This is a genomic window from Corynebacterium sp. UMB9976 (genome assembly GCF_030212265.1).
GTDB lineage: Bacteria > Actinomycetota > Actinomycetes > Mycobacteriales > Mycobacteriaceae > Corynebacterium.
Window position 1 is genome coordinate 115,344 of the sequence record NZ_JASODY010000002.1, and the last position, 57,671, is coordinate 173,014.

A 57,671-nucleotide genomic window follows, 5' to 3' on the forward strand; every position below is an offset into this window, starting at 1 on the left:
ATCGTCGGCGGCGCGCAGGATAAAGTCCACGATCTCAACCGGGGTGTAAACGATGCCCAGCGACTCCGCCTGCTTCTTAAAGGCCTTTTGGAAGAAGCGCTCGTAGAGCTCTTTAATCACCTGCTGCTTGCCAGACGCGCTGGAAACCTCCGAGGCACGCACTCGCACGGAATCGTAGAACTTCTCCAGCGACTCCGTTTCCGTATCGAGGTTCTCCCGGGAGAGTGCCGCGACCATCTTCTCCATCACCTGGGCCACGGGGTTGTGGGTGATGAAGTCGTGGTTCTCGAACAGCGCGTTGAACACCGGCGCGGTGATCAGGTGCTGGGAGAGCATCGAGATGGCGTCGTCCTCGGTGATGCCCTCGTTGAGGTTATTGCGCAGGCCTTCGACAAACTTCTCGAACTCGCGGCGTAACTTCCCGTCCGCCCCATCCAGCAGCGCCTTGATGCGGGTGATCTGGTTCTCGGCGATGGTCGCCACATCGTCGGCCCAGTCCTCCCAATAGGTACGGGTGCCGACCTTATCCACCAGCTTCGTGTACATCGCCTCCTGCCACCGCTCCAGCGAAAACAGGGCAACCTGCTGGGCCATGTCCTGATCCGGTTCCGGGGAGTCGGTCTGGGAGCGGGCCTCCGCCTGGTCCAGCTGCTCCTTGGGGTTTGGCACATGGTCAACGGCGATCGGCAGCTCGTCCACCTGGCCCTCGTTCAGCGCGATGGAGTTCACCTTCGCGTTGAAGCGGTCATCGTGGGCACGCAGTGCGTTGAGGATCTGCCACACAACCTTGAAACGCTGGTTGTCATTCAACGCCTGGGCCGGCGGCACGTTCGGGGCCACTGCCACCGGCAGGATGATGTAGCCATAGTCCTTGCCCTCGGACTTACGCATCACCCGGCCGACGGACTGCACCACATCCACCATGGAATTACGCGGATTGAAGAAAATCACCGAGTCCAACGCCGGGACGTCCACGCCCTCAGACAGGCAGCGGGCGTTGGTGAGCACGCGGGTCTGATCCTCATCAGGAGTTGACTCCAGCCAGGAGAGCTTCGAGCCGCGCTCCATCGCGTTCATCGCCCCATCCACGTGCTGGGATGCCACACGCAGATCCACGTTGTGCAGGGACACGTCCCCCATCACCGCGGCCTCCCGGAGCTGCTGCTGATAAGCAGAAATCAAGGAAGGGAAAGACTCCGAAATCTGCTTCGAGGTCTTAATATCCCGGGCGAAAGCCACCGCGCGCTGCATCGGTGCAGCGTTCGTATCGAAGCCGCCCTTCTGGCCCTGCAGGTCGCCGGAACGCTTGGCCAGACCATTCCAGGCACCAATCATCGCCGAGGCCAAACTCAGGTTGAGCTGGCCATTCTCGCCACGGGCCATGGCCTCAGCAGCAACAGACTCATCCACCGTCATCACGAGCACGCGGTAATCAGTGAGCAGGCCTTTATCCACTGCTTCACCGAAGCCCAAGCGATAAAACTCTGGGCCGTACACGGCCTCATCATCCATGGAGGCAAGCTCCGCGGAATGCTCCGCAGCCTTGCCCTTGACCTGGTCGTCGAACAGACGCGGCGTCGCCGTCATGTACAACCGCTTCGCGGAACGGATGTAGTCCGCATCGTGGATGCGCACGAAGTTGGAGGCGTCCTCTCCAGCCAAGGTCACGCCCGTGGTTCGGTGAGCCTCGTCGCAGATCACGAGGTCGAAATCATCCAGCCCCTCCTGCTGCGCGTCATGCACGGCGGGCAGCGACTGGTAGGTAGAGAAGACCACGTGCAGGCCTTTGGCCCGCTTACCGGAGGCGAAACGCTCCGCGATCTGCGAGCCTTCCGTGGACACCGGGACCTCGAGGTCGTAGGTGGCGATGTCCTCCGCGCTGCGGGAAACCTTGGCATCCGAGCACACTGCGAAGGTGCGCATGTCCATCCGGCCCTGGGCGGTCCACTCCTTCAACGTCTGCGAGAGCAGGGAGATCGATGGCACCAAGAACAGAATGCGGGCTTTGCCACCGTTGTCTTCCGCGACCTGCTCGGCCAAGCGCAGCGCGGTGAAGGTCTTGCCCGTGCCACAAGCCATGATCAACTTGCCGCGATCATGGGTGCTGAAACCCGCGATGGCACGGTCGATGGCCTCCTGCTGGTGCTGGCGGGGCTCAAAAGTCTCGCGACGGGAGAGGTTGATCTGCATCGCACTATCCCCCATCGCAGCACCCGGGAAGACCACGTCCCAGTTGATCGGGGACTCGGAAATCGCGGACACGCCGATGCGGCTGGTGGGGATCACCTGGTTGGCGAGCATCTCCTCCGCATTGGAGGACCAGCGGTCGGTGGTGGAAATGATCAGGCGGCTGCCGAAATGTTCCACGCCCTCTTCGGTCTCAAAGGTCCGGCCCGAGGCTTCGAAGAAGGAATCCAGGTTCGACTTACTAATGCTGGTCGTCGGCAAGTAGAACTTGCACTGGATCGCGGTCCACGAACCGTCGTCCACGCGACGGGCGACCAGGTCGATACCGGTATCAGCCTTGCCACCGTTGTAGCGCCAATCAGTCCAGCGGTAGACCTCATCAAACTGGGCTTTCAGCGTGGGGTCGGTGCGGAAATAATTGACCATCAGCTTTTCGAAAGCGATGCCATACGTCGCCTGCGGCTGATTATCGCGCAGCTGGGTGAGGACCTCGGAAAACTTCGCCATGGAGCCATTATGCCCCGTGACCGGAATCACTCAGTGAACGGCACGGGGTCTACGCCAAGGCCCCGCTGGGTTTAGGCAACGCCGCCGAAGAGCGCACCCGCGCCGTAGGTCAGCGCCAGGCCCAGGCCACCACCGACGACCAGGCGCACCACCGAGCGAGCCACGCTGGTTCCCGCGATTTTCGCCGAGATCAGGCCGGTCAGGGCCAGCGAGAGCATCGTCACCGCAGTGACGACCCACGCCTGGGTGCCGGTTGGCGCCACAAAGACCGAGATCATCGGCAGCGCTGCACCGGCCAGGAAGGAGAGCGCGGAGAAGAACGCCGCCGCCCACGCGCTCGTCAGCTCGTTGGCATCAATCCCCAGCTCCAGCTGCAGGTGGGCGCGCAAGGCGTCCTCCGCGTGGATCTCGCGGGCCGCCTCCACAGCCGTGCCCTTGCTGATCCCGTAGCCGGAGAGAATCCCTGCGAGCTCCTCCAGCTCCTCCTCCGGGGCCTCCCGCAGCTCCTTCTTCTCCTTGGCGATCAGGGTCTGCTCGGTGTCACGCTGGGCGGACACCGACACGTACTCGCCCAAGCCCATGGAGACCGCTCCCGCGATGGTGGCAGCCAGGCCAGCCATCAGGATGGCCTTATCCCCCGCCCCGGTGGCGATCACCCCGATCAGCAGCGCCGCCACGGAGACGATGCCGTCGTTGGCACCCAACACACCAGCGCGCAGCGAGTTCATCTTCGCCGCCTCGTCGGAATCGTGAAGCTCCTGGTGAGCGCCAGGAACAGCGGGCTTGGTGGTTTTCCTCATGCCCGGAATTTTAGCCCACTGATTCACCAGGGCCGGACCTGCGACCGCTGCTATGCACCCGCACCATTGGGGCTCACTGCGTGGCATAGCTGCTGCTGCGCATAGTCGAACAAGATTCTTTCCTGCTCAATGCGCAAGCATCCGCCTGCAGACCGCCCCCGGAGATAATCCAAAGCCAAGCGCTCCCCGTAACTCAACAGCTCAGGATCAAACCGGCTAGGTTGCGGTTCCTCCACCGCAAGATCAACATGATCCCGAACCGTATCCAGGTCCATGAGAACAGAACGCGCGTGAGGCACGTATCGCCTCACGAGTTCCAGGATGTAGAACCCATACGAATCCAGATCGCCCCAATAAAGAACGTCTATCTCCCCTAACGATGGGATCTGCTGGACGATCCTGGCAGCGTTCAATCCACCACCGAAGATCGCCACTGTCGCAGGCAAGTCGGGCAAGGCAAGGAAACTCTGGTGATTTTCGACGATAAGAACCCGCTCCCCAGGCGTTTCACCCAGCTCAGCCACCGGGCACGCTAGATATCGCATCCCGCTAATATCCAGCGCCGGGTCAAGGCTGCGGACCTCTACCAACTGGGGTTTAGACTTAAAATTCAATGGGCCGACTACCGCTTCAACGACCGCCCTATGCGCCTCGAACCACTTGCTATCGACGCCAAAGATTGGCAGTTCGCGAATATAAAAGTCGCTGACCTCATGTTCGTGGACCCACCGGACAACAGCGATGAACTGTTCCACGGTCACGTCGCCCCAGTCTTCCCATGAAGAAAGGTGCCTGATGAGTTCTGGGCGAACGCTTTCCCCCAACTCCATGCAGAAACGGCCCAAGACCGCCTGAAGACGTTGCCAATGATCAAGCTTGCCCGCCACGCGAGCCGCAGTATCCGCATCGGAGAGAACAACACGCCGGGGCAGCGAATACGTCCCCAAGTAGCTGAGCTTTTTATCCTCCCACTCAGCGGTAATTGAACTGCGGTTCCACTGTGCCACCCATGCTCGCACGGCAGCGCCGTTATCACGCTCTGCCGCCCGTCCAGTCGGCGGATCCAGGTTGATGGTCAGCGTCTTGAATTTCCCGGCCAGCCAGCTGCGATGGTTGCGCGAGTAAAAGACCGCAGCGCGTTGGCGCACCTGATCAGGAGTCTTCATCCTGCACCTCCTCGATCGTCAAAGAACTCGTTCGCGATCGCTTCCGGTCTGGGCATTCCACCATCAGCACACCCCCGATATAGTCCTGCACGGTCTGCAGCAGCTTCTCGGGCGTGGCCAGAATCATGTGAAAACCAAAGCGGCGGAAGGCCTCCATCGCAGCCCGGGTGAACTCCGTATCCGCACGGTCAAAAGCCTCATCCAGAACAATGGTGCCGAATCGCGGGTAAATATCCTCCCCCACCCGGACAATGGATTTCTTTTCTTGCGCGGCCGGCAGGCCCATCCCAGTCAGCCGGTAACGCAAGGCAGCAGCCAAGCAGAAGGAGGACAGCTTTTGGGCTTGGCCACCTGAAAGACCTTCCGATGAGTCATAGACCGCACCACGCGCTCCATCCTCGCTATATTCCACGCCCAGGAACTTCACGTGTTGCCTCGTGTCCAGGCGCAGCTGGCGATCACGAGTTGATGTACCGTCCGAGACCGTCACTGCGTCGATCACCGCCTGCAGTTTATGGAATCGCTGCTCACTCTCCTCCTGATCAGCATCATTGATAATCCCAGCCAACGCAGAATCCAGCAGCTCAACGAAATCGCGGGCGATCGCAGGCTGTGCTTCCCGCACCTCGATCGTCAGGTAAGCACCCGGATAGAATTCGACCTCAGCGAGCGAATCATTAATCATCTGGATCGAGCTGCGCGTCTTTGCTGCCGCATCACGGATCAGCCGCCGCAGGCGCCCAAGATGCTTGTGGGTTTCGTCTTGCAGCATGTCCCGGAAACGCTGTTCGAAACGTGGCAAATCGTCTGCCTCAAGCCTGCCCAGTTCCTGGAGAAAGTCCTGCTCCCATTCCATGTCCGCCTTGAGGTCGCCCGCTCGATCCGGCCAGCGCACCAAGTAGAGGTTCATCGCGTTCACCAAGTCGCCACCATGTTTGGTGAACCGAGCATTGAGCTCTGCAAGTTGATCCTCAATACCGCGAACGAGCTGGTTGCTGAGCGCATCGATGTTATCGGACCGGATGGTGCGATCGATAGCCTTGCAACGCTCTGTCAGACGAGCCGCAACGTCCTCGGAGACGGTCTTCCCACCTCGACGATTCCGAACCCTCTCAAGCGTTTCCTCTGCCTGCTCCAGACGAATTTTGAAGCCGCTGAGCTGATTACGCAGCGCCATGACCTGCTCCTCAACTTTGTCGAGAGCAGATTCGACACTCTTCAACTTCGCCTTCAGCTGAGCCAGCTCGGCGTTCCCATCAGTGAGTTCATCCACGTCGCTCTGGGCTTCCGCAAGCTCCTGGGCCACCGATGACACGTCGATATCCTGAAAACGCTCCGTCTCCAATAGCCGCTCGATCGTAGCTATTTGGGCACGCCGTTTCTCCTGGCCAGCCGCGATGGTCTTGCGTTGACGTTCAGCGTCTTCAAGTTTCGCCACAGTGGAGCGCACCGATGCTTGGAGAGCATCAATCTTGTCAGCGAGGTTGCCCCACAGCACCCAGTTCGAACGGTCATCGATTCGGCGGCGATCATCCTTGATGTGGTCATTGCGGTTATGCTTCACCTGCCCCTTTGCAGTCACCGCCCGCCGGGCGGCACGAAACTCTTCCATAGAGTCACAGCACAGGTAATCGAAATTCTTAGAAAGTTGAGTCTGGATCCAGTCGTGATACCGCCCGGGTTTCACGTTGATTTTTAGGCCCAGCGAGTTCGGCACAAAACGCGATGGGCGCTGTTCTTCCAGATCCTGCGTGAACCGGGTGTAGCTCACCTTCGCACCAAGGTAGGTCCCATCAATAGCCGAAGAAACCTGGTCATAATGTTCATCTGGAACGAGGATCCGCCGAGCAAAACCACCCATCACCCGTTCTGCGGTTCCCTGCCAGTGGCCTTCACCAGGCCTCATGCTCACGAGGTCAGCGATGAATGGAAGATCAGATTCTCGCACCCCAGACCGCTCCGCAATCAAGGCTCTCGCCCGGAGCAGCCGGTTATCCATGGCCTATTCGTATTTACGCAACGCTTCAAGCTCCGCGATGCGCTCTTTCTTGTTCTCGCCCAGCTCGTGAACTCGCACATGTGCTTGGGCTAGCTTTACGTCTTCCGTTTCATACGCAACGCTCAACCGCTCCCGCTCTTCACGCAACTGAAGAACGAGGTTGGTGAATTCCTCCGCGCTCCCGGGCTTTGTAGCCCCAATGGATTTGAGCCGGGAGTTGAATGCCTCTTCCTCCTTGGTCACTCGCTCCAGCCGGTCTTGCAGACGGTCGCGACGAGCTTGTGCAGAAACCAAGGCCGAATCCTGCGCGCCATGAATCAACGCGCGCAACTGATCTGCTTGCGCTCGGTGCGCATCCCGCACCCCGGTGGCTTCTTCGATCGTCGCGCTGACTGCTTTGATCTCGGAGGTCCGCTGATCCCGTTCTTGTTCGGCAAAGCGCTGCCGCCACTCGTCGACGAATGTTTCGACGCCGTCCCGGTCTTCTTTCACCCTGGTCAGGCTGTCTTCGACCTCTGCGCGCTTCTCTGCCGCCACGCGTACCGGTACCAGTTGCTCGATCTGCTTACGAGTTTTCACCACCGACTCATACGCCATACGTAGGTCTGTGAAGTTCTCCGCTGCCTGCTCCGCGATCTCGAAGGTCTCTGGTTCGGGCAACATGAAAGTACGCATCAAGTGGTTAAGATCGCCAAGCGTTTTGGCCGATTGCGTTCGGTTCAGCAGGTCCAAAGCGCCGGCATCCGCGATCCCCACTGCTCGGCGCAGTGCCAAGCTGAACTTCGGGTGATTTCGACTGACGTGCAGGGCATCACCGTACGTCTTCTTCGCCTCGGTAACCGGCAGGTTCTTCTGCGCCAGATCATCAAACTCCGTCAGGTCGGCGTCCCGAGGAAGCAAAATATAGAGGTCTGTGATCTCCTGGCGCGAGTAAGCATTTGCAGGCAAAAACATCAACCGGCACGCTGTTACAGTCTCCCCCGCCCCGTCGCTGTAGCGTAGAGCGACGCCCGTCCACGTCGCACCTGTTCGGAGATAGGACTGCGTAAGTTCGTCTGCCTCGATCGAATGCTCGCGGCGCCAGGCGCCGCGGCAGTAGGTAACCAAGTTACGACCCGAGTGCGCTTGGTTATCCGCTGCAGCATTGAAACGAATCTTGCCGGGTGGAACAAGAATCGTCGAAATCGCATCAATTAGCGTCGATTTACCGGAACCTGAAGGGCCCGTAATGAGGAAGCCTTCCCGTGGCACCTCGACACAGTGGAGGTTGTCGAATGTTCCCCAGTTATAAACCTGGATTTGGGAAAGCCGGAATTGGCCAGGCAGAGTCGTCGTCATTCTTCTTCCTCCAGGAGAGCACGGAAAGACTCGGTGACAGCAGCGATTTCTTCGCTAGAAAAGATGATGCGCAGCACTGGGGATACCTCGAAACGCCCCTCGGTCGGGGTGCTGGCGATAATCGAGTAGTTCTTCAGCTTGTTCCACGCTGCAGTAAAACGCTTACGCTGCGTGGACTTATCTGTGCCGGCGTGCCCTTGATACGGCAGGGTCGCCTCAAAAACCTCGCCCTCATCCACGATGGTTCGCTCGTTGGGGCTCGTCGTCACCAGTTCACGGCGCAGGTGGAGGATCACCACCGTGTCCATGAAAGTCAATGACTGTTTACGCAGCAACGCACGCTTTTCAGGGACATCCGCTTCCCACGCCTTTGTGTAGGCAACCCCCGCGTTCTCATCGAGGATGAGGGTGAGGAAGAGGTTATCCAGCTGTTGGGCAAGGATCTCCCGTGAGTTGGATATCGCAGTGAAGACCTCCGGCGATTTCACGCTCGACACGTATGGGCCACGGATGAGTTCCGCCAGGGCACGACGCTGCAAACCTGTCAGGGTTCCGGTATCGCCTTCATACAGTTTATTTTCCATCTAAATGCGCCCAACCTTCCTCCGAAATTCGAAACGTTCATATCGTGCTTGGTATCTTTTCCCGCTTGGTCTCTCCCACTGCAGGATTTCCGTACCGTCGGACCTTTCACCGTGATCATGTGCAAGTTTGATGAGCCCCACCACACTCGCTAGCCCCTGGGTAGCAGGATGTTCTTCCAAAACTTCCCGAATCGATGCTTGCCCCTTACTGCCGACCACATCGTTGATTGCGACGCGCAGTTCCTGCCAGTCAATTTCTGATTCCCGGATGCGCTGACGCATCTGTTCGAAATCGATCTCGCCCGACTCGTTGACTTCCATCGAGCGCTCAATGCGGTATTCCTTAGGATTGTGTAGTTCCCAGCTGGACAGCGACGTCGGTTGCCGCGTCGTCAGCTCAAGCTCGTAGCCGACCTTCTCGTAGGGCGCGATCCCTCGTTTTGCGAGCTCGAGTGCTTGCTGCTGCGCCTGATTGATTGCCCGCGTGAGCGCCTGCTGCGATTCTGCTTCTCGGGACTGCACGAAACGCCTGAGCGACCGAGATAGGCCCGTGAGCGAGGTATGTACCTGCCCCGAGGAGGAATCCAGCATGTCAACTAATTGAGCGATCTCAATCCGCTCTTCCGGGCCTAGCTGCTCCATGAAGTCCCGAGATTGCACGGCATCCATCACGGCATCGAGCTGCTTTGATTGCTCCGGATCAAGGAAAAGCTCATAGAAGGAGTTGAAGGCTCGCCCTGCCTCCGACTCTGCGATCAGATCAACACCGCGGAAGACATTGTCCAGCACCTCACCAGCGTTGAGTTGCCCTTCGACGAGCGATTCTCGAAGTTCGTGATCGACATTTTCAACCTCCTCTCGAACGCGGGAGAAGTCGGTGGGCAAATCCCTAGCCAGGGCGAGGATTTCCCGCGCCCTCTCCACTGCCTCCTCGTCGGAAATCACGCCGACACCGTTGATGCGGATGTTGTCGATACGAGCTTGGATCTGATCCCGCTGGGCCTCCAGTCGGCTAATCGCCCTCGCCTCGTCGGGGTCTGTTTCAGCTGCGAGATCCTGAAGATTATTGAATAGGGTGCCGAGACGGGATTTGGTCACCACCCGCTGAGGACTGATCAACTGCTGCACATAATCGATGGCAACGTGAGCGTCCGTAGTGAGCTCGTAAAACTCCTCCCTCGAGCCCTGTGGACTGCGCCTCGTGAGGTATCCGAGCTTCACCCAGTCGTTGATATAAGCCACTGCCGACTTGGGCAGTTCCAAATTGGTTTGTTCCCGAATATCGATCAGCAACGATTCCACTGAGAGAGTGAGATCGGATCCGGCGATCTGGCGATTACTTCCTTCGAAGACAGCACTTAAGGCAGAAAGAACAGCTGGGGCGTTATGGGCACGAAGCATCGCCCAAGCAGGCACCGAGTCCGCAAGGCGGATCATCGCCAACGCATCTGCCACCGCGGTTGTCCGATTCATGTGCTCAATCTAACAACCGCTGCAGACGAGGATCCGGAAATATCGAACATTTCGCCGCCAATGGAAGCGTTCGATCCTCCTCTCCCCCACTGCAAGGTGGCCCTGCCCTGCAAGGAAAATCTAGCGAAGCGCACTGGTTAGCCCACTCCTCCCCCGCGCCCCGCCGTCACAACTTGGGCTAGCCTCGGGGCAACCAACCCCGCTCCCCGTGCGTGTGCCCAACCACATCGCAGGCCAGACCCGCCACACGGCAACGCCACAGGCCCCCGGAGCGCGGGCCCAAAAGAGAAAGGAACGCACCCATGGAACTGAACCGCGACAAGGGCGAAGAGTTCGTCCGCGAGACCCAGACCCCAGAATCCGCCGCCGCATGGAAGAAGCAGCTCGACGAGTTCGCGCCCGGCGCGTCCGACTGGGTCGTCGAAGCCGTCTTCGGCGGAACCTACCAGCGCGAAGGAATCACCCTGCGCGACCGGCAGATGCTAAACATGGCAGCCCTGGCCGCGATGGGTGGTGTGGAACCACAGCTGACCGGCCACATCAAGACCGCCGTGGACGTCGCTGGTATGAGCCCCGAGGAAGTCGCCGAGTGCTTCGTGCACCTCATGCCCTATGTCGGCGTGCCGAAGACCCTGGCCGCGATGCGCTGCATGAAGGCCGCGCTCGAAGACTAAAGCCCTGCCACTCACACAGCACCCCGTGGAATAAGGGCACCCTAAGTAGCGTTATGCTCCTGGAGAAGGATTAACCACACAAGTGACTAGGTGATTCTAAGGAGAGCGCACACCACGGTGGCTGAGAAGGACACGCACGCAGAAAGCACACGCCAGGAGATCAAACAGCACGGCGTCGGACAAGAGAGCGCCAAGCAACACGGCACCCGGCAGCAGGCTGCGCCCCAGGGCGCTCAACCGCAGGACAAGCCGCAGCCCGGCGCCACGAAGGCCACGATCCACTCCCCGGGGACCTATCCCCCGGGCGAAGATCCACGCCGCTGGAAGGTCCTCGGCGTGATCCTCACGACGATCTTCATGTCGCTGATCAGCGTGTCCATCATCAACGTGGCCCTGCCCTCCATCCAGCAGGGCCTGGGTGCGACCGAATCCGACATCCAGTGGGTCCTCGCCGGCTACACCCTGACCTTCGGCGTCGTCCTCGTCGCCGCGGGACGTGCCGGCGACCTGCTGGGCCGCGGCGGGATCTACCTCATCGGCCTCGGCATCTACACGATCTCCGCCATCGCCGCGGGCTTCGCACCCACCGCGGAGGCCCTCAACGTCACCCGTTTCATCCAAGGCATCGGCGCTGGCCTGCTCAACCCACAGGGTGTGGGCATGATCCAGCAGTACTTCCGCGGCAAGGAACGCGGCCGGGCCTTCGGCTGGTTCGGCACCGTCGTGGGCGTGGCCGTGGCCATCGGCCCCACCCTGGGCGGCTTCCTCATCCGACTCGGCGGGCCCGAGCACGGCTGGCGCTGGACCTTCCTGGTCAACGTCCCCTTCGGCCTGCTGGCCTTCGCCCTCGCGCTGCTGTGGTTCCCCCGCCCCCTGCTGGGCCGCGTCAAGGACCCGGTCACCGGCCGCAACGTCGGCGTCGTCCGCGCCATCCGCAGCCTCGACCCGATGGGCTCCCTGCTGCTGGGCCTGACCGTCCTGGCCTTCCTCTACCCTTTCGTGGAACACAACGGAAGCGCCCGCAACTACCTGCTGCTACCCGTCGCCGCTCTCCTGCTTCTCGCCTGGCTGGCCTGGGAGCGCCACGTGAAAACCACCAAGCCCTTCGAGCCGATGGTGGACATGCAAATCTTCCGCTTCCCCAGCTTCCGCCTGGGCACCATGCTCGCGGGAGTGTACTTCATGGGCATCACCAGCATCTGGGTGCTCGTGGCACTCTTCTTCCAAAACGGCCTTGGCCACAGCGCACTGGTCGCCGGAGCCGTGGGCATCCCCGCGGCAATCAGTAGCTCTTTCTCAGCCAACTGGGCCGGCAAGCGAGTCGGCGATCGCGGTCGCACGGTCGTCATCCAGGGCATCACCGTGGCTCTGACCGGCATTGCGTTGACGATCCTCGTGCTCGCGCTGCACCACACCGCCGGGGTTTCCGAGTGGTGGATGGTGCTGACCCTCTTCCTCGTCGGCACCGGCCAGGGCGCGGTCATCGGCCCGAACCAAACGCTCACGCTCGCCGACGTCCCCCTCAACTACGCCGGCAGCTCCGGCGCCGTCCTCCAAACCGCCCAGCGCATCGGCACCGCGGTGGGGCTGGCGTTCATCACCGCGATCGTCTTCGCCAGCGCCCGCGCGATCAACTGGACGTTCGGCACCGCCATCGGCTTCGTGACCATCGGGGTACTCATGGGGATCGGCCTGCTCATCGCCCTCTATGACCACCGCACGCGCGCCCGCCAGGCCCAGTAGCGCTTCTTTTCCAGGACGTCCGTCCCTCGCGGTTGTTGTTGAGGACGTCGCGGCAGGACGTCAGGCTGGGACGTCGGGGCAGGACGTCAGTTCCGCGCCCTGCCAGCCCCGCGGACCTCGGCGATGGGGACGTCCTGCTCGATGCCCCAGGCCTCCCACTCGGCGGCGGTCTTGGTCTTGAATGCGGCCGCGAACTGCTCCTCGGTGCCGTCCACGCCCAGCAGCTGCATCGCCCGGGCCATAAAGTGTGGCTCCAGGGCAGCGAAGGCCACGTGGGTGGGGGTGGCACCCTCCACTTCAGCACCCTCGACTTCAGCGCCTTCTGCCCCGCCCCCAACGGACTCGCCAGCACCCTCTTCCACGCTGCCAGCGGGTGCGGCCTCGTAGATCCGGTAGCCCGGCAGCGCCCCGCCCAGCAGGCCACCCGGCGCGCTCAGACCGAACTGCGCGGGCATCGCGAAGGCCTCCGCCGCATCCGCGAGCGCGACCTCGTGATAGCCACCCCCAACAGCGGCGCAGTTACCTCGCTCCTCAGCGCCCCGACTTTCTGCGTCTTGACCGCCTGCACCCTGGCCTGCGGAGTCCTCACCCGCATTCCGGCCCAGCAACAGCGCCAACGCCGCCTGCACCGCAAGCTCGGCACCCGCCAGGTCGGCCACGGGCACCGTCGGCATCGCCGGTGGCAAGAGCGTACCCGCATGGGCCTGGTAGGTCAGATCATGACCGGCAAGATCGGCGTCGTCCCCCGAATGGCCAACGATCGCGACCTGACACAACCGCGGATACGCCGCGTGCAGCTCGTCCCAGGCGAGCCCCAGTCGCGCGAGTGCGGCGGGCCGGGAGGAGGTGATCAGGACGTCGCAGGTGGAAAGCAACTCCTGGAGTGTGCCGCGGTCTGCATCCTCCTTGAGGTTCAGGGCCACCACCTGCTGGCCGGCACACAGCCACTCGTAGTACTTCGGTGCCGCCTGGGCCATGAGGTCCCCGGTGGGGCCTTCGATCTTGGTCACCTTCGCGCCCATCTCGGCCAACCTGCGGGCCGCAATCGGGCCCGGCAGATTCGGCGCGAGGCTCAGAACATTCACGCCGCGAAGCACGCTCGGTGGTACTGGCAAAGGCACAACAATCCCCTCCTGTGTCCGGACGCTCTGGGCACCCGGGAATAAACAATGTGACGGAACTCACATATGGCGATATTAGCAACCAGAAATGGTCCCGCCCGCGTTTCGCGAGTGACGCGCATCACTGCATGTCTACGCCGGTTCCCAGCCCGCTCCCACCGATTTTTAAAGCGCCACTACCCCCGCCGCAGAACGCACCCCAACACCCGCCCTTTTCACGATTTGTGAAAGAAATCGCCCCACACGCTGCGCTTTTCCGTATCGTGGAAAACCGTGCCCCTCGGCGCGACGCGGGAAAACCCCCGCCAATCGCCCCCGCACCCGGGTCAGCAGACCAGCGCGGCACACCGCGCACCGAACAGATGCTGAGAGGCTGCCGAACACGATTCTGGAGAGAATGCCTCTGGGATTCCTTGTCCGAGGCCGCAGCACAGGTGGCCGTCGAAACAAATGGAAAGGATTGAGTCCCCTTGACCAGCTCAAGCACGGAGAACTCAAACACTACTGACCAGGCATCCGCCAACCCGACCCGCATCGACTTCCTCTACCTCAACGAGGAAGAGATGGTCGACGCCGGTGTCACCGACCTCGCCGCGTGCGTCGAGACGATGGAGGAAACCCTCATCCTGCTCGCCGACGGCGACTACCGCATGGCAGGCGCGTCCGCGAACTCCCACGGCGCGCAGATCAACTTCCCGGACGACCCGGAGCACGAAGGCATGCCCGCCAACGGCCCCGACCGTCGCTTCATGGCCATGCCCGCCTACATCGGCGGCCGCTTCCAGAACTCCGGTGTGAAGTGGTACGGCTCCAACGCCGACAACCGCCAGAACGACCTGCCGCGGTCCATCCACCTGTTCATCCTCAACGACGCCGTCACCGGCGCACCGCTGTCCGTGATGTCCGCGAACCTGCTCTCCGCCTACCGCACCGGCTCCGTCCCGGGCGTGGGCGTCAAGCACCTCGCCCTCGAGAACGCCGAGACCGTCGGCATCGTCGGCCCAGGCGTCATGTCCCGCACCATCCTCGGCGCCGCACTGACCCAGCGCCCAAGCATCAAGAACGTCAAGATCAAGGGCCGCTCCGCAGGCTCCACCCAGCGCGCCGCCGACTGGATCAAGGAGAACTACCCGCAGCTCGAGGACGTCCGCATCGTCGAGACGGAAGAAGAGGCAATCCGGGACTCCGACATCGTCATCACCGGTACCTCCACCTCCCCGGACGGCCCGTCCGGCTTCCCGTACCTGAAGAAGGAATACCTGAAGCCAGGCGCCCTGCTGCTCATGCCAGCAGCCGCCCGCCTCGACGACGAGTTCGTCCAGTCCGATGACTGCCGCCTCGTTGTCGACTACACCGGCCTCTACGAAGAGTGGTTCAACGAAAACGGGCCGGACGTGACCTACGAACGCCTGCTCGGCATCCCGGGCAACCGCTGGTGGGACATGAAGGAAGAAGGCACCCTGCCTGCAGACAAGCTCGTCAACATCGGCGACATCGCCTCCGGCAAGGCACCAGGCCGCCAGAACGACGACGAAATCTTCTGCTACTCCATCGGCGGCATGCCCGTCGAGGACGTCGCCTGGGCCACCGACATCTACGAAAACGCCCTGAAGAAGGGCATCGGCACCAAGCTCAACCTCTGGGACACCCCACGGTTGACCTAAAGCCTGCGGCAACAGACCGCACGCAGCAACGCCCGGTCGTCACAGCACTGACCGGGCGTTTTCCCTACCATTGGTAGTGAGAACTGAATACACAACTGAATATCTGCACGACTTGCACACCACAAACGCCAAGAAGCGAAGTGAAACCCCATGGGTAAGTTCAAACCCGGAAGCGAACACACCACCCCAGAAGGCATCCAGAAGTTCATCCGCGACGAAGAGATCCGCTGGGTGGACGTCCAATTCACCGACGTGCCAGGCATCGAACAGCACCTCACCGTGCCAGCGTCCGCCTTCGACGAGGACGCGATCCAGGAAGGCCTCGCATTCGACGGCTCCTCCATCGCCGGCTACACCAGCGTCGACAACTCCGACATGATGCTGCTGCCCGACCTCGAGACCGCGTTTGTGGACCCCTTCCGCAAGTCCAAGACGCTGAACGTGAAGTTCTTCGTCCACGACCCGCACACCCGCGAGCCATTCAGCCGCGACCCGCGCAACATCGCACGCAAGGCTGAGCAGTACCTCGCGGAACTCGGCTTCGCCGACACCTGCAACTTCGGCGCCGAGGCGGAGTTCTACATCTTCGACTCCGTGCGCTACGACTCCACCACCAACAAGTCCTTCCACGAGGTGGACTCCGTCGAGGGCTGGTGGAACTCCGGAGCGAAGGAGAACCCGGACGGCTCCCGCAACCTGGGCCACAAGGTGCGCACCAAGGGCGGTTACTTCCCCACCGCGCCGTACGACCACATGCAGGACCTCCGCGACGAGATCGGTGAACACCTGCAGGAGGTCGGCTTCGACGTCGAACGCTCCCACCACGAGATGGGCTCCGGCGGACAGCAGGAAATCAACTACCGCTTCAACACCCTCCTGCACGCCGCGGACGACATGCAGACCTTCAAGTACGTCGTGAAGAACACCGCGAAGTTCAACCAGAAGTCCGCCACCTTCATGCCCAAGCCGCTCGCCGGCGACGGTGGCTCCGGCATGCACATCCACCAGTCCCTCTGGAAGGACGGCCAGCCGCTGTTCCACGACGAGAACGGTTACGGTGGGCTCTCCGACATGGCGCGCTACTACATCGGCGGCATCCTCAAGCACGCCGGTGCCGTGCTGGCGTTCACGAACCCGACGATGAACTCCTACCACCGCCTGGTGCCGGGCTTCGAGGCGCCGGTGAACCTGGTGTACTCCCAGGAGAACCGCTCCGCCGCGATCCGCATCCCGATCACCGGGTCCAACCCGAAGGCCAAGCGCATCGAGTTCCGTGCGCCGGACCCATCCGGTAACCCGTACCTGGCGTTCACCGCCGCGATGATGGCCGGCCTGGACGGCATCAAGAACCGCATCGAGCCAGGTGATCCGGTGGATAAGGACCTCTACGAGCTGCCGCCGGAGGAGCTCAAGGACATTCCGACCGTGCCGTACTCCCTGGACGGGGCGCTCGAGGCGCTGGAGGAGGATCACGACTTCCTCACCGCCGGCAACGTGTTCACCGAGGACCTGATCGAGGCACACATCCGGTACAAGTTCGACGAGGAGATCATGCCAGCCCGCCTGCGCCCGACCACGCAGGAGTTCGAGCTGTACTACGACTGCTAGTCGGTTTTCTGGCTGGTCAGATCGAAGGAGGGGCGACGGTCCGCGTGGCCGTTCGCCCCTCCTTCGCGTTTCGCAACACTCTCGCGCGTTTTGCAGAGTTTGATGCGCGAATGGGGGCGCGCGCTGAGCCCCCACGGCTCGTTTTGGGCTGTGGAATGTCACAAAACCCGCAAAAAATGACACGCCACGGCCCAAAACCAGGTTCGCTGCCCGCTAGTTGGTGCGTTTGCGCTCTCTTTTATACGTTTTGCAGAGTTTGATGCGCGAATGGGGCGTGCTGAGCCCCCTCACGGCCCGTTTTGGGCTGTGGAATGCCACAAAACCCGCAAAAAATGACACGCCACGGCCCAAAACCAGGTTCGCTGCCCGCTAGTTGGTGCGTTTGCGCCCTCTTTTATACGTTTTGCAGAGTTTGATGCTGCTTTTCAGCCGATTTCCGGCATCAAACTCTGCAAAACACGCGAAGTCAGGAACACAATCTGCAAAACACGAATAAGGCGCGTGCCTGGGGCGAGCGCACAGCCACGTGTGTGCTGGTGCGCGCACGCGGCGCGCAAATAGGCGCGTGCTGAGCCCCCTCACGGCCCACTCGTGGGCCGTTTTGGGCTGTGGAATGTCACAAAACTCGCAAAAAACGACACGCCACGGCCCAAAACCAGGTTCACCGCCCGCTAGTTGGTGTGTTTTGCAGAGTTTGATGCGCGTTTCCACGCCCCCTTCGCGCATTCCCGCTCCCTCTGTACGTTTTGCAGAGTTTGATGCTGCTTTTCGCCCGATTTCCGGCATCAAACTCTGCAAAACACGCGAGAGGTCAGGCACACGATCTGCAAAACATTCGAGTAGGTGGAGTTCTTTCGCGGGCCGCTGGCCCGCCGGCTCCACTACGCGCACCCCGACGCTGCCCCCTTCGCGTTATGAGCGTCGGATCCCGCCCCGTGAAGATGGCCCACCCCGGCGGTGGCGTGCGGGGCGTAGGGCGTTACTATGCCCTGCGTGACTAAGAAGTTTCGGGAACTCCCACCGCCGGGCCCCGCGTGGGGCGGCAGCCTCATGGGCACCTCGATCGTCGCGCGCCTTCTCGTCGAGAAGAACATGATGATCGGTGCGAGCATCTTCGCAGCGATCGCGTGCGTGATCCTCGTGGCACTGACCATCGGCTTCGCCCGCTACCGGCAGCCGAGCTTCCAGCGCACCACCGTGGCCGAGTGGTCAATGTTCTTCATCGGCATTCTGGCGCTCGGGGCTGCACTCTCTGGTCTGACGGACGTCCCCACCTACCGCCTCATCGGGTTCTGGATTGGTGCACCCGTCACCACCGTGACGTGGGCGATCCAGCTATCCCGCTTTTCTGGGACACCACGATTCACATGGGGATTGCCGCTGGTCGGGCCGATGATTTCAGCCTCCGTGGCGGGCTGGCTGGCCCGCGATTACGGGCAGATGTACCACGTCATGGGCACCGCGTTCTTCGTGATGTCGCTGCTCACCGCCGTGCCGGTTTTCGCGCACGTGTACTGGGCGGCGTGGCACGGCGAGGTGGATCTTTCGGGACCGAATTCCGCGACCGCGTGGGTGCCACTCGGCGTGATCGGGCAGTCCACGACCGCGATGCAGATCCTCTACCCCAGCACGACTTCGGTGTACTACGGCTACGTCGCGCTGGTGCTTGCTATTCCGCTGGCGATCTACGCGATGGTCACCTTCTACCCGAATGTGGCGCGGTGGGTGGATTACTCCCCGGCGTGGTGGTCGTGCACCTTTCCGCCGGGCACCGTCAGCATGGGCGGCCACCAGGTTGCGCTGGTCAATGGTTCGCAGTGGCTGGACGCGGTCGCGCTGGCGATCCCCTTCCTACTTCTGGCGCACTGGACGGCCTGCTCGAGCCGCTTCCTCGGCTGGGTTGCTGAGGGCCGCCGCGGTTCCACCGCCTAGCCCCCGGCACGATCCCGGACCCTAGCTCCTTGCGCGGTTGTCCCCCGGCCACCTAGCCCCGGCCGCGCCCTCCTCACGGCCCGCGCGTGGCCCGTTTTGGGCTGTGGAACGTCACAAAACCCGCAAAAACTGACACGCCACGGCCCAAAACCGGATTCACGGCTTGGCCAGCACTGGGCCCGGGCCGGTCGCTGGAAGCGCTCGGCCCTCTCCCCTATGCGCGTTTTGCAGAGTTTAATGTCGCTTTTTGGCCGATTTCCGGCATCAAACTCTGCAAAACATGAAAGAGGTGAGTGGAAAGCGGGAACACACTCTGCAAAACGTGAATAGGGTGCGCGCTGGAGGTAGCGCACAACCCCGTGTGTGCTGGTGCGCGCACGCGGCGCGCAAATTAGGGGCGTGCTGCGCCCCCCTCACGGCCCGCCCGTGGCCCGTTTTGGGCTGCAGAATGCCAAGAAACGCGCAAAAAGCGACACGCCACAGCCCAAAACCGGGTCACGGCTTGGCTTGGCCGGGCCCGGGCCCGGTCGCTGGAGGACCGCGGCCCTCTCCTCTATGCGCGTTTTGCAGAGTTGAGTGTCGCTTTTTGGTCAATTTCCGGCATCAAACTCTGCAAAACGTGAATAGGGTGCGCGCTGGAGGTAGCGCACAACCCCGTGTGTGCTGGTACGCGCACGCGGCGCGCGAATGAGGGGCGTGCTGCGCCCCCCTCACGGCCCGCCCGTGGCCCGTTTTGGGCTGTGGAATGCCACGAAACGCGCAAAAAGCGACACGCCACAGCCCAAAACCGGGGTTGTGGCCGGGGCAGCTGGGGTGGGTGGCCTAGAGGCCGGGGGGTACCCCTAGCAACTCGGGGCTAGTGCTCAGCCACGCCGCCTCGCGGCTCCGGGGCCTACCCCTGGCAATCCGGGGCTAGCGCTCAGCCACGCCGCCTCGCGGCTCCGGGGCCACGCCTGGCAGCTCGGGGACCACCGCTGGCATGGGGCGGCGCTCCGTCCTCAGCGCCCACGCCAGCACCAGCCCGGACACCACGCACACGACCGCAGCAAACATAGGTACGCCGGGCCACGGCGCGGCGATGTTGACGTCCAAAACCATGAGCACGGCCCCAACACCGTAGGCCACAACGAAACTACCCACCGCAACAACAACGCACGCCCGCGTCCCCCGCGCGCCGTAAACCGCGCCGAGGGCAGAACCTGCCACCGTGCCCATCAGGAAACTGAGGAACACGCACAGTCCGGTCAGCGCAAACGTCCCCACCGGCATGCCGGGGCCGTCGCTGGCGTAACGCACGCCGTCGGCAACCTCATAACCATGCGCCTGGACAGTGAAGGAAGCAAAGTCCTGGTAGAAGGTCGGATTCCGATCCGCCACAATAATCATCAGCGTGACCAGGACCGCAGCCAGAAGCGACACCACCACAGCAGACACAGCCGCGGACCGCACCCAGCGGGTACTGCTCACCCCGAAAACGCGCAGCCGCACCGAACGCGCGGCCGTCACCGCGAACAGCACCGCGAGCACAAGGATCGCGAGCATCGTGTTCTCCGTCCCGCGGGAAACAACCAGGCCGCCGAAACCGGCGAGCAGAACCGCACCCGCGCTCACGCCAAGGAAAGTCCGCGGGTTCGTGGCGCTAAAAACTCCGAGTGTCATTGTGCGCTCCTTTCGATATAAGCGCTGGTACTGGCCAGGTCGATGAGTTCCGCGGGGTCGAGATAGCTCACCTCTACGCCGAGGGTGCGCGCATGCTCGGCAGCCGACGCGCTCAGCGGTGCGGCAAGCACGAGCTCAGTGCGCTCCCCCAGGGTTTTCCGCGAGAACACCGGCAGATCCGCTGCGATCTGCCCCACCTGCTCCGTCAGCCCGCGCAGCACCGGGTGGCACGTGCGCAGCTGCTCGACGTCGAATGGACCGTGGGGTTCGTGGTCGTGGATAACGATCAGGGTCTCCACCAGGCCCGCGAGGTCCTGGGAGTGCTGGGAGGTCAGGACGATCGTCCGTTCCAGGGCTGCGTTGTTGGGTAGGACGACGTCACCGCCGTCGGTGATGGCTGCGTCCGCGGCGTCGTCCGTAACGGCGTCGATGAACATGCTGCGCAGACGGTGACGGAACTCGACGTCCAGGCCGTTGAAAGGTTCGTCGAAGAGGAGCGCCGGCTGGCCGGAGGCGAGGGCTGCGGCGGTGATCACCATCTGGCGTTGCCCGAGGCTGAGGCTCTTCATCGGGGTGGTGGCCGGGAAGTCGAGGAGGGATTCGGCGCGGCTGATGTCGAGATCTGACCAGCCGGTTTTCGCGATAGCGAAGTACTCGCGCGGGGTGGCTCCGTATAGGGCGGCGTCGGGGGCGGCCTGCGCTAGCGCCGTGCCGGGGTTCTGGGCGAGGGTGCGCAGGTAGTAGGTCTTGCCGGCGCCGTTGGGGCCGATGACTCCGTAGATGCTCACTTCTCCTCCTTCAGCATGGCGATGATTTCTTCGAGCGAGAGGCCGAGCGCGGCGGCTTCGGTTTTGAGGGGGTCGATGTAGGTGCGTTGGAATGCGCCCTTGCGCTCACTGCGGATGCGCTCGCGGGCGCCTTGGGTGACGAACATGCCGAGCCCTCGTTTCTTTTCAACGAGCTTTTCCTGTGAGAGTTCCGTCATGGCTTTGGCTGCCGTTGTGGGGTTGACCTGGTAGAACTCCGAGAGTTCTTTCGTGGACGGGGCTCGCTGGTCAATGGCGAGCTCCCCGGACAAGATCATGGACTTTAGGTCCTCCGCGATCTGTATGTAGATCGGACGGGGATCCGTTGGATCAGTCTGCATGACCACCTCCCTGGTTATGGGGTTTACCATGTAGGTCATAAACCTAAGGGTAGGGGTGGGCTGGTGTCAAGGTTTTGCGGCAAAACCGCGCGTTGACGCAGGTCACGGTGAAGCGCAGCGCAGCGGCCCGGGGCCGGGTGGCCTCGTGACCGGGGCAGGCTGGAGTTGCCGGCCCCTATGCCCGTTTTGGGCTGCAGAATGTCACAAACCCCGCGAAAAGTGACACGCCACAGCCCAAAACCAGGTTCGTGGCCACCACCTGTTCCGAACGCATCGCGCAGAGCCCCGTAAAACTCACGCCCCGTGGCCCAATCCCATGACCCAGCGCGGCCGGGGCCGGGGTGGCCCAAGGCCCTACGCCCGTTTTGGGCCGTGGAATGTCACGAAACGCTCAAAAAGCGACACGCCACAGCCCAAAACCGGGCTTGCGGCCGGGGTGGGCTCGGGGCCGGGGTGGCCCAGGGCTCCAATGCGCGTTTTGCGGAGTTTAATGTCGCTTTTCGCCCGATTTCCGACATCACACTCTGCAAAACATGAATGGCGGAGCATGAATGGTGGGTGGGTCCGGGCCCGGGATAGGCCGGGGTCTACCCCTGGTGGGGCGTGCTGAACCCCCTCCCGGCCCGTTTTGGGCTGCAGAATGTCACAAAACCCGCAAAAAGTGACACGCCACAGCCCAAAACCGGGTTCGTGGCCGGAGCTGGCTGGGGTCGGCGGCCTTGGGCCGGCTGGAGCCTTGTGGCCGGGGCTGGCCGGGGGTGGCCGCGTGGCCGGCGCAGCTGGCTGGGGTGGCCCAGGGCCCCAACGCACGTTTTGCAGAGTTTAATGTCGCTTTTTGGCCGATTTCCGACATCAAACTCTGCAAAACATGAATGGCGGAGCATGAATGGTGGGTGGGTCCGGGCCCGGGATAGGCCAGGGGCCGGGGTCTACCCCTGGTGGGGCGTGCTGAACCCCCTCCCGGCCGCCCGTGGCCCGTTTTGGGCCGCAGAATGTCACGAAACCCGCGAAAAGTGACACGCCACAGCCCAAAATCAGGTTCGCGGGCTCGCTTGGCCGGGGCTGGCCGGGGTGGCCCAGGGCCCCTATGCGCGTTTTGCAGAGTTTAATGCCGCTTTTCGCCCGATTTCCGGCATCAAACTCTGCAAAACATGAATGGTGGGGCGTGGCCTGGTCGGGGCCTGGGTGGGGCGTGGCCTGGTCGGGGCCTGGGTGGGGCGTGGCCTGGGTGGGGCGTGAATGATGCGGTGGGTCCGCGCCTAAGCCAGGTAGGGCCCTGCGCCCCTAGCCCTGGCGGCCTTCGGCCTGCGCCTTGATCTGCCCCTCCAGCGCGCCCTGCATCATGTCGTGCAGCGGCGTCGGCACACCAACGCGCGCAGCCATGCGACGCACCGCGCCCACCTGCGCATCCAGCTCATTCGGCAGCCCATCACGGATATCGCGCTGCATCGAGCTGGTCGCGGAATCCGGCTGCTTATCAGTGAGCGCCATGGTCTTTTCCACGATGTCCTCCGGCAGCCCCACGCCGTGCGCCCGCGCGGCCGCCTCGTACTCCCGCATCAGACCCTCGAGCGTGCTACGCAGCCCCGGCTTGCCCTCAGCACCCTCTTCCCGCAGGAAGCCCAGCGGCTGGTGAGCCAGCGCACCCAGCGCACCCGTCGGCGTCACGAACATGGCCTTGGACCAGATCTCCACGAAGATGTCATCCCAGACCTCGGACTTGAAACCCGCCTTGACCAGCGCCTCGCTGAGCTCGCAGGCCACCCGGTAAGCATGGCTATCCTGCGCACGGTCGAAGGTACCGATGTTCAGCACCTTCATTCCCGGCAGGAACTGCGCGGTCGCCGGCCCCTTGTGCACGAAGTAGCCGCGCACGATGCCCGGAATCACGTTCTCCTCGCCGTACTGCTCCGCGACCAGCTGCGGCACCTCCACCGAGTTGTGCAGGGTCACGATCGGCACCTGCTTACCGTCGGCGGTCTTGATGCCGGAGACGTCCGGGAAGGAGTCGTTGCCCGGCAGGGACTTCGTCGCATTGATAATGACGTCCAGCCCGCCCATCGTCTCCGCAAGTTCCTCGAAGTTTTCTGCCGCGGCGACGTTGGAGACCACCGAGGTCTCCTCATTGTCATCGATGAGCGTTAGGCCCTTGGTGCGTAGCGCCTCGAGGGTTTCGTTGCGGGCGACGAAGCCAACCTCCCGGCCCGTCTCGGCCATGCGACCGCCATAGTATGCGCCCAGCGCACCGGCACCCAGAAAACCAATCTTCAAAGCCACGCCTCCTCAAGGCTCGCGAAAACAGTTGCGAACCCCACCATACGTCGGTGGCATGAGCGGCGGCGCGCGCCCAGCCCGGCCAGGCCAGTTCCCTAGTTCTCGACTTCCTTGGTCTCCGCGATGGAGTCCAGGATGTACTGCTTCACGCGCTCAGCGTCGTTCGGCAGGTCAACCACGTGGCGGTCGGCGTCCATAATTCCGGCGAAACGCTCCGGAACCTCAGGGACCTCCCCGATGGCCTCCTCGATGGTCTCCGCGAACTTCACCGGCAGCGCCGTCTCCAGGACCACAATCGGGCCCTCAACCTGGTCACGCCACTGCTGCGCGGCCTTCACACCATCGGCGGTGTGCGGGTCGATGATCACGCCCAGGCGCTCGTGCAGATCCCGGATCGTCGCCACGCGATCCGCGTGCGAGGACGTGCCGGACGCGAAACCATACTTCGCGGCCGCCTCCGGGAACGCCGGATCCTCTGCCAGGGAGAACCCGCCCTCGCGCACCTTCACACCGAACAGGTCCGCCACCCGATCGGCATCCCGACCCAGCAGGTCGAAGACGAAGCGCTCGAAGTTCGATGCACGGGAAATATCCATCGACGGGCTGGAGGTCTTCAGCGTCTCCGCGGAGCTGCGCACCCGGTACTCGCCGGTGCGGAAGAACTCGTCCAGCACATCGTTTTCATTCGTCGCGACGATCAGGCGGTCGATCGGCAGGCCCATCTGCTTGGCGATGTGGCCTGCGCAGATGTCGCCGAAGTTACCGGTCGGCACGGAGAAGCTGATCTTCTGGTCATTCGACTCGGTCAGCTTCAGCCAGGAGGAGATGTAGTACACGACCTGGGCCATCAGGCGCGCCCAGTTGATGGAGTTCACCGCACCGATGCGGTTATCCCGCTTGAAATCCGCATCCGCGGACACGGCCTTCACCACGTCCTGGCAGTCATCGAAGACCCCGTCGAGGGCGATGTTGAAGATATTCGGGTCATCCAGGCCGAACATCTGCGCCTGCTGGAAAGGCGTCATGCGCCCGGCCGGGGTCAGCATGAACACGCGGATCCCCTGACGGCCACGCATCGCGTACTCCGCCGCCGAGCCCGTGTCACCGCTGGTCGCGCCCAGAATGTTCAGGGTCTCGCCGCGGCGGGCCAGCTCGTACTCAAACAGCTCGCCGAGCAGCTGCATGGCCATATCCTTAAACGCGGCCGTCGGCCCCTCAGAGAGGTGGCCCAGGTACATGCCGTCCTCGAGCTCCGTGACGGGGACGATTTCCTCGTGCGCGAAAGCCTTCGTCGTATACGCACGGGCCGTGATGGCCTCCAGGTCCTCGGCCGGGATGTCGTCCACAAAGATCTTCAGCACCTCGGCAGCCAGCGCGGCGTAGCCCTTCTCCGCGAGCAGCTCGCGCCACTCGGTGAGGGTCTCATCGCTCAGCTGCGGGTACTCGGCAGGCAGGTAGAGGCCGCCGTCCGGGGCCAGGCCACCCAGCAGGATGTCCGAGAACTTGGCGGGGGTACGGGAAGAATCACGAGTCGAAATGTAGTCCACGTCTCCACATCCTAGAGCACTGCCCCGACATCGGGTGAGACCAGCCGAAACAGGCTAGACTAACCTGCGTGAAACAGCCCCACCCCACCCCCCGACGCGAATCCTCCCAGGAGACGTCTGCGTCCAACGTGGTGTCGTCCGGCGCCGCAGCGACCAACGGGGCGGTGTCAGGTAAGCCGGTGTCCGACGGTGCGGTGTCCGACGGGGCGACCGACACCGCAATGCCCGACGGAGCAGCGTCCGGAACGGCGACGTTCGACGGGGCGCCGTCCGACACAGGGGCCAACGGGGCAGCGTCCGGAACGACGACGTCCGGAACGACGACGTCGCGAGCAGTCACGGCGAGTCGGAAGGTCACGGCAGAGCGTCCGGCGACGTCGGGGCGGTCGGTTGCGGCATCCCGCCCGGCGCGGCCGGTCTACCAGTCCCCCATCGCGGTGTGGGCCTGTTGGCTGCTGGCCAATATTTTTCAGCTGTGGATCGTGGCCACCTACCGCTGGGGCACCGAGGACCTGAGCTACTACCGCAACGGCAGCCTGCTCTCCGGCCCGTTCGGCGAGCACATCGTCGGAATCGGTGGCAGCCCCACCCCGTTGAGTGAGTACCCGGACGTCGGCGTGTGGCCCATCCGCGCGGTCAAGGCCGTGGCGGACGGGCTGGCACCCGGCAGCGAGACCGCATTCTTCCTGATCTTCGCCCTCGCGTGCTGCCTGCTCGGGGCGCTGTTCACCGGGTATCTTCTGCGTTTGGGGCGGTTCCTCGGGGCGTGGACGTGGGTCGGCGTGAGCTTCGCCATCGGGCCGATCCTGCTGACCCGGCTGGACCTGATCCCCGGGCTCGCGGTCGGCGTGGGGGTGGCCGTGGTGATCTCCCACCCGCGGGTCGCAGGCGCCTTGTTGGCCTTCGCCACCGCGTCAAAGCTGTGGCCGGGGGTGTTGGCGGTTGCCCTCGTGGACCGGTGGGATACGCGCGGTACATGGCAGCGGCTGGGCTTCTTCGCCCTCACGCTCGCCGTGCTGGTGGGTATCACCACCGCCACCGAAGGCTTCGAGCGCGTCATCAGCCCGCTGACGTATCAGGACGTCCGCGGCCTCCAGGTGGAGTCGGTCGCCGCGACGCCGTTTACCTTCCTCTCCGCCTTCGACGATCGCTGGGAGATCAACCTCTCCTCCTCCAAGAGCTATGAGGTCACCGGGCCCGGTGTGGAGTTGGCGATGCACGCCGCCACCGCGGTCATGGCGCTGACCCTGCTGCTGGGCGTGTATATGGCGCTGCGGCACTTCTTCCGCGGCGGGTGGAACACCGAACGCGCCCTGGCCGCGGCGACGATGCTCGTGGCCCTGCTACTGCTCGGCAATAAGGTGTTCTCTCCGCAGTACGTGCTGTGGCTGGCACCCCTGATCTGCCTGGCCATGCCTGCAAGGATTGGGCGGCGCGAGGTGCGCGGCGAGGGTGCCCGGTGGCGGGACGTGCTGCTAGACACCAGCAAGGGCGCTCCCCTGGTACTCGGGGTGCTCACCGTGATCATCGCGGGTCTAAGCTTCCTGGTCTTCCCCATCTCCTATGGCTGGCTGGTTTCCGCCGGCCCGGCAGTGATCCCGGCAAGCATCCTCGTGGTGCGCAACCTGCTGTGCATCCTCGTGGCAGTCATCGCCGTGCGCTGGTGGCTGCGAGTTTCCCGTCCCGGCGCGCAGGTCGTGTAAGCCTCAGCCTTCCACGCTGAAGACACGGCGTCGGCTTTCCCCTGCGCGCGGGCTGTATTTGGTGCGGCTTGGGCGCGTGTCGGCGAGACCACGGCGTTCCCCGGCCCGCGGGCTGCCTAGCCCCGGGGCCCCTCACACCGGCCCGGCGAGCCCAGCAGGACGCCAGCGGGTGACGTCCTGAAAAAGAAGAAGGCCTACTCCCCCAGCAGGAAGTCCACGGTCCCGTGGGGATCGGCGAAGAACTCCGCGAGCGCGGTGAAGGCCTCGGTCTGCTCCAGCGCGGTGGTGCGGATGCCGCGGTCACCGATCTCGTAGATCGTGGTGCCGGGAAAGGCCATGAGGATCGGCGAATGCGTGGCGATCACAAACTGCGCGCCCTGGCGAACCTCCTCCGCAATTTGGCCAAGCAACGCCATCTGGCGGATCGTGGACAGGCCGGCCTCGGGCTCGTCGAGAAGGTAAAGCCCGGCGCCGTCGATGTACTCGTGGAAGATGTCGAAGATCGACTCCCCATGGGAGCGGGCGGTGATGTCCCAGTCTACCTCCAGTCGGTTTCGGCCCGCGGCCTCCATCGGCGACTGGTTGTGCAGCACCTGGGTCAGGTGGCTCTCCGCGCGCAGGAAATAGCCCCGGAGCAGCGGCTGCGAAAGGTCCGCGACGAGGTCGTGGACCAGCGGCGACTCGGTGCCCGTGCTCGCCTGTTTGAACGGATCGTCCAGGCGGCCGCCGGTGGCGCCGAAGCCCAGTTTGAGGGCGAGCGCCTCCAGGAGCGTGGACTTTCCCACGCCATTTTCCCCAGAGAGCACGGTCACCGGCGAGGGGAACTCCAGCCGGCCACGCTCGCGAAGATCAGCGACGACCGGCATCTGGTGCACCCAGGAGCTGGGCTCGCGCAGCACGTGGCGCAGCCGGATGGCCCGCAGCGGGAGCGTGGATCTCATGGGCTTAAGCTTAGCGGGAGGCCGATGACGGGCTGCGGGTAGCGGTTAGAGCGCGAGGCTGCGGTGCACCGCCGTCATCGCCTGGCGCACATAGGAACCACCGAACACCGCGACGTGCAGGAAAAGCAGGTGCAGCTGGTGCAGTGGCACGCGCTGCCGCCACGAGGAATCCCAGCCCGCGGCCTCCTGATACGCACCCAAGATGAGCTCCTGGTGGGCGATGCCGAACAGCTGCAGGGCGGCCAGGTCCGTCTCCGGGTGCCCGCCGTGTGCGGCCGGGTCGATGAGTACTGCGCCCTCGGGGCTCCACAGGACGTTGCCCGCCCACAGGTCGCCGTGGCAGCGGGCCGGGGCCTGGGTGCCAAGGGCGTCGAAGTCCCCGTCGCGCAGGAGCTCCAGCAGCGTACTGACAGCCTGCTGGTCCTCGTTCGACAGGCCACCCCAGGCGGGCTCGATCAGGGGCTCTAAGAGGTTCGCGTAGAACTCGCCCCAGCTCTCCCACTGCCCCAGCGGCAGCGGCAGAAGGTGCTCGTTCGGGCCTTGGTAGCCGCTCCCCTCCCAGGGCTCGCCAGCGGCGTTCACGGGGCCGGCGCCGAAACACGGGGCGCCCGCGGCGTGCGTGGCGGCTAGTTCGCGACCAAAGGCCTCCGCGGCCTCCGGGGTGGGTCGGGTCTCCTGCACCCGCTCCAGGACGACCATGTCCGGGGTGCGCTCCACGACGCCGACCACCCGGGCGCCCTGAGCGGCACGGGGCCCGTCACCGTCCCGGGCGACTCCGCCACCGTCCTTCGCGGCGGCCCCGCCACCGTCCCGGGCGGCAGCCAGCCACTCCAACCCGGCAGCCTCCCACGCGCCGGTGCGCCCCGGATTGTGCTTGGTGAACGTGCCCATCAAATCACTCCCTGACTCACTGCCCGCTGGCGGGTGTTGTGCTTGCCTAAAGCTTTAGCCGACGACCTTCTCCGGATCCCCCAAGCGGTCGCCTAGCCCCACCAATACCGCGAACACCACACCGAGTGCCAGCGCCAGCCACACCCACACCTTGTGCCAACGCGGCCCCATCTTCACCGCAAAATACGCGCCCAGGAACGCGCCCAGTGTGTTGCACCACCAATCGTCCACCGAGGTACGCCCCACCGAGAACACGTACTGGCAGACCTCGATACCCAGGCTCAGCAGGGCCGCGATCCACACCGCCCGCCACACGGGCCGGTTCACCCCGAAAAACACCACAACCAGCAGCATGCCAAGGGGAACGAAGAAGGCCACGTTGCCCACGTAGTCGAAGACCACCCCGAAGATCGTCGGGGACTGCCCGACCAGCTCAAAAGGAACCAGCAACAGCTCGCGCACCCGCTGATTCTCCGGCTTCCACAGCAAACCGATCTGGTAGAAGCTTTTGCCCACCGTCAGCGCCAGGACGACGGCCACGTAGGCGCCCAGTGCCGTCAGCTGCAGCGCGCGGGCTGGCCGGGCTGGATCGTGGGATGTAGTGCGAGACATGCCACCGAATCCTAGCGACGCGGCCGGGTGGCCACCACTCCAACCAGGCCCAGCGCCCACACGCCGAGCACCACGAACCAGCCGAAGCGGAACTCCGCCCAGGTGTAATCCCCGTTCGGAGCAGCCAGCGTCAGGTAGATCCCCATCGCCTGGTTCGCGGCCATCCCGGCCAGCCAACCACCCATGTTCGCCAGCCCCGTCGCAGTGGCCACAAACTCACGCCGGCACTCCTCGCGCACCGAGTCAAAACCGATATTTGCCAGCGGCGAGACCACCCCCATTACCACGTTCATCACGAACGCCGCAGCGGCCGTCCGCGGTTCCGGGGAAATGAAGAACAGCAGCCACGCGGCCGCACCCAACGACGTCCCCACCACGATGGCCTTCCACCGCGACCGCCCCAACCGGGCGGACAGAAACCCCACCAGCACCCCACAGACCGCCATCGCGAGCGTAGAGGCGGAGATCGCCCACCCGGCGGTGGGCTTATCCATACCCATGCCCAGCGTCATGATCGGCATGCCCCACAGCAGGGTGAACACCACCAGCAGGGACAGCCCCGACCAGTGGATGAAGAAGCCGTGCCAGGCGGTGCGGTTGCCCAGCGCGTACTTCACCGCCACCATCGGCGAGGGGCCCGGTCCGTCTTCTTGGTTTTCGACGCCGCCGCGCCGGCCGCTCGCCAGCTCACCCGGCGTATCCCACACGACGACGAAGGCCACGATCCCTACGAGCAACCCCACCGCGCCCAGGGACACAAACCCGATGCTCCAGCCCGCGGAACCAACCAGCGCGAGGAAAGGCACCGCGGAGAGGAACTGCCCCAACTGCCCCACCGCCCCGGTGGCCTGACCGAACAGTGGCGCTGTGCGCAGCGGGAACCAGGCAGGAATGATCCGCATGACGGACAGGAACGCGGTGGCGTCCCCCGCACCCACCAGCACACGGGCAGCCACAGCCACCGGGAAGCTCGTCGTGAACGCCAGCAGCACCTGGCCCACAGCCATCAGCACCGCCCCGTAGAGCATCATCTTCCGCGGCCCCAGCCGGTCCACCAGCAGGCCCGCGGGGATCTGGGCGAAGGCGTAGGTCGCCAGCTGCACGGTGGTGAACACCGCCAACTGCCCGGCGTTGATCTGGAACTGGTCGAGGGCGTCCACGCTGACCACGCCCAGGGAGGTGCGCCCCAGCACCGCCATGACGTAGACGAGAACACCCGTAACCCAAATTCCCACCGCCCGTGGGGTCACGGTGGTGGGAATGGGGCTGTTACTGGCAGAAGTCACGGTTTACGCGTCGCGCTCCTCATTCTCAGCAGCTGCGGCAGCGCCAGCGCCCTGCAGCTCCGGATCGTCCTCCGGAATCTCGATGCCCTTGACCCGCGATGCCAGGCCCTGGACCACACGGCCCACGGCCATATCGCCGGTGACGTTCGCGGCGGTGCCGAAGGAATCCTGCGCCAGGTACAGGGCGATCATCAGGGTCAGCATCGGCTGGTCGAAGCCCAGCATGGACTCCAGCACGCCCAGCGCGGTCATCACCGCACCACCCGGGGCGCCCGGGGCGGCGACCATCATGATGCCCAGCACCAGGATGACCGGGATCATCTGGCCGACGGAGATCATCTCACCGTGCGCCAGTGCCCACACGGCCATGGAGCAGGAGGTGATGGTGATGATGGAGCCGGAGAGGTGAATATTGGCGTTCAGCGGGATCAGGAAGTCCGCGAAGCGTGGGTGCAGGCCCGCCTTCTTCGCCGAGCGCAGGGTGACCGGGATGGAGGCCGCAGACGACTGGGTGCCCAGCGCGGTGACGTACGCCGGCAGCATCGTGCGCAGCATCGTGAACGGATTCTTGCTGGAGACCGCACCAGCGATGCAGTACTGGAAGACCAGCATGACCCAGTGCAGGACCAGCACCATGATGAAGACCTTCGCGAAGACAGCGAGGATGTTCGCCACCACGCCGGCGTAGGTCAGGTTGCCGAACACGCCCATCACGTGGAACGGCAGCAGCGGGATCACCACGGAGCTCAGCAGGCGCTCGATGATCTGGCGGAAATCATCCGTCAGCTGGTACATCGTGCGATCGCTCAGACGGGTCATCCCCAGGCCGACGACGAAGGCGAGGATCAGCGCGGTCATGACGTCCATCACCGGCGGGATCTCGATGCTCGTATACGCCTCGACGAGGGCGTCCTCCGGGTTATCGGTTTCCATCAGCCCCTGGGCGCCGTCCAGCAGGAAGCGGAACAGACCGAAGGAGGTCAGCAGCGCCAGCAGACCGGCGATGACCGTCGAGCTGTAGGCAACACCCAGGGACAGGCCCAACAGCTTGCCCGCACCGCGCCCCAGGGAACCAATGCCCGGGGCGATGAAGCCGAAGATGATCAGCGGGATCACGAAGCTCAGGAAAGTGCCGAAGATCTGGTTAAAGGTGGCGAACGCGCGGATCGGCCACTCGACATCCGCGGAGCGGCAGATCGCGCCGACCACGATGCCGATCACGATGCCCGCGATCAGTCTGACAATAAGGGGGATCCGGTTCACGAATACTCCTGCTGGGTTTATGGGTAATCGCCCAGATTATGGGCGGGATCAGGGCACAGTTTAGGTTTCCATCCCCCAGATGGGTTAATTGACAGTGAACAATCCCCGCATCGGGGCGCTATACATCCCCCGAAGTAGGTAATCCTCGGGGGTATGCGGGGCTTCCGGGGTCCCCGGTTCTCGATCGACGGGCAGCGCGGCGCTGGCGGGCAGTGCCGTGCCGGTAAGGCCGGCGCGGTACTGGTGCGGACGTGCTCAGCGGACCGGGCTCGGCGGACGGCGCCCCCGCTACAACCGCGGTCGGCGCCCGCGGAAGGCCCGCACCACCTCGTCGCGGCGGTCGGCAGCCCAATCGCGGTCCAGCATGTCGCTGTTGAGAACCTTGTCCAGCTCGACGTGGTCGCCAATGCCGAAGGCGCGGGAGTCCTCCGGGTGGTGGTCCGCACCCCAGTCCAGCTGGTCCATGTGGTCGAATTCGCTGCCCTCGGCGTCCTCAACGATGTCCTCGCCCCAGAACACCCGGTCCACGACCGTGCGCGCCCGGCGCGTCTTCTTCAGGTAGTCGTCCAGGAACTCCTGGGACTCCTCGATCGGCCAGCCAGCTGCCGCTGCCACCTGGGCCAGCGGTTTGCCGGACCCCGGCAGCTGGTCCTTACGCTTGCCGCGGACCAGGGCGAGCGCGTTGCGGGCCTTCGTGGCGGTGATCCACGCTTCCCGCATCGTCAGGGCGTCGGCCTCGCTGATCAGCTCTTCGGCTGCCATCTCCCTCAGCACGCCCAGGGTGGAGGTGTTGCGCAGGTGCTCCTTATCGCAGTGCTGCATCGTGAGTAGCTGGGCGGTCCACTCCACGTCCGTAAGCCCGCCGCGGCCGAGCTTGGTGTGCAGGTTTTTATCCGCGCCCTTGGGCAGGCGCTCGGAGTCCACGCGCGCCTTCATGCGGCGGACCTCGCTGACCTGCTTGGACGTCGCCCCACCCGCCGGGTAGCGGAATTGGTCGATCATCCGCAGAAAGCGCATGCCGAGGTTTTTGTCACCGGCGATCCAGGTGGCGCGCAGCAGCGCCTGCAGCTCCCAGGTCTCGCCCCACTCGGAGTAGTAGCGCTCGTAGCTGGCCAGGGTGCGCACCAGCGCGCCGTTGCGGCCCTCCGGCCGTAGGTTGCTGTCCACCTCCAGCGGCGGGTCCTGGGAGGGCTTGCCCAGGCGGCGGCGTACGGATTCGCAGACCGTGATCGCCCACTTCAGCGGGTCCACTGCACTGGCATCGCTACCCGCAGCGTCGGCGCTGCTCCCCTGCTTCTCCGCGCCGCTGTTATCCCCGCCCGTCTTCTCGACGTCAGCGCCGTCCTTCCCGACGCCCGCGTCCTTCTTGCCCTCGGCGGCCTCGGCTCCGTTCGTGCCGTCGCCGTCCTGCTCGACGGGTTCGGCGACGAACATGACGTCCGCGTCCGAGCCGTACCCCAGCTCCGCGCCACCCAAGCGCCCCATCCCGATCACCGAGATCGTGGCCGGGGCGTTGGTCTGGTGCTCATCCTCCCAGGCCCGGATCTCGGTCTGCAGGGCCGCTTCCAGCACCGCATCCCAGACCCAGGACAGGGACACGCAGACCTCCTCCACGCTCATCAGGCCGAGCAGATCGGCGGCCGCGATGCGGGAGAGCTCCGCCCGGCGCAGCGCGCGGGCCACACCGATCGCCTTATCCGGGTCCCGCTGCCGATTCGCCGCCGCGACCAGCGAGTGAGTCACCACCGCGGGCTCCCGGTCCAGCAGCTTTGGCCCCTTCGCCCCATCCGAGAGCAGCTTGACCGAATCAATGGAATTCAGCAGCAGGTCCGCCAGGAAAGGCGAGGTTCCCAGCAGAAACATCAGGCGCTTGCCCACGATGTTCTCGTCGCGCAGCAGGCGCAGGAACCAGGAGCGATCCATCGCCGCCTCCGAGAGCTTCCGGTAGGCCAACAGCCCAGCATCGGGGTCGACCGTGGCGGACAGCCACTCCAGCAGGCTGGGCAGAATGATCGCCTGCAGCTTGTGCTTGCGGGTCGTGCCATCGGCCAGTGCGCGCAGGTGCTCGAAGGCACGCTGCGGGCTTTCGTAACCCAACGCAGCCAGCTGGCGCTTCGCCGCCTCCGGGGACAGGCGGACGGCGTCGGCGTCCATCCCCACCACCGAGGAGAGCAGCGGGCGGTAGAACAGCTTCCGGTGCAGGTTCTGGATCTGCAGCGCGGACTGGCGGACATCCGACTCCAGCTGCTCCACCAGGGAACGCTGATTCCCCGAAGCGTCCGTGGAGCGCACGCGGCCGGAGGTCTTGGCCAGCCAGCGCCGCTCCTGGACGTCGTCCTCCTCCGGCAGCGTGTGGGTCCGCTTCAGCCGGTGCAGCTGCAGGCGGTGCTCCAACAGGCGCATGAACTCATAACAGCGGATCAGCACCTGGCCGTCCTCGCGGCCCACGTAGCCGCCGTCCACGAGCTGGCGCAGGGCTGTGACCGTGGCGGAGACGCGCAGGTTCTCGTCGGTGCGGCCGTGGACGAGCTGCAGGAGCTGGACGGCGAACTCCACGTCGCGGAGGCCGCCCTCCCCCAGCTTCAGCTCGCGGCTGCGGATGTCGGCGGGCACGTTCTCGATGACGCGGCGGCGCATCGCCTGCACGTCCGGCACGAAGTCCTCCCGCTCAGCCGCCGACCACACCATCGGGGCGATGGCCTCGCAGTAGTCCCTCCCGAGTTCCAGATCCCCGCTCATCGGGCGGGCCTTGAGCAGGGCCTGGAACTCCCAGGTCTTGGCCCAGCGCCGGTAGTAGTTCACGTGCGAATCCAGGGTGCGTACCAGCGCGCCCCGCTTGCCCTCCGGGCGTAGGGCCGCATCGACCTCGAAGAACACGCGGCTGCCGATGTTGATGAACTCACCCGCCCAGCGCATCGCACGGGCGTCCGCGGGTTCGGCGACGAAGATGACGTCCACGTCCGAGATGTAGTTCAGCTCTTGGGCGCCGCACTTGCCCATCGCCAGCACCGCCAGCCGGGCGGGCTGCTTTTCGTTCTCCGCTCCCGGCTTGCCATAGACCGTGCTGCAGGCCACCGCGAGGGCCGCGGTCAGCCCCGCGTCCGCCGCATCCGTGAGTGCCAGGGAAAGGGCCTCGAAGTCCAGGGCTTTGGGCGGGGTGTGGCCGCGCTCCACCATCGTGGACGCCAGGTCGATGGCCGCCACCCTGGCCAGCAGGTTGCGGTAGGCCACCATCAGCGCCGAGTCCGCTTCGCTACCGGTGATCGCCGCCTTGAAGGTCAACTCACCGGCCCCGTCGACCGGCGTGGCCCCCACCGCGGCGAGCATCGCGTCCATCATTTCCTGGCGGCTGGGCATCGGGGCGGCCAGATCCACCCAGGTGCCGGGGTTGGCCACCACGTGATCGCCCAACGCGGTACTGGCCCCGAGCAGGGCGAAGAGGCGGCGCCGGAAGTTGGGATTCTCCTCCACCGCTGCAAGCAGGGTGGCCGCCTTCGCATCCGTGAACTGGGCGACCTGGCCCACCGGCACGCCCGCCGCTGGGTCGACCTGGGAGGCGTCGGCCTGCGCGGCGTCCTGCTGGCCGGAACGTCCCGCGCCCTGCCCTGTGTCTGTCCCACCCTGGCCCCCATCTGCCCCGGCCTGGGCAGCTGCAGCAGCGGCCACGGACTCCGGGTGTGCCGCGCCGGGCACTGGCAGGCCACCGTCTTCCTCCGCCGCCCGGAGTGCTTCGACCAGCCGCACGAAGTTATTCAGCGCCAGATCCGGGCTGCCGGCGGCCGCGAGCGTCCACAACAGGGAGGTGTGCTCCGGCCCGGTCCAGCCCAGCATCTCCAGGTCCTCCACCGCGCGCTCGCGGCGCAGACCCAGCACCCGCGGGGACGGGACGTCGGAACGGGAGGTGCGGGGAAGCCCCTGCGACCTAGTCATAGAACACTCACTTCTTTAAAAACATCGATGGCGGCGGGCTGGGCGCATACCTTTCGGCCTCACCGTGAAACCGGAGGCCGCGCCGGGTAGCCAGAACAGAACCCGGCTACCCGCTGGGCCTAGAACTCCAGGTGGTGGCGCAGCTCCCACGGGGAGATCTGGGACTGGTAGGCATGCCATTCCTGCCACTTATTACGCAGGAAGAACTCGAAGACATGCTCGCCGAGCGCTTCGGCCACCATTTCCGAACGCTCCATCTTCCGCAGCGCATAATCCAGGTCCGTCGGCAGATCCTTGAAGCCGGCGGCGATGCGCTCGCGGCGCGTCATCAGGGACACATCCTCCTCCGCCGGGGCAGGCAGCTCGTAGCCCTCGCGAATGCCCTTCAGGCCCGCGGCCAACATCACCGCGTAGCCCAGGTACGGGTTCATCGCGGAGTCCGGGGAGCGGATCTCCACCCGGCGCGTGGCCGCCTTGTGCTGGGTGTACATCGGGATGCGCACCATCGCCGAGCGGTTGGACGCGCCCCAGCTCGCCGCACGCGGTGCCTCCTCGCCATAGGAGATGCGCTTATAGGAGTTCACCCACTGGTTCGTCACCGCGGTGAACTCCGGGGCGTGCTCCAGGATCCCCGCGATGAAGCTCTTCGCGGTGGCAGAGAGCCGGAACTCGTCGTCCGGGTCGTGGAAGGCGTTATCCTCCCCCTCGAACAGGGAAATGTGGGTGTGCATCGCGCTGCCCGGGTACTGGCTAAAGGGCTTGGGCATGAAGGTCGCCCGCACCCCATTGCGCCGCGCGACCTGCTTGATCAGGTAGCGGAAGGTCATCACGTGGTCCGCCATCGCGAGCGCATCCGCGAAGCGCAGGTCGATCTCCTGCTGGCCCGGGCCGTTTTCGTGGTGCGAGAACTCCACCGGAATACCCATCTGTTCCAGGGAATTAATCGCCTCGGCCCTAAAGTTCGGCGCATTATCCGTCACCGCCTGGTCGAAGTAGCCGCCATTATCGGCGGGCACCGGCGGCTGGCCGTCGGTGTCGATGGACTTCACCAGAAAGAACTCGATCTCCGGGTGAACATTGCAGCTAAAGCCATCCTCCGCGGCCTTCGCCAGCTGGCGGCGCAGCACCTGCCGCGGGTCCGCCCAGGATGGCTGCCCATCCGGCATCGTGATGTCGCAGAACATGCGGGCGGAGAGGTAGCCGTCCTGTTCCGCACCGAAGGGCAGGATCTGGAAAGTTGAGGGATCCGGCTGGGCGATCGTGTCCGCCTCGAAGGCCCGCGAGAAGCCCTCGATCGCGGAACCATCGAAACCAATCCCCTCCGTGAACGCCCCCTCCAGCTCGGCGGGAGCCACGGCCACGGACTTCAGGTAGCCCTGAATGTCAGTGAACCAGAGGCGGACGAAGCGGATATCGCGTTCTTCAAGGGTGCGGAGGACGAATTCCTGTTGGCTGCTCATGTCCCCCATCTTAGGCACTAGCCCGGACACGCCCAGGGTGCTTCTGGCACAATCACATTCATGGCTCGACAGGATTCCCCGCGTGGGTACATGGTTCCCACCAAGCAAGTTCGCATCTCCGACCTCACGGCGCGCAAGGCCAGCGGCGAGAAATGGGCGATGCTCACCGCATATGACTACTCCACAGCCGCAGCTTTCGCCGAGGCGGGCGTGGAATGCCTCCTGGTCGGCGACTCCGCGGCCAATGTGGTCTTCGGTTATGACCAGACCCAGCAGGTCAGCATGGAGGAGATGATCTTCCTCGCCGCCGGCGTGGTCCGCGGCGCCGGCAACGCCCTGGTCATCGCCGACCTGCCTTTTGGCACCTACGAGGCCTCCGATGAGCAGTGTGTGAAGAGCGCCGCCGAGATGATGCGCCGCTCCGGTGCCGCGATGATCAAGATCGAGGGTGGCCGCCGCATGGCGCCCCGCATCAAGGCCCTGACCGAGGCCGGTATCCCGGTCTGCGCGCACATCGGTTTCACCCCGCAGTCCGTCAACCAGCTCTCCGGCTTCAAGGTCCAGGGTCGCGGGGATTCCGCCGCCCAGCTGCTGGATGACATGGCCGCCGTCACCGAGGCGGGCGCCGAGATGGTCGTGCTGGAAATGGTGCCCGCGGACGTCGCGAAGCAGGCCACCGAGCAGTTCCCCATCCCCACCATCGGCATCGGCGCAGGCCCGGACACCGACGCCCAGGTGCTGGTCTGGCACGACATGGTCGCCCTGCCAGAACATGGTCACCGCCCGAAGTTCGCCAAGCAGTGGGCCCAGGTCGGCGGGTCCCTGACGGATGCCGCCGCCTCCTATAAGCGCGAGGTCGCCGAGGGCACCTTCCCCGCCGAGGAGCATTGCTTCTAGCTACTCACTCTTTCTGTTAGGACGTCGCCACCTGGGCCAGCCACGGCCCCGGCGGGCGGCGTTTTGCGTTGCCCAGCCCCTGACCGGAGCAAAGATCCCACGCCTGCCCAGCCGGATCAGTCAGCGCCGATTTTTAGCGTGGCTCGCGACGTCCTTAATCCTGGCGGAGGAGGAAACGGCGGGCCAGGAACTGGGAGAACTCGATCACCACGGCGCCACATAGCCCCACCACCGCGCCGGTGATCATCAGGCGCGTATTGCCGATATCCAGCAGCACGATCTCGCGGATCGGGGCGATCAGGAAGAGCACCAGGTAGCCGCCGATGCAGCCGAACCACAGCGCCCACTTCCACGTTTTCATCGGGCGGGCCACGATGTTTAGCACCCACAGCCCCATGATGATCAGCGCCAGCAGCACCGCCGTGCCCGCCTGCCGCTGCTCGGTCACGCTCGCCCCATCACCTGGGTAGATCACGAGCCACATGATCACCGAGCCCAGGCCCACGATCGCCCCGCCCGGGATCGCCAGGGACAGCACGCGGCGGACGAAACCATCCTTCGGGCGCTCCGTATTCGGCGCCAGGGAGAGGATGAACGCGGGGATGCCGATGGTGAACCAGCCCGTGATCGTCACGTGGATCGGCTGGAAGGGGAAGGTCACGCCCGCCACCGCCACGACCATCGCCAGCACCACGGAGTAGACGGTCTTCGTGAGGAAGAGGTTCGCCACCCGCTCGATATTGCCGATCACCCGGCGCCCCTCGGCGATGACGTGCGGCATCGAGGAGAAGCGGTCGTTGAGCAGCACCAACTGCGCCACGCTGCGGGTCGCAGCGGAGCCGGAGCCCATCGCCACGCCGATGTCGGCCTTCTTCAGCGCCAGCACGTCGTTGACGCCGTCGCCGGTCATCGCGACGGTGCGGCCGCGAGCATGGAGGGCCTCGACCATCGCCTGCTTCTGCTCGGGCTTGACCCGGCCGAAGACCTCAGATTCCAGAACGGCCTGCTCCATGTCCTCCGGCGCGATCTCACGGGCGTCGATGGAGCTCAGCTGCTCGCCGGTGGCCTCCTTCGCGACCGCGGCGACGGAGCCGGGGTTATCGCCGGAAATGATCTTGACGTCCACGCCCTCGTGCTCGAAGTACGCCAGCGTCTCGGCCACATCGGGGCGCAGCTTCTGCCGCAGGACGATCAGCACCGGGTCGCCGAGCTCAGGGGTGGTGACGTTCGCGCCGTCTTCGTCCGGGTCCTCGACCTCGTCCAGCGCGCGGCCGAAGGCCAGGACGCGGCGCCCATCGGCCTCCTCCTTCGCCGCGACGTCGGCGGCCGGGGTGCCCTGATCCAGGAGGACGTCGGGAGCTCCCAGCACGAAGGTCGGGCCATCCGCCACACGAAAACCGGAGAATTTATAGGCCGAGGAGAACGGGATCTCGCTGCCCTCGAAGGCGTGGGGCTGGGAGGACTGGGGCTGGGAGGAGTCGGCGGCCTCGGCGCCCTCCTCCTCGGCGGGGCGCTCGGCCCACTCGTCGAGCCCCTGGACGATCGCCTCGGCCGTGTTATTCAGATCCGACTGGGAGGCGAAGAGGCGGCGCAGGTCGCGCAAGGTCTCAGCATCAGCGTCGCCGCCCCGTTCGTCGACAACCGCCTCCAACTCCATCTCGTTGCTGGTCAGCGTGCCCGTCTTGTCCGTACACATCGTGTCCACGCGGGCCAGACCCTCGATGGCGACCAGCTCGTTGACCAGGGCCTTGTACTTGCCCAAGCGCACGATGCCCACCGCGAAGGCGATGGAGGTCATCAGCACCAGGCCCTCGGGCACCATCGGCACCAGGGCCGCGGCCATAGAGAGAATCGACTCCCGGATCGGGGCGTCCGTGCGGGTCAGCTGCGTGAAAATGGTGAGCAGACCGGTGGGGATCAGCAGCCAGGTAATCACCCGCAGGATGGAGTTGATGCCGCTCATCAGCACCGAATCGGTCAGCGAGAAGTCGCTGGCCTCGGCAGCCAGACGGGCGGCGTAGGACTCCCCACCCACCTTCTCCGCACGGAAGACACCACTACCGTGTTTGACGAAGGAACCGGAAAGCAGCTCGTCGCCGGGGTTGTGCCGCACCGGGTCAGCCTCCCCGGTGAGCTGGGATTCGTCCATGGACAGCGAGCCGGACAGCAGCGGACCGTCGACCACGATCTCGTCGCCGGAACCGACGCGGATCAAATCCCCCTCGACGATCTCGCTTTGGGCGACCTCCCGTTCCTCGCCGTCGCGGATGACGCGGGGCCGGGACTCGGAGAGGATCTTGAGATTCTCCAGGGTCCGCTTCGCGCGGAGCTCCTGGATGATGCCGACCGCGGAGTTCGCGATGATCAACAGGCCGAAGGCGGCGTTGATCCAGGAGCCGGTGGCCAGCACGATCACGCACAGCACGCCCAGCATCGCGTTGATGCGGGTGAAGACGTTCGCGCGGATGATCTCCCAGGTTGTGCGCCCCGTGGTTCGGGTGGCCTTGTTTGTTCTTCCCGCCCGGGTGCGTTCATCGACCTCGGCGGAGGTGAGTCCGCTCAGGTCCGGTTTTTCTGCGGTGCCGTGCTTGGTGCTGCGGGGCTCGCTGGTGCCGTATTCGCTGGTGCTGCCGTGCTCGCTGGTGCTGTGTTCGGTGCTGCTCATGAACTATGCGGAAAGCCGGGGCTTAGTCCTCGTTATCCCAGTCGTCCTGCTCGTCATAAGCATCGGCGGCCTCGGTGCGCTGCTGCGCGGTGCTCAGCGCCTGGCGGGCGGCCTCCTCGGAGTCATAGGGGCCCATGCGGGTATCCCAGCCGCTGGCCTTGCCCTTGGTGACCTCACCGGTCTTGGTGTCGAAGTACCACTTTTCTTCTGCCATGGGTTCCACCCATCCTTTCGGGTTGATACTTCCCACCAGTGTAGTTGCAAAGTGTGAGTGTCGAGGCGGCCTCTAAGCCGGATTCTGTCTGATGCCACCCACGAGGGGTGGCACGAGGTGACCATCCATCTGGACGCACCATTGCTGGGCGCCTCAAGCAGTCCACCTGTCCTTCATCGGGCGAGCAGCCCTCAGACAACGCACGCACGCCCCGCCCTGCGACGGACGGGGCCGTGCGGCTCCTTGACCTTGCTCCCAGTGGGGTTTACCTAGCCGCGACAGTCGCCTGCCACGCTGGTGCGCTCTTACCGCACCCTTTCACCCTCACCCGCCACAACCCGCAAAAGCGGTGGGCGGGCGGTCTACTTTCTGTTGCACTTGCCCGCAGGTCACCCTGGGTTGCCGTTAGCAACCACTGTGCTCTGTGGAGTCCGGACTTTCCTCGACGCGGGGCCTGACCCGCCGGCAAAAACCGGCCGGTGGTTCCACCGCGCCGCAGCCACCCGGCCGCCTCGACAAGCCTTAAGTCTAACCCCCAGGCCGCTAGCCGAGGTAATGAGATTCGTTGACCAACCGGACCACGCCCGCCCCGTTCGGCAGGAAGTCCGCGACCGAGAGGCTGGCCACGTCCAGGTGCAGGCTGCGGTAGATCTCCCCGCCGGTGCCCAGCGCCCGACGCAGCACCGACTTGATCGGCATCATGTGGGTGACCACCAGCACCGTCTTGCCCGGGTACTCGGCGATGACGCGATCCACGAACTCGGAGACCCGCCGGTAGACCTGCTCCGGGGACTCCCCGCCGTGGGGAGCGGCCGTGGCGTAGTTGAAGCACTCGCGGTGCTCCTCCGGGTGGTCCTCCTGGATCTCGACGAAGCGACGGCCCTCCCAGGTGCCGAAGTCCATCTCGATGATGGCCTCGTCCGTGGTGATCGCGTCCTTGCCCACGCCCAGCGCCTCGGCGGCGGCCCGTGCGGTCTCCTGGCAGCGGCCCAACGGCGAGCTCAGAATGACGTCGACGTCGCCGCGCTCGCTGATGTGGCGGGCGGCGTGCGCGATCTGCTTCTTGCCCAGGTCGGTGAGCTCCGGGTTACCGCGGCCGGAGTACTTGCCGTCACGGTTGAGCTCGGTCTGGCCGTGGCGCAGCAGGAGCAGGGTTGTGGGTTCGGTCTTGCCCATCCACGCGGTGGGTGAGACCCCGGCCGGCTGCTGCTCGTCCTCGCCTTCGACGGGCTGCTCGGCGCGCTGCGCTGGGTCGTCCTGCGCCGCCTCGCCCTGCGTCTCCGCCTTCTTTCGCTGCACTGAGTTATTCCGTGTGGTGTCGGCGGCCTCGTCCGACGGCTGGTCGAGGTCGAAGAGCATGTCCGTGCCCTCCGCGTTGTCGGCCTGGGATGCAGCCGCCACAGCCCCAGCTGTGGCCAGCTCATCGTCGATCCACCGGCCACCCTCGCGGTCGTCCATCGCGCGGTTGGCCAGCTCATCGGCGCGCGCGTTCTGGGCACGCGGCACCCAGGTGTAGCTCACCTGCGCCAGCTGGCCCTCGATGCGCTTAACCTCCTGGGCCAGGGGCTTCATGTCCGGGTGCTTGATCTTCCACCGGCCGGACATCTGCTCCACCACGAGCTTGGAGTCCATGCGCACATCCACGCTCAGGCTCCCCGGCTTCACGCCCTGCTGACCCGCGATCTCCACCGCCAAGTTCAGCCCGTTGATCAGCCCCTGGTACTCCGCGACGTTATTGGTGGCGTGCTTGATGAACTGCCACACACAGCCGACCTCCGCCCCCGCGGCGTCCTTCGCCGACGAGCCAGTACCCGCCGGCCCCGGATTGCCGCGCGAACCGCCATCGCATTCCACGCTCAAGCGCATGTTGCCTCCCATATCTTCCGCTGCCTTGCCTTCCCTACTCCACCACTAACGTTGAGCCGCTATTCACCGCCGCACCGCTGACACGCGGGGCGCGCCAGTCGCTAGCGGCGCTGCTCGAAGCCGCCCGTGCTGGCCTCGTGCAGCGTCCACGGGTCCGTGCGCTGCTCCAGCACCTCGGTGTCCACGCCCAGCTTCTGGCCCACCAACGCGGCCGCCGCTGCGCACCACGGGTACTCGCTGGCCCAGTGCGCGGTATCGATCACCGGGCAACCCCCGGCGCGCAGGTGCTCGTCCACCGGGTGGTGGCGCAGATCGGAGGTGAGAAAGCAGTCCACGTCCATGCGCGCGATGGTGCCCAGGAAGCTATCGCCCGCGCCACTTGCCACCGCGACCGTGTGGATCATCTTCTCCGGGTCGCCGGCCGCACGCACGCCCCAGACCGTCGACGGCAGCCGGTCAGCCACCCGCTGGGTGAACTGGCGCAGCGTCATCGGCTCGTCGAGCTCGCCGACCCGGCCGATGCCCAGGCCCTGCTCCCCCAGGTCCCCGGCGTGGCTCTCCACCACGTCATAGGCAACCTCCTCGTAGGGATGGGCGCGCAGCAGGGCTGCCCGCACCTTCTCCCGCAGGTGGGCTGGGGCGACGAACTCAACGCGCAGCTCGGCCACCCGCTCCAGCTCGCCGCGGGACCCGATGTGCGGACTGGCCGCGTCACCTGGGCGGAACTGCCCGGTGACGCGGAATTCGAAGGAGGCCTCCGAATAGTCCCCGTCCACGCCCGCGCCGGCGTCGAAAATTGCCTGCTTCACCGCCTCCGCGGAATCCACCGGAACCGTGAAACCCCACTTGTCGATCGGGTTCGGGATCGGACGCAACGGGCGACCCGCGCGAACCCCGAGCAGCTCCGCCAACACATCGTTGACACCAGGGCGCGCCGAGTCAGCGTTCGTGTGCGCGGCGAAGAGCGCGACCCGGTTGCGGATCAGCTTGTGCACGATCCGGCCCTTCGGGTGATCCGCCGGAACCCCGGTGACCCCGCGCAGCAGCAGCGGGTGGTGGACCACCAGCATGTCCGCGCCCGAGTCGATCGCGGCATCCACGACCTCATCGGTGCAGTCCAGCGCGAAGGCCACCTTGGCCACGGGCTCGGCACGGTCCCCGCAGATCAGACCAACCGCGTCCCAGGACTCCGCCAGCTTCGGCGGGTAGGCCTCCTCCAGGCAGGCGACAACCTGGCCCACCGTCAGCTGCGCAGCATCCGAGGTGGTCTGGGGGTTACTCGCGGTGGTCGTCACGCGGGATCACGCTCCTTGGTGGCTTGAGTGACCCGGGCCGGGCGGCCCGGAATTGTTTTCCACTGTATCCCGTCCGAACCCCCGCTGTATCCGGTCTACTCCCCCACCCGATCCACCCACCGCCCTACCGCGCCGGGACGTCCTCCCACCGCTCGCCCCGCACCAGGAACACCGAGCTGGCACAGTGCTTCCACCGAGCTGGCACAGCGGTCACGCTGCGATGGCACAGTGACCACACTGCAATGGCACAGTGGAGGGCATGAGAAAGATCCTGCTTATCGACGTCGACGGCACCCTCATCGACTCCTACCCCGGCATCCGCGCCTCCTTCATCCACGCGCTGAGCACCCACGGGTACGCCATCCCGGACGAGGATTTCCTCCGCGGGCTGCCCGGTCCCCCGATGCGGGACTCCATCGCCGCTGCAGGCGTGCCTGCCGAACAGGTCGACACAGTCATGGCCGATTACAGCGAGCACCAGTCCAACGGCGGCTGGCTGGATTCCGCCCTCTTCCCCGGCATCCCGGAACTGCTGTCCACCTGGCGGGAGGAGGGCCACATCCTGGCCACCGCGACGTCCAAGTCCTACTCCGGTTCCCTACGCGCACTGAAGCACTTCGGGCTGCTGGAGTACTTCGACTACCTCGGAACCGCCGAAGATGACGGCGGACCGCGACAGCACAAGGAGGACGTCGTCGCCTACGTCATGGGACTCATCAACGCCGAGCACGAAACGGACCCCTCCCAGTTCCTGATGATCGGCGACCGCAAACACGACGCGCAGGGTGCTAAGAGCCAGGGGATAGATTGCGTGCTGGTGAACTGGGGTTATGGTAGTCAGCAAGAGTTGGCCCAGGTCCCCCTGATTGCCAACACCCCGGAAGAGCTCAAAAGCATCGTTGAGCAGCGCTGAAGCTCGTGACACGCGCGGCGAGAATCCGCCGCCATGAACCTGCTGAGCGCGCAGCTCCACGAACCGAGAAGCACCAAAGGAAGCTATGCCTGACCCTGACGCGCCCCACCCGTTGTCCCTGATCACCGTCGTGTGCACCGGCAACATCTGCCGTTCCCCGATGGGAGAAATCATGCTGGCGGACGCGCTGGCGAAGAGCGGCGACCCCCGCCTGCACAACATCACCGTCAGCTCCTGCGGCCTGGGCGATTGGCACGTCGGGGATGGCGCGGACCCGCGGGCAGTCAAGCAGCTGGCCGATCAGGGCTACGACGGTGCCGAGCACGTCGCTGCGACCTTCGGGCCGGAACACGAGGCCGCGGATATCTTCCTCGCGATGGATAAGGGGCATGTCACGGGCCTGAAGCGCCGGGGCGTGGACCCGCAGAAGATCCACCTCTACCGCGCTTTCGACCCCGCGAGCGTGACCGTGGATCGCCCGCACCCCGAAGTCGCGGACCCCTACTATGGCACCGAGGCGGACTTCGCGAATGCCGCTGAGGAAATCGAGGCCGCCGTGCCGGGCATCGTCGAGTTCATCGAGTCGATCCTCGACGAGCAGGAGAACTAGCGAGGCCTCAGGACGTCGCGGCAGTCGCGGTGAGCTAGAAACGCTCGCCGTCTCCCGGCTGATTCCAGCCGAAGCCGCGTCGTTTGGCCGCCTTGCCGTAACGGGCGGCCATCGCGTCCTCCTGCCGCTGTGTCTCCTGGCGTTGAGTCTCCCGCGACGGTTCGGTGAGGACGTCGCCCGCTACCCCGTTGGCGCCCGTAGCCTGCTCGGTGCCGGTGCCCGCAGCACCGACTGCCGCCTTCTCCCCCTCGTTCGAGACCGCGCCCGCAGCAGCGCCCGCCGTGGCCAGCTGCTCGTTTTCCAGCTGCTCGCGGCGGCGCTCCTTGATCTCCGACCAGATGAACCACCCCAGCAGGATCGGAGCGATGATGCCGAAGGCGATCCACTGGATGCCATAGGAAAGATATGGGCCGGACTCGATCTTGGGCAGCGGAATCGGGTGCGGTGCGACCCCTGCGTCCCCGGCGCGATCAGTGATGGCCTCGGTGGACTGCTCGTCGAGCTGCACGTAGTCGTGCGCCAGCGTCAAGCCCGTCGCCGCGCCGATCTGCTCGGCGTTCACGCGGGTGGTCTGCTTAGCACCCTCCGCGTCGATCACCCCGCGGTCGTTCTTTCCCTCCCCGAGCCGGACGTAGCCGGTCAGCTCCATCTCCCCTGCCGGGGCCTTCGCGATCAGTTCCGGGCGATTATCCCGACTCTCCGCGGGCACCCACCCGCGGTTGACTAGCACCGTGGTGCCGTCCGTGGTCTCGAATGGTGTGATGACCTGGTAGGCGGGCGCGGATTCCACGGGGCGGTTGCGCAGCAGCACCTCCTGCTGCGGCAGCAGCTTGCCCTGCAACCTCACGTGGCGCCACTCCTGCGCCTCCTCCACCGGCTTCGCAGGCTCGGCCGGGAGCACCTCCGAGACGGGCACGGGGGCCTGCTCCATCGCGGCCTTGAGCCGATCGTTGAACTCCGTGCGCTTGGTGTTCTTCCCCAGCTGCCAGGGCGCCAGGGTGTTGAAGGCGAAATAGGTGAACAGCAGCACGAAAACAGCCGAGAGGATCCAGCCCGGCGTCAAAAAAGCCCGAAAGCCGCGCTTCGGCTCCTGGCCGCGCTGTGGATCGACCGCCATCGTTCATTCCTCCCGTCGGGCCTGCCTGCTGCCGACACGGGCCGGCTATCAAGGACTCGCTTTACGAGAACCAACTCTAGCCCGCCCTCCCCGACGCTCAAGAACCCACGGACGCCGCGCCACTGCAGCCAATGCACAGACTCACCCGAGGATGTCCCGACGACCCCCACGGTGCTGCGGCTTTCCAGGCACTAACCCCACGCAACAGCGTCACATGTGCGTGAAATAAAAAGAAACCCTCACGAACCTACTGTTCGCAAGGGTTTGACTCGGTGCGCTCTGACGGGTTCGAACCGCCGACCTACTGGGTGTAAACCAGTTGCTCTTCCAGCTGAGCTAAGAGCGCGCAACAGCTAGAGAGATTAGCCCAGCCATCCCGGCGGGGCAAATAGGCCCAGGGCTAGCGCTTCGCACCACGCGCGACCAGGCACGCAGCCTGCCAGTCCCCCAGACGCTCCGAACCGGTCTGAACCATGCCACCCAGCTGCGCGGACTCCGCGACCTCACCCGGCTGAATAGAGTTCTTCAGGCCTGGCGCCGGGGTCAGCACCCAGACGCGACCGTCCTCACTCAGGGAACGGTTGGCGTCCATCAGCCCGTCGACCAGGTCGCCGTCCTCCTCGCGCCACCACAACAGCACCACGTCAACGAGCTCGTCGGTATCCGGGCCCAGCAATTCCTCGCCGATTGCGTCCTCGAGGGCCTCGCTGATCGAGGAATCGCAGTCCTCATCCCAGCCGAGCTCCTGAATGATCGTGCCGCTGGAGACCTCCAGCAGCTCTGCGCAATTCAGTCCCTCCGAGCCTTTCTCGTCGCGGACTGGGGCGCTGGGAGTGTTACCCACTGTTGTGAAAAACCTTTCTGGTGTAGCTCAAGACCAGCTCCTTGCTGATCATCTAATGTGACCCAAGCTAACACAGCAGACATTAAGGTGGGACACATTTTTCACGATTCTCCCCGCCCATCTTCCCCTCGCCGCGGATAAAGCTCCGCCACGTTGCCTGCGGCACTCCGCGCCCACTCATCGCCAGCGCCATGCCAGTACCGTGCCCGTACCGCGCCAAGCCACCTATCACGCCCTCCCACCACCGACCCTGAATACGTAGGCTGGGGAGGAAGAACAACCCCTTGAGCGAGGAGGCACTCCATGGCCAACAAGCCACAATCAGACTCCGAGGACCGCCGCACACCCAGCGTCGGTGAGGACACCCACTTCGGCAACATCCGCGACGGGGTGGCGTCCTACCTCGTCGACAGCGACCCGGAGGAAACCCAGGAGTGGATGGACTCCCTGGACGGGCTGCTCGACAACGCCGGCCCGGACCGCGGCCGCTACCTCATGCTCCGCCTCCTCGAGCGCGCCACCGCCAAGCGCGTTCCCCTGCCGCCGCTGACCTCCACCGACTACGTCAACACCATCCCCACCACCATGGAACCGGAGTTCCCCGGTGACGAGGAGATGGAGAAGCGCTACCGCCGCTGGACCCGCTGGAACGCGGCGGTGATGGTGCACCGCGCCCAGCGCTCCGGCATCGGGGTGGGCGGGCACATCTCCACCTACGCCTCCGCCGCTCCCCTCTACGAGGTCGGGCTGAACCACTTCTTCCGCGGCAAGGACCACCCCGGCGGCGGCGACCACATCTTCTTCCAGGGCCACGCCTCCCCCGGCATGTACGCCCGCGCCTACCTCGAGGGCCGCCTCAGCGAAGAACAGCTGGACGCCTTCCGCCAGGAGGCCTCCAAGCCAGAGGTCGGCCTGCCCTCCTACCCGCACCCACACGGCATGCCCGAATTCTGGGAATTCCCCACCGTCTCCATGGGTCTGGGACCACTCAACGCGATCTACCAGGCACGCTTCAACCGCTACCTGCACGACCGCGGCCTGAAGGACACCTCCGAACAGCACGTCTGGGCCTTCCTCGGCGACGGCGAAATGGACGAGCCGGAATCCCGCGGCGCGATCCAGATGGCCGCCCTGCACAACCTGGACAACCTCACCTTCGTTGTGAACTGCAACCTCCAGCGCCTCGACGGGCCAGTCCGCGGCAACACGAAGATCATCCAGGAGCTGGAGAGCTTCTTCCGCGGTGCCGGCTGGAACGTCATCAAGGTCATCTGGGGCCGCGAGTGGGACGAACTGCTCGAAAAGGATAAGGACGGCGCGCTCGTCGACGTCATGAACAACACCTCGGACGGCGACTACCAGACCTTCAAGGCCAACGACGGCGCCTACGTCCGCGAGCATTTCTTCAACCGCGACCCCCGCACCAAGAAGCTCGTCGAGGACATGAGCGACGAGGAGATCTGGGCGCTGCCCCGCGGCGGCCACGACTACCGCAAGATCTACGCCGCCTACGCCCGCGCCATGGAGACGAAGGACCAGCCGACCGTCATCCTCGCGCACACGATCAAGGGCTACGGCCTGGGCCACAACTTCGAGGGCCGCAACGCCACCCACCAGATGAAGAGCCTCAGCCTCGAGGACCTGAAGCAGTTCCGCACCAAGCAGGACATCCCCATCAGCGACGAGACGCTGGAGAAGGACCCCGAGCTGCCGCCGTACTACCACCCGGGCGCGGACGCCCCGGAGATCGAGTACATGCTGAACCGCCGCAAGGAGCTCGGCGGCTTCCTGCCGGAGCGTCGCCAGCACTTCGAGCCGCTCGCCGTACCCGAGGTGGAGACCATGCGCAGCGCGCTGAAGGGCTCCGGCAAGCAGAAGGTCGCCACCACCATGGCGCTGGTGCGCATCGTGCGCGACTTCATGCGCGACGAGACCATGGCCGAGCGCCTGGTGCCGATCATCCCGGACGAGGCCCGCACCTTCGGCCTGGATTCCTGGTTCCCGACGCTGAAGATCTACAACACCCACGGGCAGAACTACACCCCGGTGGACCACGACCTCATGCTGAGCTACCGGGAGGCCAAGGACGGCCAGATCCTCCACGAGGGCATCACCGAGGCCGGCTCCGTGGGCAGCTTCATCGCCGCGGGCAGCAGCTACGCCACCCACGGCAAGGCCATGATCCCGCTGTACATCTTCTACTCGATGTTCGGCTTCCAGCGCACCGGGGACTCCATCTGGGCAGCCGCCGACCAGATGAGCCGTGGTTTCCTGATCGGCGCGACCGCCGGGCGCACCACCCTGACCGGCGAGGGGCTGCAGCACATGGACGGCCACTCCCCTGTTCTGGCGACCACCAACCCGGCCGTCGTGACCTACGACCCGGCGTTCGCCTACGAGATCGCCCACATCCTGCGCGACGGCGTGCAGCGCATGTACGGCGAAGGTTCCGGCCCGGACGGCGACGGCCAGGGCGAGGACGTCATCTACTACCTCACCGTCTACAACGAGCCGATGCACCAGCCTGCCCAGCCAGAGAACCTGGACGTCGAGGGCCTGCTCAAGGGTATCTACCTGTGGAGCCCGGCGGACAAGCTGGTCGGCATCGACGAGGGCATCACCGGGGACGCGGGCGAGGCCGAGGAGCTGGAGCACACCGCGAATATCCTGGCCTCCGGCGTGGGCATGGGCCAGGCCATCCGCGCCAAGCAGATGCTCGCCGACTACGGGGTCAACACCAATATCTTCTCCGTGACCAGCTGGAACGAGCTGGCTCGCGACGGCCAGGAGGCCGGGCTGGAGGAGCTGCGCAACCCGGGCGAGGAGCCACGCACTCCGTATATCCAGCAGGTGCTGGAGGGCTACGACGGCCCGTTCATCGCGGTCAGCGACTTCGCTACCGCGCTGCACGAGCAGGTGCGCCGCTGGGTGCCGGGTGATTTCATCAACCTGGGTGCCGATGGCTTTGGTTTCTCCGATACCCGCGCCGCCGCCCGCCGGTACTTCAACATCGACGCCGAGTCCATCGTGGTTGCTACTTTGCTCAGCTTGGCTCGTGAGGGGAAGATTGATCGGAAGATCGCCATCAAGGCCGCCGAGGACCTGAACGTCGGCGACCCGACGAAGGCTTAAGGTTCAGGAAGTTTAGGACGTTCAGGAAGGTAAGCAATGCCCGAGAATTCTTCTGCCGCCCCGCAATCCGGCCTCTCCGAGGACGCGAAGGCCAAGCTCGCCGCGGCCCTCGGCGGCTCGGTCGGCGCGGCTGGCGAGGAGCCCGCTGCGAAGGCTTCGGGGTCCGCTGCGAAAACCAAGGCTGCGGAGGCTCCCGCCGAGGAGGCCGGGGTGGCTGCCGGGCTGGCCCGCATCATCGAGGCCGCCTCTGGTCTGCCCCTGGAGGAGATCACCCCAGATGCCCGGATCGAGGAGGACCTGGCGATCGATTCGCTGTCGCGGATCGACATCATCACCCAGGCTGAGGATAAGTTCGGGGTGCGCATCGACGAGATGGACCTGCAGGCCAGCATGACGGTGAAGGAATTCGCCGAGCTCATCGAGGCCCGGCGGGCGGGCAACTAGACGGCGACGGGACAGCACCGAGAAAGGACATTTGCGAGTAAGCATGACTGATTCCGCAATCACGGATGTGCTCAACCAGGTCGCGGACTGGCCGGTGAACAACGTGGCGGCCGCGGCCATCACGCTCGGGGGTGGGGGCGACGCCGACGGCACGGGAGGCGAGGCTGACGTCGTTACCCACGGCGACATGGAGCATGTCTTCCAGCTGGCCAGCGTCTCGAAGCTCATCACCGCCTACGCCACCCTGATGGCCGTCGAGGAGGGCGCCTTCGAGCTGGATGACAAAGTTCCGGCCGAGCTGGTGCCCTCCTTCGAAGAGCCCCCGACCGTCCGCGAGCTGCTCTCTCACGCCTCTGGCATCGAATTCCGGAAGCACCGGCAGATGCGCCCGGCGCACACCCGGCGCATCTACTCCTCGGCGGGCTACGAGGTGCTGGCCAGCTTCATCGAGCAGGCCACCGAGATGTCCTTCGCGGAGTACGTGAGGCTTGGCATTTGCGAGCCGTTGGGCATCGAGATCACCGTCGAGGGCTCCGCTGGCCACGGCTTCAGCGCCTCGGCGTCCGCGGTGACCACCCTGACCGAGGAGTTCCTGCGCCCGAAGCTGCTCGCAGGGCAGACCGTGGCCGAGGCACTGACTGTACAGTTCCCCGACCTGGTGGGTGTTGTGCCTGGCTATGGGCGCCAGACCCCGTGCCCGTGGGGCCTGGGTTTTGAGATTCACGGGGAGAAGCACCCCCACTGGATGGGCGAGAACATGCCCGCCACGGTGGCTGGGCACTTCGGGCAGTCCGGCACCTTCCTGTGGTTCGCCCCGGACCAGGGGCTGGCCGCGGTGGTGCTCACCGACGAGCCTTTCGGCGACTGGTCCAAGGACCGCTGGCCGGAGTTCAACGCCCAGCTGTGGGAGGCGATGGCCGACTAGGCCTGCCCGGGCATTCGTGGCTGGGCCTCGCTTGAACCCACCCGTTCCGGGGCTGGGCGTCGCTTGGGTCCGGTCCTCCCGGGGGCTGGGGCCCGGCAACTCCCAGGAGGCGCGGGCCCCGCGGCTCGACTTCGGCGATTAAGCCCCCGCGGTTACACCCCAGCGCTGAGCTTCTGTGCGATCGCGTTGAGCACCTGCTGGCCGGTCTCGTAAGACCCGTCTGCAGCGCGCACGGCGATCGCGATCGGCACCACAGCGTCCGCTGCGACGGCGCTGCCGTCCCCAGCTCCGCCACCGGCAAACGCACCTGCCGGCACCACGCCGAACTGGCGGACCAAATAGCCCCCGGTTTCGTCCGGCCCCCAACCGCCCTTGAAGGCGGCCCCCGACAGCTGGCCGATGCCATAGGCGTGCCCCGGCATGATCTGCCCCATCAGCCGGTAGACCTCACCGGCGGCCGGGTCCTGGCCCGCTGCCTCCGCCAGGCCCGCAGCGAAGGCAGCCTGCTGCGCCAGCGTCCACCGGGTCTGCCCATAGGCGCTGAAGCCCGGGCGGGTGACGGTTGGCTGCACCGAAACCTCCTGCCCGCTGTACTCGCGGATCACCGCCGCGACCTTTTCGGCCGCAGCAGCCCCACCGCCGAGCGAGGCCCACAGCTGCTCCGCCGCGGCGTTATCCGAGGACTGAATGGCCCGGGCGGCGGCGGAGTTATCCCCTCCCCCGAAGTGCAGCGCGGCGATAGCTAGCGGCACCTTGATCGTCGACCACGCGGGCTCGGCACCACCCTGCAGCGGACCGGCCTGCAGCGCCCCGGCACCGCTGCCGAGACTCACACCGACCTGTGCACCGAACTGGGCAGAGACCTCCCGGACGATCGCCTCAAGTGTCGCCTGGTCGATGGGTGCGCCCTCCGCGGTCTCCTCCCCTGTCGGTTGCGGCCCGCGCCGCTCCCCGTCCCGGCCCGGCTCCGCCCCGCGCGTGGGCTTGGGCCCCACGGACTCGCGAGGGCCGGTCTGCGCCACGGTCGATTCCTCCTCTTCCCGGTGGTCAGTGGGAATGGTGCAGGACGCCAACCCCAGACCGGTGGCCAGGACGGTTCCCGCGATCGCCGCGCGCCGGTTAAGCGATGTAGACATTGGCGTCGTTTCCGCCGGTGCAGTGCACGTACTCGCCGTTATCGCGGCAGCTCATGGTGTAGCTGGTGCCCGTGACATCGCTGTATGCCTCGACCACGTGGTTGAACTCGTCCTCGTCGCCGTCCAGGTAGGCGTCCACGTAGGCATCGCGCACAGCAAGGGCGAAGCTATCGCTGGTCGGGCCGGACTTCCAGACGCTGTTCAGGTCGCCGCCCGGGTTCGAGCCCCGCGCCGAGCTGTTCACCGGGGTCGCATACCCCGGAAGGCGTGGGTTCTTCGGACGGGAGTCGGCCTCATCGTCGGCATCCTCGTCATCGTCCTCGCGGTTGGTGTCCTTGTCGTCGCGATCGGCATCTGCGTCCTCGTCCTCGGAACCGCGGGCATCCGTAGCCTCGGTCGAGCTCACGGTGGCCTGCTCGGAGCCCTTCCCCTCGCCGGGCTTGCCGGTGAACCAGAATGCCGCGAAGGCCACGGCTGCCAGCAGAGCCAGAACCAGCAGCACAATGATCAGGATGTTGCGCCCGTTGGACTTCTCCTCCGGCTGCTCCTGATAGCCCTGGTTGTCATAACCCTGGCCCTGCCACTGGCCGCCCGGGCCCGCGTAGCCCTGCTCCGGGTATCCCTGGTTGCCGTAGTTCGGCCCACCGTTTCCCTGGTTGTTATAGCCCTGGGCGCCGTAGCCCTGCCCCTGCCACTGGCCGCTCTGCCCCTGGCCACCATAAGGGTTCTGCTGCGCCCACTGCTGGGATGCGCCGGCGTCATAGCCCGCGCCAGCCTGTCCCCACTGGCCGGAGCCTTGCGATCCCCACTGGCCGGCGCCTTGCTGGGCCGACGGGCCGACGCCCGGCTGGGCCCAGGGATTGGCGCACTGTTGGCTCGATCCATCGGCAGTTGGGATGTCACCTGGGCGACGGTACTGCGGTGGCTGCGGGCCCGAGGCGTCCCCGCCCTCGGCGCCGGGGTCATCAGAGTGGTGATTCTGTGGCTTCGTCATGCCCCTAAAGTTAGCGCACCCGGCAGACAACACCATGCATCCGAGCGCCCTGACATACCCGCGCCACACCCCCGGCCGTTACACTGGCCTTCACAACAGCCCACCCCGCGCGTTCAGCACCGTGCGATCAGCATTGTGAGATCAGAACTGCGTGATCAACCCCGTGAGATTAACGCCGTGTGGTCAACGCCGCTGCACAGCAGGCCCAGAGGAAGGAGACGATCGTGGCCCACCCAGCACCCGCCCGATCCCGGTCCCGCCAACTGCTTTTCCTGGCGGGTGCCCTCCCCCTACTCGCCACCGCGACCGCCTGCGGCTCGGGGGAAGAAGAACCCACCGGGCAAACCTCCGCAAACTCCTCGAGTGCTCAGCCCACGACGACGAGCAGCGGCGCCGAACCCACCACGTCAAGCAGCGACGCCGCCCCCAACCCCACCACGGCCAGCGATACCGACCAGGCAGCCGGGGGCACGCCGGAGCCGGCGGCGTCGCCCCACAACAGCGCGCCACAACCCGACCGCAGCAACGCAGCGGCACACACCCCCGGAACGCCGGCCCCAAGCGCGCCGGACTACAACTGCCGCAACCGCAGCGCCCCACCGCTGAACAACACCACCATCCCGATGGCTGGCGGCGGCAGCTTCCACTACACGCTGAAGGCGAACCGCTATAACCCCTGCAAGACGCTGTCCTGGATCCACATCGCCGGCGAGCACAACGGGCCGAAGGAGGCCGTGCTGCTCTATCACAACGGCAACCCGGTGAACTCCCCACAACCGCGGCTGATCACCGCCGTCACCGGAATTCAGCGCCTCGGGGACGGCGCCGTCCAGGTCACCTACCGCACCGCGCAGGGCGCGACCGGCTCCGTCACGACCCGGGCGACCAGCAATGGCGTCCAGGAGGAATCCACCCTCCCGCCAAGTGTGGACAGCAGCGCGCCGCGACTGGCCGGGGCTCATAGCTAGCCACTTCGCCCGCGCCACGCACCCGGCTGCGGCATGGTTCAAGCATCCGGCGCAGCCCCATAACCGGTCGACAATCCAGAACCGGTTCATAACCGGCGTTTCGGGGACGCCAGCCCCCGCCTTCACTACACTGAACGCATTTATGCCGAAATCACTACACATTTCAGCGAGCAAGTGTGAGGAAGGGCCCCACCATGTCAGACAAACCCCAAGGGCTGCCGCCCGAACAGGCAGCCGCAGAGCGGCGTAAGGAAGCAGCTGCAGCCGGCGCGCAGCGAGCTGCCGAGCGTGCCCACCAGGAACGTGCCCGCCGCCGCGAAACCCAGGCCGCGATGACCAGGCGCGCCCGCACCGCCCTGGCGAAGGCCTCCAGCGGTGAGCGCTCCATCCACCCGGCCCTGATCCCCGGCATCGACGTCGAAAACACCGACGCGGAGTTCAAAACCAACAAGCCGGTCTTCGCCGTGGCGCTCCTCGCCGCGGTCGGCGTGCTGGCATGGGCGATCATCGCACCCGAAAACCTCGCCGAGACCGGCGGGGCGATGCGCGAGTGGGTGGTCGTGCACTTCGGCTGGATGTTCACCACGATCATGATCGCCGCCCTGGTGTTCCTGCTGGTCGTGGGTCTTGGCCCAACGGGCAAGATTCGGCTCGGAGCGGATGATTCCGAGCCCGAGTTCTCCACCTTCGCCTGGATTTCTATGCTCTTTGCCGCGGGCCTGGGCATCGGCCTGATCTTCTACGGCCCGATGGAGCCACTGACGCACTTCCTCAACCCGCCACCGTTTGCTGGCGTGGAAGCGGGGACGCAGGACGCCGTGTTCCCAGCGCTGACCGCCGCGATCCTCCACCAGGCTTCCCTGCCGTGGGTGGTCTACGCGCTGGTCGGCGGGTCGCTAGCCTATGCCGCCTTTCGCCGTGGGCGCCTGCCGCTGATCTCCTCGCTCTTCGAGCCGCTAATCACCGACCCGAATAACCGGGTCACGGGCAGGATCATCGACATCTTCGCCGTGCTGGTCACCCTCTTTGGCACCGCGACCTCCCTGGGTATCGGCGCTCTGCAGATCCGCACGGGCACCTCGATCATCACCGGCAAGCCCCTGGAGGGCGACGGCGTGGTGGTGGCGATCATCTCCATCCTCACCGTGGTCTTCATCATCTCGGCGACCTCGGGGGTCAAGCGCGGCATCCGCATCCTGTCGAATACGAACATGGGTCTGGTCATCGCTCTGGGCCTATTTGTGCTGATCACCGGACCGACGCTGTTCATCTTCGACCTGCTGCCCGTCACCGTGCTGCAGCTGTTCCACAACTTCATCGACATGATGTCCACCAACCCCTCTGAGGGGCCGGTGGAGCAGGAATACGTCACGGCCTACACCATGCTCTTCTGGGCCTGGTGGATCTCCTGGTCACCGTTCGTGGGCATGTTCATCGCGAAGATCTCCAAGGGCCGTACCCTGCGCCAGTTCGTCACCGTGGTGCTGCTTGTCCCATCGGGCCTGTCTATCGTCTGGTTCGTCGTCTTCGGCGGCAGTACCATCTGGCACAGCCTCAACGGCGACCCGATCGAGATCAAGGGCTCGGGCGAGAACGTCATGTTCGATCTCATCGACAAGCTGCCGTTCTCCGGCTTCGTGAGCATCATCGGACTGGTAGCGATCATCATCTTCTTCAACACGGCCGCGGACTCCGCGACGAACGTGATGGGTTCGATGTCCCAGAGCGGTCGGCCGGTCCCATCCCTGCCGGTAACGATCGTCTGGGGGACCGCCCTGGGTTCGGTCGCCCTGTTCCTGCTTCTCGCCGGTGGCGACGATGCCCTCTCCGGCCTGCAGTCCATCATGGTGTCCTGTGCTCTGCCGTTCGCGGTAATCCTCATCGGCGTGATGGTCGCGTGGGCGAAGGACCTGCACAATGACCCGGTGATGCTACGGCGTCGTTTCGCCGTGGAGGCGATCGACCGGGGCGTGCGCCGGGGCCTGGACGAACACGATGGCCACTTCATCTTCGGCGCCACCCAGGTGCCGGAGGGCCAGGGTGCTGCTGAAGCCGTGGACGTGGAGGACGAGTCCTTCCACACCTGGTACACCGACAATGCCTCGGAGGACTACATCGTCCACAAGCTGAAAGAAAAGGCCG

Annotated in this window: 41 protein-coding genes, 1 tRNA gene, 1 other RNA gene and 1 pseudogene (2 of these 44 cut by a window edge); 14 read left to right on the plus strand and 30 right to left on the minus strand. The window is 65.2% G+C overall.

The features are described 5' to 3' along the window. The 7 genes from QP140_RS02160 to QP140_RS02190 all read right to left on the minus strand — a co-directional run. Positions 1–2,694: the 5' portion of a DEAD/DEAH box helicase gene (locus QP140_RS02160; protein WP_284757859.1), read on the minus strand. 2,277 nt of this gene lie to the left of the window's left edge; the window shows 2,694 of its 4,971 coding nt (coding positions 1–2,694); its start codon is at positions 2,692–2,694; its stop codon lies off the left edge, out of view. A 71-nt stretch (positions 2,695–2,765) separates the two neighbouring features. Next, positions 2,766–3,494: a VIT1/CCC1 transporter family protein gene (locus tag QP140_RS02165; RefSeq protein ID WP_442874979.1), complete on the minus strand. Its 729-nt coding sequence runs from the start codon at positions 3,492–3,494 to the stop codon at positions 2,766–2,768. A 50-nt stretch (positions 3,495–3,544) separates the two neighbouring features. Further along, positions 3,545–4,660 (minus strand): DUF3322 domain-containing protein, encoded by a 1,116-nt coding sequence (locus QP140_RS02170; protein ID WP_012360517.1) that lies wholly within the window; start codon positions 4,658–4,660, stop codon positions 3,545–3,547. Then, complete coding sequence (locus tag QP140_RS02175; RefSeq protein ID WP_284757866.1) at positions 4,647–6,659, minus strand: ATP-binding protein; 2,013 nt, start codon at positions 6,657–6,659, stop codon at positions 4,647–4,649. The genes QP140_RS02170 and QP140_RS02175 overlap by 14 nt, the downstream gene beginning before the upstream one ends. Positions 6,660–6,662: 3 nt before the next feature. Next, the gene (locus tag QP140_RS02180) at positions 6,663–7,997 is read right to left on the minus strand and encodes an ATP-binding protein (RefSeq protein ID WP_284757868.1); all 1,335 of its coding nucleotides are present in this window, start codon (positions 7,995–7,997) and stop codon (positions 6,663–6,665) included. Then, positions 7,994–8,581 (minus strand): DUF4194 domain-containing protein, encoded by a 588-nt coding sequence (locus QP140_RS02185; protein WP_070761235.1) that lies wholly within the window; start codon positions 8,579–8,581, stop codon positions 7,994–7,996. The genes QP140_RS02180 and QP140_RS02185 overlap by 4 nt, the downstream gene beginning before the upstream one ends. Then, positions 8,582–10,054 carry a DUF3375 domain-containing protein gene (locus QP140_RS02190; RefSeq protein ID WP_262368691.1) on the minus strand — a complete coding sequence of 491 codons (1,473 nt, stop codon included), beginning with the start codon at positions 10,052–10,054 and terminating at the stop codon, positions 8,582–8,584. It abuts the gene before it with no gap. Positions 10,055–10,356: 302 nt separating this feature from the next. Here QP140_RS02190 and QP140_RS02195 point away from each other — a divergent pair, with 302 nt between their 5' ends. After that, on the plus strand, positions 10,357–10,728 hold the full coding sequence (locus QP140_RS02195; RefSeq protein WP_070757735.1) for a carboxymuconolactone decarboxylase family protein: 372 nt from the start codon (positions 10,357–10,359) through the stop codon (positions 10,726–10,728). A gap of 90 nt (positions 10,729–10,818) precedes the next feature. Further along, entirely contained in the window at positions 10,819–12,471 is a 1,653-nt protein-coding gene (locus tag QP140_RS02200; RefSeq protein ID WP_284757873.1) for an MFS transporter, read from the plus strand. Positions 12,472–12,557: 86 nt separating this feature from the next. On the opposite strand, the gene QP140_RS02205 is transcribed toward QP140_RS02200, so the two are convergent. Then, positions 12,558–13,592 (minus strand): CoA transferase, encoded by a 1,035-nt coding sequence (locus tag QP140_RS02205; protein ID WP_284757875.1) that lies wholly within the window; start codon positions 13,590–13,592, stop codon positions 12,558–12,560. Between the two features lie 563 nt (positions 13,593–14,155). Between QP140_RS02205 and QP140_RS02210 the strand changes: the two genes are divergently transcribed. The 3 genes from QP140_RS02210 (at position 14,156) to QP140_RS02220 (ending at position 18,796) form a co-directional block, all read left to right on the plus strand. Next, positions 14,156–15,256, plus strand: a complete 1,101-nt coding sequence (locus QP140_RS02210) for a tyramine oxidase subunit B (RefSeq protein ID WP_284757995.1) — start codon at positions 14,156–14,158, stop codon at positions 15,254–15,256. Positions 15,257–15,406: 150 nt separating this feature from the next. Then, the gene (glnA, locus tag QP140_RS02215; RefSeq protein WP_284757877.1) at positions 15,407–16,864 is read left to right on the plus strand and encodes a type I glutamate--ammonia ligase; all 1,458 of its coding nucleotides are present in this window, start codon (positions 15,407–15,409) and stop codon (positions 16,862–16,864) included. A gap of 984 nt (positions 16,865–17,848) precedes the next feature. Then, positions 17,849–18,796 (plus strand): TDT family transporter, encoded by a 948-nt coding sequence (locus QP140_RS02220; RefSeq protein WP_284757879.1) that lies wholly within the window; start codon positions 17,849–17,851, stop codon positions 18,794–18,796. Between the two features lie 912 nt (positions 18,797–19,708). On the opposite strand, the gene QP140_RS02225 is transcribed toward QP140_RS02220, so the two are convergent. The 5 genes from QP140_RS02225 to thrC form a co-directional block, all read right to left on the minus strand. Further along, a complete protein-coding gene (locus tag QP140_RS02225; protein ID WP_284757880.1) occupies positions 19,709–20,455 on the minus strand; it encodes a hypothetical protein in 747 nt (248 codons plus the stop codon). Next, positions 20,452–21,243, minus strand: coding sequence for an ATP-binding cassette domain-containing protein (locus tag QP140_RS02230; protein ID WP_284757881.1), 792 nt, complete (start codon positions 21,241–21,243; stop codon positions 20,452–20,454). The genes QP140_RS02225 and QP140_RS02230 overlap by 4 nt, the downstream gene beginning before the upstream one ends. Then, positions 21,240–21,602: a GntR family transcriptional regulator gene (locus QP140_RS02235; protein ID WP_442874980.1), complete on the minus strand. Its 363-nt coding sequence runs from the start codon at positions 21,600–21,602 to the stop codon at positions 21,240–21,242. Before QP140_RS02235 ends, QP140_RS02230 begins: the two co-directional genes overlap by 4 nt. 1,284 nt (positions 21,603–22,886) lie before the next feature. Further along, positions 22,887–23,879, minus strand: coding sequence for a 2-dehydropantoate 2-reductase (locus QP140_RS02240; protein WP_284757883.1), 993 nt, complete (start codon positions 23,877–23,879; stop codon positions 22,887–22,889). Positions 23,880–23,971: 92 nt separating this feature from the next. Further along, on the minus strand, positions 23,972–25,423 hold the full coding sequence (thrC, locus tag QP140_RS02245) for a threonine synthase (protein ID WP_148820615.1): 1,452 nt from the start codon (positions 25,421–25,423) through the stop codon (positions 23,972–23,974). A 68-nt stretch (positions 25,424–25,491) separates the two neighbouring features. Between thrC and QP140_RS02250 the strand changes: the two genes are divergently transcribed. Next, entirely contained in the window at positions 25,492–27,126 is a 1,635-nt protein-coding gene (locus tag QP140_RS02250) for a hypothetical protein (protein ID WP_284757885.1), read from the plus strand. A 194-nt stretch (positions 27,127–27,320) separates the two neighbouring features. Here the strand turns inward: QP140_RS02250 and QP140_RS02255 are convergent, their stop codons facing one another. The 7 genes and pseudogenes from QP140_RS02255 to QP140_RS02285 form a co-directional block, all read right to left on the minus strand. Beyond that, positions 27,321–28,067, minus strand: a complete 747-nt coding sequence (locus QP140_RS02255) for an AAA family ATPase (protein WP_284757887.1) — start codon at positions 28,065–28,067, stop codon at positions 27,321–27,323. A gap of 45 nt (positions 28,068–28,112) precedes the next feature. Further along, positions 28,113–28,958 (minus strand): fructosamine kinase family protein, encoded by an 846-nt coding sequence (locus QP140_RS02260; RefSeq protein ID WP_284757889.1) that lies wholly within the window; start codon positions 28,956–28,958, stop codon positions 28,113–28,115. A gap of 54 nt (positions 28,959–29,012) precedes the next feature. Beyond that, complete coding sequence (locus QP140_RS02265; protein WP_148812171.1) at positions 29,013–29,570, minus strand: VanZ family protein; 558 nt, start codon at positions 29,568–29,570, stop codon at positions 29,013–29,015. Positions 29,571–29,581: 11 nt separating this feature from the next. Then, positions 29,582–30,856 carry an MFS transporter gene (locus QP140_RS02270; RefSeq protein WP_284757892.1) on the minus strand — a complete coding sequence of 425 codons (1,275 nt, stop codon included), beginning with the start codon at positions 30,854–30,856 and terminating at the stop codon, positions 29,582–29,584. Positions 30,857–30,859: 3 nt separating this feature from the next. Beyond that, a complete protein-coding gene (locus tag QP140_RS02275) occupies positions 30,860–32,119 on the minus strand; it encodes a dicarboxylate/amino acid:cation symporter (protein ID WP_070761264.1) in 1,260 nt (419 codons plus the stop codon). A gap of 492 nt (positions 32,120–32,611) precedes the next feature. Beyond that, positions 32,612–36,049: pseudogene (locus tag QP140_RS02280) on the minus strand (bifunctional [glutamine synthetase] adenylyltransferase/[glutamine synthetase]-adenylyl-L-tyrosine phosphorylase); the annotation flags it as partial. A gap of 119 nt (positions 36,050–36,168) precedes the next feature. Then, positions 36,169–37,509, minus strand: a complete 1,341-nt coding sequence (locus QP140_RS02285; RefSeq protein WP_284757895.1) for a glutamine synthetase family protein — start codon at positions 37,507–37,509, stop codon at positions 36,169–36,171. 60 nt (positions 37,510–37,569) lie between these two features. Between QP140_RS02285 and panB the strand changes: the two genes are divergently transcribed. Next, positions 37,570–38,406, plus strand: coding sequence for a 3-methyl-2-oxobutanoate hydroxymethyltransferase (panB, locus tag QP140_RS02290; RefSeq protein ID WP_284757896.1), 837 nt, complete (start codon positions 37,570–37,572; stop codon positions 38,404–38,406). Between the two features lie 154 nt (positions 38,407–38,560). On the opposite strand, the gene QP140_RS02295 is transcribed toward panB, so the two are convergent. From QP140_RS02295 to QP140_RS02315, 5 genes are all read right to left on the minus strand, one after another. Continuing rightward, on the minus strand, positions 38,561–41,071 hold the full coding sequence (locus QP140_RS02295; protein WP_284757898.1) for an HAD-IC family P-type ATPase: 2,511 nt from the start codon (positions 41,069–41,071) through the stop codon (positions 38,561–38,563). A gap of 22 nt (positions 41,072–41,093) precedes the next feature. Beyond that, on the minus strand, positions 41,094–41,285 hold the full coding sequence (locus QP140_RS02300) for an SPOR domain-containing protein (RefSeq protein ID WP_284757899.1): 192 nt from the start codon (positions 41,283–41,285) through the stop codon (positions 41,094–41,096). 57 nt (positions 41,286–41,342) lie between these two features. Further along, positions 41,343–41,800: RNase P RNA component class A (gene rnpB, locus QP140_RS02305), an RNA gene on the minus strand. 28 nt (positions 41,801–41,828) lie between these two features. Beyond that, a complete protein-coding gene (locus QP140_RS02310; protein WP_442874986.1) occupies positions 41,829–43,151 on the minus strand; it encodes a bifunctional RNase H/acid phosphatase in 1,323 nt (440 codons plus the stop codon). A gap of 101 nt (positions 43,152–43,252) precedes the next feature. Beyond that, positions 43,253–44,446 (minus strand): Nif3-like dinuclear metal center hexameric protein, encoded by a 1,194-nt coding sequence (locus QP140_RS02315; RefSeq protein ID WP_284757903.1) that lies wholly within the window; start codon positions 44,444–44,446, stop codon positions 43,253–43,255. Between the two features lie 259 nt (positions 44,447–44,705). On the opposite strand from QP140_RS02315, the gene QP140_RS02320 reads away from it, so the two are divergent. Together QP140_RS02320 and QP140_RS02325 are read left to right on the plus strand one after the other, a co-directional pair. Then, on the plus strand, positions 44,706–45,359 hold the full coding sequence (locus QP140_RS02320; protein ID WP_284757904.1) for an HAD hydrolase-like protein: 654 nt from the start codon (positions 44,706–44,708) through the stop codon (positions 45,357–45,359). Positions 45,360–45,444: 85 nt separating this feature from the next. Further along, positions 45,445–45,969 (plus strand): low molecular weight protein-tyrosine-phosphatase, encoded by a 525-nt coding sequence (locus tag QP140_RS02325; protein ID WP_284757905.1) that lies wholly within the window; start codon positions 45,445–45,447, stop codon positions 45,967–45,969. Positions 45,970–46,003: 34 nt separating this feature from the next. Here the strand turns inward: QP140_RS02325 and QP140_RS02330 are convergent, their stop codons facing one another. From QP140_RS02330 to QP140_RS02340, 3 genes are all read right to left on the minus strand, one after another. Further along, entirely contained in the window at positions 46,004–47,086 is a 1,083-nt protein-coding gene (locus tag QP140_RS02330) for an SURF1 family cytochrome oxidase biogenesis protein (protein ID WP_284757907.1), read from the minus strand. 273 nt (positions 47,087–47,359) lie between these two features. Then, positions 47,360–47,432 (minus strand) — tRNA-Val (locus tag QP140_RS02335). 54 nt (positions 47,433–47,486) lie between these two features. Continuing rightward, positions 47,487–47,930, minus strand: coding sequence for a DUF3052 domain-containing protein (locus QP140_RS02340; protein ID WP_070757692.1), 444 nt, complete (start codon positions 47,928–47,930; stop codon positions 47,487–47,489). A 303-nt stretch (positions 47,931–48,233) separates the two neighbouring features. Between QP140_RS02340 and aceE the strand changes: the two genes are divergently transcribed. From aceE to QP140_RS02355, 3 genes are read left to right on the plus strand one after another with little or no spacing between them, the layout of a single operon-like run. After that, the gene (aceE, locus tag QP140_RS02345; protein WP_284757909.1) at positions 48,234–51,062 is read left to right on the plus strand and encodes a pyruvate dehydrogenase (acetyl-transferring), homodimeric type; all 2,829 of its coding nucleotides are present in this window, start codon (positions 48,234–48,236) and stop codon (positions 51,060–51,062) included. A gap of 36 nt (positions 51,063–51,098) precedes the next feature. After that, positions 51,099–51,506 carry an acyl carrier protein gene (locus tag QP140_RS02350; protein WP_284757911.1) on the plus strand — a complete coding sequence of 136 codons (408 nt, stop codon included), beginning with the start codon at positions 51,099–51,101 and terminating at the stop codon, positions 51,504–51,506. 43 nt (positions 51,507–51,549) lie between these two features. After that, positions 51,550–52,431: a serine hydrolase domain-containing protein gene (locus tag QP140_RS02355; RefSeq protein ID WP_284757913.1), complete on the plus strand. Its 882-nt coding sequence runs from the start codon at positions 51,550–51,552 to the stop codon at positions 52,429–52,431. A gap of 152 nt (positions 52,432–52,583) precedes the next feature. On the opposite strand, the gene QP140_RS02360 is transcribed toward QP140_RS02355, so the two are convergent. After that, positions 52,584–53,567, minus strand: coding sequence for a hypothetical protein (locus QP140_RS02360; RefSeq protein ID WP_284757915.1), 984 nt, complete (start codon positions 53,565–53,567; stop codon positions 52,584–52,586). Further along, positions 53,551–54,561, minus strand: a complete 1,011-nt coding sequence (locus tag QP140_RS02365; RefSeq protein ID WP_284757916.1) for a hypothetical protein — start codon at positions 54,559–54,561, stop codon at positions 53,551–53,553. Before QP140_RS02365 ends, QP140_RS02360 begins: the two co-directional genes overlap by 17 nt. 224 nt (positions 54,562–54,785) lie before the next feature. Between QP140_RS02365 and QP140_RS02370 the strand changes: the two genes are divergently transcribed. Together QP140_RS02370 and QP140_RS02375 are read left to right on the plus strand one after the other, a co-directional pair. Then, positions 54,786–55,529 carry an LppP/LprE family lipoprotein gene (locus QP140_RS02370; RefSeq protein ID WP_070761646.1) on the plus strand — a complete coding sequence of 248 codons (744 nt, stop codon included), beginning with the start codon at positions 54,786–54,788 and terminating at the stop codon, positions 55,527–55,529. Positions 55,530–55,723: 194 nt separating this feature from the next. Beyond that, positions 55,724–57,671, plus strand: partial view of a BCCT family transporter gene (locus tag QP140_RS02375; RefSeq protein WP_284757921.1) — the 5' portion only. It continues 200 nt past the right edge of the window; 1,948 of the gene's 2,148 nt are visible here — the first part of the coding sequence; it begins with the start codon at positions 55,724–55,726; its stop codon lies off the right edge, out of view.

Excerpts from the sequence above, each read along its gene's own strand:
- QP140_RS02220 (WP_284757879.1), top strand. The coding sequence starts at position 17,849 with ATGCCCTGCGTGACTAAGAAGTTTCGGGAACTCCCACCGCCGGGCCCC.
- QP140_RS02195 (WP_070757735.1), top strand. The coding sequence starts at position 10,357 with ATGGAACTGAACCGCGACAAGGGCGAAGAGTTCGTCCGCGAGACCCAG.
- panB (WP_284757896.1), top strand. The coding sequence starts at position 37,570 with ATGGCTCGACAGGATTCCCCGCGTGGGTACATGGTTCCCACCAAGCAA.
- QP140_RS02355 (WP_284757913.1), top strand. The coding sequence starts at position 51,550 with ATGACTGATTCCGCAATCACGGATGTGCTCAACCAGGTCGCGGACTGG.
- QP140_RS02260 (WP_284757889.1), bottom strand. The coding sequence starts at position 28,958 with ATGGGCACGTTCACCAAGCACAATCCGGGGCGCACCGGCGCGTGGGAG.
- QP140_RS02295 (WP_284757898.1), bottom strand. The coding sequence starts at position 41,071 with ATGAGCAGCACCGAACACAGCACCAGCGAGCACGGCAGCACCAGCGAA.
- QP140_RS02190 (WP_262368691.1), bottom strand. The coding sequence starts at position 10,054 with ATGAATCGGACAACCGCGGTGGCAGATGCGTTGGCGATGATCCGCCTT.
- QP140_RS02165 (WP_442874979.1), bottom strand. The coding sequence starts at position 3,494 with ATGAGGAAAACCACCAAGCCCGCTGTTCCTGGCGCTCACCAGGAGCTT.
- QP140_RS02185 (WP_070761235.1), bottom strand. The coding sequence starts at position 8,581 with ATGGAAAATAAACTGTATGAAGGCGATACCGGAACCCTGACAGGTTTG.
- QP140_RS02310 (WP_442874986.1), bottom strand. The coding sequence starts at position 43,151 with ATGCGCTTGAGCGTGGAATGCGATGGCGGTTCGCGCGGCAATCCGGGG.
- QP140_RS02365 (WP_284757916.1), bottom strand. The coding sequence starts at position 54,561 with ATGACGAAGCCACAGAATCACCACTCTGATGACCCCGGCGCCGAGGGC.
- QP140_RS02320 (WP_284757904.1), top strand. The coding sequence starts at position 44,706 with ATGAGAAAGATCCTGCTTATCGACGTCGACGGCACCCTCATCGACTCC.
- QP140_RS02360 (WP_284757915.1), bottom strand. The coding sequence starts at position 53,567 with ATGTCTACATCGCTTAACCGGCGCGCGGCGATCGCGGGAACCGTCCTG.
- aceE (WP_284757909.1), top strand. The coding sequence starts at position 48,234 with ATGGCCAACAAGCCACAATCAGACTCCGAGGACCGCCGCACACCCAGC.
- QP140_RS02265 (WP_148812171.1), bottom strand. The coding sequence starts at position 29,570 with ATGTCTCGCACTACATCCCACGATCCAGCCCGGCCAGCCCGCGCGCTG.
- QP140_RS02210 (WP_284757995.1), top strand. The coding sequence starts at position 14,156 with ATGGTCGACGCCGGTGTCACCGACCTCGCCGCGTGCGTCGAGACGATG.
- QP140_RS02300 (WP_284757899.1), bottom strand. The coding sequence starts at position 41,285 with ATGGCAGAAGAAAAGTGGTACTTCGACACCAAGACCGGTGAGGTCACC.
- QP140_RS02350 (WP_284757911.1), top strand. The coding sequence starts at position 51,099 with ATGCCCGAGAATTCTTCTGCCGCCCCGCAATCCGGCCTCTCCGAGGAC.
- QP140_RS02170 (WP_012360517.1), bottom strand. The coding sequence starts at position 4,660 with ATGAAGACTCCTGATCAGGTGCGCCAACGCGCTGCGGTCTTTTACTCG.
- QP140_RS02325 (WP_284757905.1), top strand. The coding sequence starts at position 45,445 with ATGCCTGACCCTGACGCGCCCCACCCGTTGTCCCTGATCACCGTCGTG.
- QP140_RS02180 (WP_284757868.1), bottom strand. The coding sequence starts at position 7,997 with ATGACGACGACTCTGCCTGGCCAATTCCGGCTTTCCCAAATCCAGGTT.
- glnA (WP_284757877.1), top strand. The coding sequence starts at position 15,407 with ATGGGTAAGTTCAAACCCGGAAGCGAACACACCACCCCAGAAGGCATC.
- QP140_RS02175 (WP_284757866.1), bottom strand. The coding sequence starts at position 6,659 with ATGGATAACCGGCTGCTCCGGGCGAGAGCCTTGATTGCGGAGCGGTCT.
- QP140_RS02285 (WP_284757895.1), bottom strand. The coding sequence starts at position 37,509 with ATGAGCAGCCAACAGGAATTCGTCCTCCGCACCCTTGAAGAACGCGAT.
- QP140_RS02225 (WP_284757880.1), bottom strand. The coding sequence starts at position 20,455 with ATGACACTCGGAGTTTTTAGCGCCACGAACCCGCGGACTTTCCTTGGC.
- QP140_RS02235 (WP_442874980.1), bottom strand. The coding sequence starts at position 21,602 with ATGCAGACTGATCCAACGGATCCCCGTCCGATCTACATACAGATCGCG.
- QP140_RS02330 (WP_284757907.1), bottom strand. The coding sequence starts at position 47,086 with ATGGCGGTCGATCCACAGCGCGGCCAGGAGCCGAAGCGCGGCTTTCGG.
- QP140_RS02255 (WP_284757887.1), bottom strand. The coding sequence starts at position 28,067 with ATGAGATCCACGCTCCCGCTGCGGGCCATCCGGCTGCGCCACGTGCTG.